Raw genomic sequence first — 55,678 nt, forward strand, 5'->3', positions numbered from 1 at the left:
ATGGCAGCCTGCACAGCGGCAATGATCAACTCCAAGGAAGACTATGAAACTCGTTCGTTATGGACGTCCAGGCAAGGAAAAACCGGGCCTGATCGATGAAGAAGGCAAACTGCGCGACCTGTCCGGCGTGATTGCCGATATTGACGGCGCACAACTGTCCGACAAGGCCCTGCGCAAGCTGGCCAAGCTCGACGAAAAGACCTTGCCTTTGGTGCGCGGCAATCCACGCTTCGGCGTGCCGCTGGCGAAAGTCGGCAAGTTCATCGGCATTGGCCTGAACTACGCGGACCACGCGGCCGAATCCGGCATGCCGATTCCGGCCGAACCCATCGTCTTCATGAAGGCCATTACTTGCCTGAATGGCCCGGACGACAATGTCGTGTTGCCAAAAGGTTCGAAAAAAACGGATTGGGAAGTGGAACTGGGCGTGATCATCGGCACACGCGCGCAATACGTGAGCGAAGAAGACGCCCTGAAATACGTGGCCGGCTATTGCGTCGTCAACGACATCTCCGAACGCTCGTTCCAGCTGGAGCGGGGCGGCCAGTGGGACAAGGGCAAGGGCTGCGACACCTTTGGCCCCATCGGCCCGTGGCTGGTGACGCGCGATGAAATTATCGATGAGCAAGACCTGGACCTGTACCTGGAAGTCAATGGCAAGCGCATGCAGACTGGCAATACGCAAACCATGATCTTCACGGTGGCGCAGATCGTCAGCTATCTGTCGCAATTCATGACACTGGAACCGGGCGACGTCATCGCCACGGGCACGCCGCCGGGTGTGGGCCAGGGCCGCAAGCCGCAGCGTTTCCTCAAAAAAGGCGACAGCATGCGCCTGGGCATCCCTGGTCTGGGCGAACAGCAGCAGGACGTGGTCGCCTGGACTGCCTGATGGCCGGTAGCGATATCGACCGCTTGCCGCCGCTGCCGCTGGACCAACTTGACCAGCAGCAGCGCGCGGCCGCGCAAGCCATCATCGATGGTCCGCGCGGGGCGCTGTACGGCCCCTTCGTGCCGCTGATCCGCAGCCCCGAGCTGATGGAAACGGCGCAGCGCATGGGAGAGTATTTGCGCTACCGCAGCGCCATCGGCACGCGCCTGTCGGAACTGGCGATCCTCGTGACGGCGCGCCAGTGGGACCAGCAAGTCGAGTGGGCCATCCACGCGCCGCTCGCCGTGCAGAACGGCATCGCGCAAGCGGCCGTGGACGCCATCGCTGAACGGCGCGTGCCGCTTGCCCTCAAAGAAGACGAGCAAGCCGTGCACGACTTTTGCATCGAGTTGCAGCAGAACAAAAGGGTCAGCGATGCCACGTATGCGCGGGCGCTGGCGCTGTTCGGCGAACACGGCGTGGTCGACTTGATGGGCATCAACGGCTATTACACCTTCCTGGCCATGGTGATGAATGGCGCGCAGACGGCCGTGCCGGCCTTGGACGTGACGCCCTTGCCCGCATGACGAGAGGAGTTTAGAGGACTTCTTCGGCAAAGATGGACAAAGTGTAATGAAGTTGAAATTATTCAATATATAATTTTACTTCCCTTCCATTGCCAACAAGCTCAATGAAAACTCGTCCGTGTTCCACCCTGATGGGCCGCGCCTTCCTGGCGCTGGCCCTTTCTTTTTGCCCCTTGATGACGGTGCGTGCACTTGCCGCCGAGACGGCCGCCAGCGCCAGTGCTTCCGCCCTGGAAAACTCCGTCGTCAAGGTGTTTTCCACCCTGCGCGGGCCGGACCCCTATAAACCCTGGAGCAAGGCCGCGCCGCAAGAGGTGACGGGTTCCGGCGTCGTCATCGAAGGCCGCCGCATCCTCACCAATGCGCACGTGGTCGGCTATGCCAGCCAGGTGCAGATCCAGGCCAATGGCGCCGGCGACAAGATCCCGGCGACCGTGCTGGCCATCTCGCGCGGCATGGATCTGGCCTTGCTGAAAATCGACGACGACAGTTTTTTCGCCAGCCACAAAGCCGTGCCACGCGCCAATGTGTTGCCCGACGTGCGCGATGCCGTGCTGGCATATGGCTATCCGACGGGCGGCACCTCATTGTCGATCACCAAGGGCATCGTCTCGCGCATCGAATTCGTGCGCTACAACTTCCCCGTCTCCGGCCTGCGCATCCAGATCGATGCGGCCATCAACCCGGGCAATAGCGGCGGCCCCGTGATTGCCGGCGACAAGATGATTGGCCTGGCCTTTGCCGGCATGCTCAATGCGCAAAACATCGGCTACATCATCCCCAACGAGGAAATCGAGCTGTTCCTGCGCGACCAGGACAGTGGCGCGCCCAAGGGCAAGCCGGCCATGCGCGACGTGACGCAAACGCTGGAAAACCCGGCGCTGCGCACCTATCTGAAGCTGGCCAAGGGTGTTGAGGGCGCCGTTGTGATGTCGCCGGCCAGCAAGGATGCGGCCTATCCGCTCAAGGAGTGGGATGTCATCACGCATATCGGCGATTTTCCCATCGACAACCAGGGCATGGTCAAGCTGAATGCCAACAGCCGTGTGCGCTTCCAGTACCGGGTGCAGCAGCTGGCGAAAGACGGCGAACTGCCGCTGACGGTGGTGCGCCAGGGCGCGCCCCTGAAAATCAAGGTGCCCGTCTCGGCCGCGCATCCGATGCTGATCGCCGGCCTGCAGGGCAATTACCCATCCTATTTCATCTTTGGCCCAATGGTGTTTTCGCGCGCCACGACGGAATTCATGGCGGCGCCGAATGGCAACCCGGCGATCCTGGGCGGCATGGCGTTTGCCGGCAATCCGCTGGCCACGCGGCGCGGCGATGCGCCCGATAGCGAGCGCGACGAACTGGTGGTGATCGCCGCACCCTTCTTCCCGCACAAGCTGATGAATGGCTACAGTACCCGTTTCTTCTCGGTCGTCGATTCCGTCAATGGCGTGCACGTGCGCAGCCTGGCGCACCTGGTGGCCTTGCTGCGCGACCAGACGGATGAGCTGCTGACGTTCCGCTTCCAGCAGCGCGATGCGGAAATGGTCGTCGTGCCGCGCAAGGACATGCTGGCGGCGACGGAATCGATACTGACGGACAATGGCATCCGTTCGGAAGCGTCGCCCGACATGCTGAAAATCTGGAACGAAAAAACGCCGGCGAACTGATCGTTCCCGGCGTTTCGCAAGGCAACAGGCGCGGCGCACACCGCGCCTGTTTTATTTTATGCCAGCACTTTTTTCAGCCACGCGCCGATGGCGTCGATCTCTTCCTGGCACAGCGAGTGCTGCATCATGTACTCGTGCCATTCCACCTTGTAACCCATGCCGGTGAGCAAGTCGCGCGACTGCTGTGCGCGGCCGACCGGTACCACGGGGTCGGCCGTGCCGTGCGCCATGAAGATCGGCGTTTCCAGGCTGGCCGGGGTGCGTTCGGCCGCCGTCTTGTCGGCCAGCGGCAGATAGCCGGACAGGCACATCAGGCCAGCCAGCGGTTCCGCGTGGCGCAAGCCCGTTTGCAAGGTCATGGCGCAGCCTTGCGAGAAACCGGCCAGGATGATGCGGCTGGCGAGAATGCCGCGCGCCTTTTCGCGCGCGATCAGCGCTTCAATTTGGGCTTGCGAGGCGCGCAGTCCACCCTCATCTTCGCGTCGCACCAGGTCGTTTTCGCGGATGTCATACCAGGCGCGCATCACGTAGCCGTTGTTGATGGTGACGGGCATGGTGCCCGCGCTGGGGAAAATGAAACGGATGGCGGGACAGCCGCGCAAATCGAGTTCTTTCACCAGGGGCACGAAGTCGTTGCCGTCGGCGCCCAGGCCGTGCATCCAGATGATGGAGACGGTGGGATTCGGTGCGCTGTCAAGTTCTATGGTTTCCAGCAAGGTGCTCATGTGTTTTCCTCAGGTAAAGGTTGCGCCGGACGCAGCGCCGATTTGGGACGGAAGGCCTTGCAGATGGCCGGATCGGTTTCCATGTAGGGACCGCCGATGAGGTCGATGCAATATGGCACGGCGGCAAAGATGCCGTTGACCAGTTGCACGCCGTCGGCATCTTTCAAGCCTTCCAGGGTTTCCTTGATGGCTTTCGGCTGGCCCGGCAAGTTCATGATCAGGGCGGCGCGCTCGGGCGTCTCGCGGATCACGGCCACCTGGCGCGACAGGATCGCCGTCGGCACGAATTGCAGGCTGATCTGGCGCATCTGTTCGCCGAAACCGGGCATTTCCTTGGTTCCCACGGACAAGGTGGCGTCCGGCGTCACATCGCGCCGCGCCGGGCCCGTGCCGCCCGTCGTCAGTATCAAATGGCAGTGGCTCAGGTCGACCATGTCGATCAGGGTGTTTTCAATCTGCGAGCGCTCGTCCGGGATCAAACGCTTTTCCAGGCGGAATGGCGTGCGGATGGCGGCGGACAGCCAGCTTTCCAGGGCCGGGATGCCCAGGTCTTCATACACGCCGCCGCTGGCGCGGTCCGAGATCGACACGAGGCCGATAATCAATTCGTCTTCTATCGTGGTCATGGGGCACCTGTTTATGTCGTAAAAAAACCGGGCTGATCCCGGTTTTTAGCTACTTTCGGGGTCAGACCCGCCGGGTCTGACCCCAGTTTTTTTACTCGTCGTCTTCGCCTTCAACGTCATCTTCGTCGGCATCTTTCTTGCCGCCGTTTTTCTTCTTGGCGATCTCTTTCAAGATCTGGAAGATTTCACGGTAGGCTTTTGGCGGCTTGTTCTCGGCCTGCTCCTTGCGGGCATTGCGAATCAGGGTGCGCAGGTGCTGCACGTCCAGTTCCGGGTTTTCCGACAGCAAGACGGTCAACGCCTTGTCGTCCGTCAAGAGCTTGTCGCGGCGGCGTTCCATCGCGTGCATATTGGCCGTGTCGGCTTTCGACAAGCCTTTCCAGCTATCGATGGTGCGTTGGATGGCGGCAACTTCTTCCTCATCCAGGGTGCGCATCTTCTTGCCCACGTATTGCAACTGGCGGCGGCGGCCTTCGTGATCCTTGATTTGCTGGCATTCGAGAATGGCGTCGCGCACGTCTTCCGGCATCGGGACGCGCTTGACGCGGTCACGTGCCTCATTGACGAGTTCTTCGCCCAGCTTTTGCAGGACGGTCATCTGGCGTTTGAGTTCCGACTTCGAAGGACGTTCATATTCCTGTTCGAATTCGGTCGATTGGAAGCCGCAAGCTCCCCGGTTTGGATTTGGCATGATAAGGCGGGATTGGCCGCGTAGGCCGCACCTGTAAACTGTAAACGACTGCTATGATAACCTTTTTAGCGGCTTTCCGAAGAAAACAGCGCATGAACGACTCCGTATTTACCCATAGTCAAGAGCAATTGCAGCAACTGGCCCGTGATGTGTTGTCTTTTGCGCGGGAAGCGGGCGGCACCGACGCTGCCGTCGAAGTCAGCGAAGGCGGTGGCCTGTCCGTTTCTGTACGAAAAAGCAAGATCGAGACGATCGAGCAAAACAAGGACAAGGGCATGGGCGTGACCGTGTTTGTCGGCAAGAAGCGCGGCAATGCCAGCACCTCCGATTTCTCTCCGGCCGCCCTGCGCGCCACGGTGGACGCCGCCTACAACATCGCCCGCTTCACGGCCGAGGACGATTGCGCCGGCCTGGCCGACGCCGACATGCTGGAAATGTCCCCCCGCGACTTGCAACTGTTCTATCCCTGGCGCATTTTCACCGAGGAAGCCGTCGTGCTGGCCCAGCGGGCCGAAGCGGCCGCGTTTGCCGTCGACCCGCGCATCACGAATAGCGAGGGCGCCAGCGTGCACGTGCAGCAATCGCACTTTGTGTCCGCCAATTCGCGCGGCTTCATCGGCGGCTACCCATTCTCTCGCCACACCCTGTCCGTGGCGCCCATCGCTGGCAAGGGCGCCAAGATGCAGCGCGACGACTGGTATTCATCCGTGCGCGACGCCGCCAAAATGTCGAGCCCGGAAGCCATCGGCCGCTACGCCGCCGAGCGCGCCCTGTCGCGCCTGAACGCGCGCAAGCTGGGCACGCGCACTTGCCCCGTGCTGTTCGAGGCGCCGCTGGCGGCCGGTTTGCTCGGTACTTATGTGCAAGCGACTTCGGGCGGCGCCCTGTACCGCAAGTCCACTTTCCTGAACGATTCCCTGGGCACGCAAGTGTTGCCCTCGCACGTGCAGATATTTGAAGACCCGCACGTGATCGGCGGCGTCGGTTCCGCGCCGTTCGACGAAGAGGGTGTGAAAACCGTCAGCCGTGACGTCGTCAAGGATGGCGTGGTGCAAGGCTATTTCCTGTCGACTTACACGGCCCGCAAGCTGGGTATGCAGACGACGGGCAACGCGGGCGGTTCGCACAATCTGTACCTGACTTCGAAGCTGACGGCCGCCAGCGACGATTTTAGCGCCATGCTGAGAAAGCTGGGCACGGGCTTGCTGGTGACGGAATTGATGGGACAAGGAACGAACTACGTGACGGGCGACTATTCGCGCGGCGCCTCTGGTTTCTGGGTGGAAAATGGCGTCATTCAATACCCGGTGGAAGAAATCACCATCGCCGGCAACATGAAGGACATGCTGCGCAACATCGTGGCCGTGGGCGCCGACGCCTTGCGCCGCGGCACCAAAGAGACGGGTTCCATCCTTATCGAGAGCATGGTGGTGGCGGGCGGCTGAGGCGCAAGCGGTTCGATGCCTGGCGGCAGCTGCTGCCTCGGCACGCTTCCCAAACGCTGGCCGTGCGGGCAAAAAAATGCCCCGGCGAGCGGGGCATGGGATCAAGCGGGCCGGTTCGGCCCTGGCGATCAGGCGCGCAAGGTGGACAGGATAGGCTGCAGCACGGCCGCACCCAGGGCGGCGCTGCGGGCGCCGCTCCAGCCCGTTTGCGGGTCGGGATCGTTGGCGTTGTCCTTGAACGGCAATTCCAGGGTCAGCGACAGGCAGCCGAAGGCGTGCGTGATGTGGGGCGAACCCATGGTCAGCACTTCCGGCGTGAACGGGCCGTCTTCGTAGCCGTGCTCATCCTGGAAGTCGGGGCTGGCTACTTTGAAGTCGGCGATGAAGCGGTCTTGCTCGGCTTTTTGTGCTGGCGTGAAATTCTCCAGCGCATCGCTGCCGGCGACGAACACATATGGCAGACCTTCGTCGCCATGCACGTCGAGGAACAGGTCGCAGCCGATTTCATGCATCTTTTGTTTCACCAGGAATACTTCCGGGCTGCGCTCCATCGTTGGCGTCATCCATTCGCGGTTCAGGTTGGCGCCGGCCGCGTTGGTGCGCAGGTTGCCGTGCACGGAACCGTCCGGGTTCATGTTCGGCACCACGTAGAAGACGGCGTCCTGCAGACACTGGCGGGCAAACGGATTGGCCTGGTCCAGCAAGGCTTCGAGCATGCCTTCGACAAACCATTCGGCCATCGTTTCACCGGGATGCTGGCGCGCGATGACCCAGACTTTTTTCTCGGCATCGGCGTCGCCGACCACCAGCAGGTTCATGTCGCGGCCTTCCACGGTGCTGCCCAGGTCGATCAGGCGTACCAGCGGCGACGCTTGCGCGCTGTCGATCAGGGCCAGGTGACGGTCCCATGGATACGGTTCGAAGTAGGCGTAGTACACGCTTTCTTCTTCCGGCGTATGTTCGATGGTCATCACGGTGCCGTCAAAGCTGGTCGGCACGCGGAACCAGGTTTCGCGGTCGTAGCTGGCGACGGCCTGGTAATCTTTCCAGCCGTCCGGGTAGGCCGACTTGCCTGCGTTCATGAAGCGGATCGTGCACGCCTCGCCTTGCGCGCCTTGCAGGCGGAAGTAAAACCACTGCGTGATGTCGGCGTGGGAATCCTTGCGGATGTTCAGCTCGATGGATTGGGCATCGTCGGCGCGCAGCACCTCGATCGCGCCGGCGTCGAATTGCTGGCTGATTTTAATGGTCATGTGTGTTCCTGATAAAAACGTATGGGTTTTGCATCGTGTGCAATGGCGCGATGATACCCGTTTTAGCGGCGCCTTTGTGCTGGCGCAAACGACGGCGGACGTGCTTTGCTAACGTGGAAGCTCCGACACGGGAGATCATCATGGACGACAACGGCAAACACATACGCGAACTGGAAAAGAAAGTCAGCGCCCTCAGCGACGCCCTGGCGCACCTGGGCAAGGGCACGACCTTGCAGGAATTGCTGCGCATCATACGTTTCCCCGGCTATACGACGCCGGCCGAATACACCTTCAACGTCGCCATCCTCGACACCATGCTGGTGCAGGTCAATGCGCTGGAAAAGCTGGGGCAGGATTTGCTGGCTGGTGCCAAGCAAGTAGTGGTGAAACAGTGAGCAGACAGTAACTTATTCCTGAACGCCTGAAAAATGTTCAGGGCAAGGCGCAGGGTCGCAGGCAGTACGAACGTACGCCCAGGCCCTGCAACGCCGCCATGGACGTTTTGTCAGGTGTTCAGACCGCCAAATCGTTCGTAGAACCACGGCTCGACATCCGCCGCCTGCTCATCCTCGCGCCGCAGGGTGGCCAGGATATGTTCCTCGGCGGCCGCATACGTGATGCGGTACAGGTCGCGCGCCAGCGCATACGCTTGCGTGCCGGGCCACGGTTCGGGCAGCAGTTCGACGGGCAGTTGCGGGTCGTGCAATTGCACGCGGCGGTAGGCGTGCGTCAGCAGCGAGCGGATGACGAACGCCTGCTCCGCATCGAACACGGGTTCTTCCTGCAGCAGGGTCAGCAGGGGCTGGAAGCTGGCGATGAATTTTTCGTAGCCGGCCATCACTTCCGACAAGTCCCAGCAATCGCCCACCATGTCGCGCAGGGGGCGCGTGCTCACGCCCGGCAATTCCGTGGTGTGGCAAACATACAGCTTGCCCTGCACCTCGTTGCGCACGAGGATATCTTCCAGCGCCTCCGCATTGCTGGCCGGGTGGCCAAAGATGCCGGGAGAAATCAAACCATAGCCGGCCCACAATAATTCCTTGCGCAGTGCTCCCCGCTCGGCCGCGCCGATGCTGCCGGCCGGTCCGATCACCAGGGTCCAGCTGCCATCCCAATGCACGACCAGCGGCGCATAGATGCGGCGGTAGGCGCGTTCGAAGCGGGCCAGCGCCTCCGGACGTATCGTATAGGCGCTGCGGCGGCCGTCGCGCTGCGAGCTGAGCCAGCCTTCCTGCGCCAGGCGGAACACGCTGGTGCGCAATAGCCGGTCATTGACGCCGAACGGCGCCAGCAGTTCGATCAGGCTGCCCAGCCAGATGGCGCCGCCGCGCGGCACGATGGCGTCGCCAAAGATGGTCATCACCAGGGACTTCGAGCGCGGTGGGTCGCTTTCCAGGAAATCGGCTATCCATGCCGTGCAGCGGGTGTTCTTCATGTGGTTCCGGTCTGGCCGTGTTGCGGTCGAATCAATAAAAGCAGCAGTTTACTTGGCTGCGCGGGTAGCGCGGCAATAATTTGCCGGAAGCGCGGGTGGCGCTTCGTAGTGTTTTCTCATAAGCAATATCATACGCACAAAAAAGCCGCACAAGATACGAAATTTTAAAATGATTCATATCAAGTGTATGCAAATCGTTTTTTGTATCGTATTATCTGTTCATCGCACCGCGTTGCTGCGCAAAATCAAAGACATGGGAGACAGATCATGTACGCACAAATGGTTGAAACCGGCCTCAAGAACGTCCGTTCCCTCGACGACATGGGCCAGGAAGAGCGCGCTTTCCAGGCACGCATCGACGAAGGCATCAAGATCGAGGCCAAGGACTGGATGCCGGACGCCTACCGCAAGACCCTGATCCGCCAGATTTCGCAGCACGCGCACTCGGAAATCGTCGGCCAATTGCCCGAAGGTAACTGGGTCACGCGCGCGCCGACCCTGAAACGCAAGTCCATCCTGCTGGCGAAGATCCAGGACGAAGCGGGCCATGGCCTGTACCTGTATAGCGCCGCGGAAACCCTGGGCGTGTCGCGCGACGACTTGCTGGCCGCCTTGCACTCGGGCAAAGCCAAGTATTCCAGCATCTTTAACTATCCGACCCTGTCGTGGGCCGACATGGGCGCCATCGGCTGGCTGGTCGACGGTTCCGCCATCATCAACCAGATTCCCCTGTGCCGCTGCTCCTACGGTCCGTATGCGCGCGCCATGATCCGTGTTTGCAAGGAAGAATCATTCCATGCGCGCCAGGGCTACGACATCATGATGTCGCTGTGCAAGGGCACGCCGGCGCAAAAAGCCATGGCACAGGATGCCTTGAACCGCTGGTGGTGGCCTTCGCTGATGATGTTCGGCCCGTCCGACGCCGCTTCCGTCAACAGCGCCCAGTCGGCGCAATGGCGCATCAAGCTGTTCTCGAACGACGAATTGCGCCAGCGCATGGTTGACCAGACCGTGCCGCAAATCGAATACCTGGGCTTGACCGTGCCCGATCCCGACCTGAAGTTCAATGCGGAAACGGGCCACTATGAATTCGGCGAGATCGACTGGTCCGAGTTCAACAACGTCCTGAAGGGCAATGGCCCGTGCAACCGCGAACGCCTGCAAACGCGTGTGAAAGCGTATGAAGACGGCGCATGGTTCCGCGATGCCTTGGTCGCGTATGCAGACAAGCAAGCTGCTAACAAAGCGGCAGCGTAAATACATAAGACAGATAGGGGATAGCAACATGAGCAAAGAATGGCCATTGTGGGAAGTTTTTATCCGCAGCCAGCACGGCCTGGCGCACAAGCATGTGGGCAGCCTGCACGCTTCCGACGCCACCATGGCGGTTAACCATGCGCGCGACGTCTACACGCGCCGCAATGAAGGCGTGAGCATCTGGGTGGTGCGCGCGGCCGATATCGTTGCCAGCAGCCCCGGCGACAAGGGCGCCCTGTTCGAACCGTCGAACAGCAAGGTGTACCGCCATCCCACCTTCTTCCCGATGCCGGAAGAAGTCAAGAACCTGTGATGGGAGCGCCTGCAATGGATGACAAGGTCAATTACCTCTTGCGCCTGGGCGACAACGCCCTGATCCTCAGCCAGCAGTTGTCGCAGCTGTGCGGCAAGGGGCCGGCGCTGGAAGAAGACATGGCGCTGACCAACGTGGCGCTGGACTTGCTGGGCCAGACGCGTTTGTGGTTCAGCTATGCGGCCGAACTGGAAAACGCGGGCCGCGACGAGGACGACATCGCCTTTTTGCGCGACGCCCACGATTTCAAGAACTGCCTGCTGGTCGAACAGCCGAACGGCAATTACGCTGACACCATGATGCGCCAGTTCTTCTTCGACAGCTGGCATTACTTCCAGCTGCTGGAACTGAGTAAATCGACGGATGCGCGCATCGTCGAAGTGGCGCAAAAGTCGATCAAGGAAGTGACCTATCACTTGCGCCGCAGCGGCGACCTGATCGTGCGCCTCGGCGACGGCACGGCCGACAGCCACGCGAAAACGCAGGCCGCCGCCGACCAGCTGTGGATGTACACGGGCGAGATGTTCACGTACGACGCCGTCGACCAGGCCATGGTTGCCGCCGGCATCGCGCCGCCATCGGACGTGCTGCGCCGCGCTTTCCTCGAACACGTGGCCGAGATATTCGCCGAAGCCACCTTGACCATGCCGGCGCCCGACGCCTGGATGCAAAAGGGCGGCAAGCAGGGCACGCACACGGAGCACCTGGGTTTTATTCTGGCCGAGATGCAGTTCCTGCAGCGCGCCTATCCCGGGGCGGAGTGGTAATGAACACGGTCGCTGGCGCCGCGGCGCTGGACGCCGCCCAGGTCTGGGCCTGGCTCGGTGACGTGCCGGACCCGGAAATCCCCGTCATTTCGGTGGTGGACCTGGGCATCGTGCGCGCCGTCGACGTGGTCAGCAGCGAAGAGTGCATCGTGACGATCACGCCCACGTATTCGGGCTGCCCGGCCATGCAGGTGATCGCCGATGCCGTCACGGAAGCCTTGCGCAGCCACGGTGTGGCCAAGGTGACCCTGGTGAATCAGCTGGCGCCCGCGTGGACCACGGACTGGATGAGCGAAGCGGGCAAGGCCAAGCTGAAAGGCTATGGCATCGCCCCGCCGCAGCAGCAGGTGATCGACATCAGCGGCCTTGGTAGAGGAACAGCGGGTGGCGTCAAGCGTCTACCCATGCCGAAGCTGGACGTGATCTGCCCGAACTGCGGCTCGACGCATACGCAGCTGACCAGCCAGTTCGGCTCCACGCCGTGCAAGGCCCTGTACAAATGCATCGATTGCCGCGAACCGTTTGACTACTTCAAGTGCCACTAAAAAAATCAGGCACACGTTCCGAAGAAACTGGAGATGAAGCATGAGTAAATTTTATCCGCTGTGCGTGGCCAACGTGCGCAACGAAACGCGCGACACCATCGCCGTCACGTTCGACGTGCCAGCTGAATTGCAGCAGCAGTTCAGCTTCCAGCAGGGCCAGCACCTGACCCTGCGCGCCAATATCAATGCGGAAGACGTGCGCCGCTCGTATTCCATCTGTTCGGCGGTGCAGGACGGCACCCTGCGCGTGGCCATCAAGCGCACGCCGGGCGGCGCATTTTCCACCTGGGCGAACGACACCCTGAAAGCCGGCGCCACCATCGAAGTGATGCCACCCATGGGCCATTTCAATGTGCCGCTCGACTGCGTCAACCGCAAGCACTACCTGGCGTTCGCGGCCGGCAGCGGCATCACGCCCATCCTCTCCATCATCAAGACGACCCTGCTGACGGAACCCCTGAGCCGCTTCACCCTGTTCTACGGTAACCGCGCCTCGTCGTCCGTCATCTTCAAGGAAGAATTGACGGATCTGAAGGATGTGTACCTGGAGCGTTTGAACCTCGTCTACGTGATGAGCCGCGAGCAGCAGGATATCGAATTGTTCAACGGCCGCATCACGCAGGAAAAATGTGAACAGTTCCTGCAGCACTGGATCAAGGTCGAAGACTACGACAATGCCTTCATCTGCGGCCCGGAAGACATGATGCTGGGCGTCTCCGCCGCCCTGCAGGCAGCCGGCATGCCCAAGCAGAATATCAAGATCGAACTGTTCGCCGCCAGCATCCCGAAAAATGCCCACAAGCCGCGCGCCCAGCTGGCCGCCGACGCCGTGCAGGAAACGGAAGTGACCGTCATCATGGACGGCAACCACACCACCTTCACGATGGACAAGGACAAGGAATCCCTCCTCGACGCGGGCCTGCGCGCCGGGCTGGACATGCGCTATTCGTGCAAGGGCGGCGTATGCTCGACTTGCCGCTGCAAGATCCTCGACGGCAAAGTCGAAATGGACGTCAACTACGCGCTGGAAGACTACGAAGTGGCGCGCGGTTTCGTCCTCAGTTGCCAGAGTTTCCCTCTCACAGACAAGGTCGTGGTCGACTTCGACCAGGCAGAATAAGCCGGCGCAGGGCACGCGCCCTGCCGTACCTATTACCAAAGCGAGACGCCATGACCTACCAAAACATCCTCTTCACCATCGAACAGGGTATCGCCACCCTGACCCTGAACCGTCCCGACAAGCTCAATAGCTTCACGCAAGCCATGCACGAGGAAGTGCGCGACGCGATTGCGAAAGTCAACGCCGATAGTTCCGTGCGCGTGTTCGTGCTGACGGGCGCGGGCCGCGGTTTTTGCGCGGGCCAGGATTTGTCCGACCGCGCCGTGGAGCCAGGTTCGAAGGGCGTGGACCTGGGCGAGTCGGTGGAAAAGAACTATGCGCCGCTGGTGCTGGCCTTGAAGGCCTTGCCCATGCCCGTGATTTGCGCCGTCAACGGCGTGGCCGCCGGCGCGGGCGCCAACCTGGCGCTGGCCTGCGACATCGTCATCGCCGGCAAGTCGGCCAGCTTTGTTGAAGTATTCTGCAAGCTGGGCCTGATCCCGGACACGGGCGGCACCTTCTTCCTGCCACGCCTGATCGGTTCGGCGCGCGCCATGGGTCTGGCCATGCTCGGCGAAAAACTGACGGCGGAAAAAGCGGAAGACTGGGGCCTGATCTGGAAATGCGTCGAGGATGCCCAGCTGGTGGAAGAAACGCGCAAGCTGGCCGTACACTTTTCCACGGCGCCGACCAAGGGTCTGGCCTACACCAAGCAGGCGCTGGCTCTCAGTGGCGCCAATACCCTGCCGCAGCAGCTGGCGCTGGAAGCGCGCATGATGAGCGAACTCGGTCACAGCGACGATTACCGCGAAGGCGTGGCCGCCTTCATGGAAAAGCGCACACCGCAATTCAAGGGACATTGATATGGCAGCTTTGGACAACAACAGTATCGTCGCCGTCATCGGCAGTGGCGCCATGGGGGCCGGTATCGCGCAGGTGGCCGCGGCTGCCGGCTACAGAGTCAAACTGTACGATACGCGGGCCGAAGCCGTCAGCAAGGCCTTGCTCGACATCGGCAAGATGTATGCGAAGCTGGCCGAAAAGGGCCGCATGACGGCCGATGAAGCCACGGCCGCCACGGCGCGCCTTCAGGCGGCTGGCAGCCTGGCCGATGTGAGCGATTGCGCCCTGGTGGTGGAAGCCATCGTGGAAAACCTCGACGTCAAGCGCGGCCTGTTCGCCGAACTGGAATCACTGGTGGCCGACGACTGCATCCTGGCGACGAACACGTCGTCGATTTCCGTCACGGCGATTGCCGCCAAGCTGCGCCGCCCGGAACGCCTGGTCGGCATGCATTTCTTTAATCCCGTGCCCCTGATGGCGCTGGTTGAAGTGATCAGTGGCCTGGCCACCAGCGAACAAGTGGCCGCCACCGTCTACGATACGTCGATCGCCTGGGGCAAGAACCCCGTGCATGCGAAATCGACGCCCGGTTTCATCGTCAACCGTGTCGCCCGTCCGTTTTACGCGGAAGGCTGGCGCTTGCTGAACGAACAGGCGGGCGACGCCGCCACCATCGATTGCGTGCTGCGCGAAGCGGGCGGGTTCCGCATGGGACCATTCGAGCTGATGGACCTGATCGGCCACGACGTGAATTTCTCCGTCACGCAATCCGTGTTCGGCGCCTATTTCAACGACCCGCGCTTCACGCCGTCCGTGCTGCAGCAGGAAATGGTCAACGCCGGTTTCCTCGGCCGCAAATCGGGCCGCGGCTTTTACCGGTACGGCGAAGGCGCCGTTGCCCCCGTGGCGCAGGCGGAAAGCGCGCAAGCGACCCCGGAATTCGTCGCCCTGTCAGCCGCCATCGGCGGCGACGGCCGTGGCCACAGCGGCATCATCCACAGCCTGGTGCAGCGCCTGGAGCAGGCGGGCATCACCGTCAGCCGCCGTGTGACGCAGGAAGGCCAGGCGCACGACGAGGCGCCGGCCCTGCATTGCCATGGCGCCGCGATTTACCTCACCGATGGGCGCAGCGCCACCCAGCGCGCGCACGACAACCAGCATCCGGACACGGTGCTGTTCGACCTGGCGCTCGATTATGCTGGCGCCAAGCGCATCGCCGTGGCCCGTGCGGACCAGTGCAGCGACGCCGCCTACGCGGCCGTCGTTGGCCTGTTCCAGGCGGCCGGTTTCATCGTCACGCGCCTGGACGACGTGCCTGGCCTGGCCGTCATGCGCACCGTCGCGATGCTGGCCAACGAGGCGGCCGACGCCGTCAACCAGGGCGTGTGCACGGTGGCCGCCGTCGATATCGCCATGCAGAAGGGCGTCAATTATCCGCGCGGACCGCTGGCCTGGGCCGATGCCGTCGGCGTCCAGCACATCGTCACCGTATTGCAGCACCTGGCGCTGGGCTATGGCGAAGACCGCTACCGGGTCTCGCCGCTGCTGCGCCGCAAACTTGCCAATGGAGATCGCTTTCATGCCGAATGAAGACCACAACATCACTGCACAAGCCCTGGCCGAAGCGGCCGCCGCCTCCATGCTGTCGCGCGACAACGCCACCGCCGCCATGGGCATCGCCCTGGCCGACGTGGGCCCCGGCCATGCGCGCATGACGATGACGGTGCGCGCCGACATGCTCAACGGCCACCAGACCTGCCACGGCGGCTTCATCTTCGCCCTGGCCGACAGCGCCTTCGCCTTTGCCTGCAACAGCTACAACCTGAACACCGTGGGCGCCGGCTGCACCATCGATTACCTGGCGCCGGGCCGTGAAGGCGACGTGCTGACGGCGCACGCCGTCGAGCAGGCGCTGGCCGGCAAGAGCGGCGTCTACGACGTCAAGGTGAGCAACCAGGAAGGGCGCGCCATCGCGCTCTTCCGCGGCAAGTCGATCCGCGTGGCCGGTGAAGTTATCAGCAATTGAAGTGACAAGAGCAGGCTTGAACTGCCGGTACCGATTGAACAGTTAAAGAATTAAACAGGAGACAATGATGGTCCAACGTACGCCTTCCCCAAATGACCTTGAGCCGATCGAGCGCGCCAGCAAGGATGAACTGCAGGCGCTGCAGCTCGAACGCATGAAGTGGACGCTCAAGCACGCGTATGACAACGTGCCCCATTACCGCGCCGCTTTTGACGAAGCGGGCGTGCATCCGGACGACCTCAAATCCCTGTCGGACCTGGCCAAATTCCCGTTCACCGATAAAAAAGTCTTGCGCGATAATTATCCGTTCGGCCTGTTCGCCGTGCCGCGCGAGCAAGTGGTGCGCATCCACGCGTCGAGCGGCACGACGGGCAAGGCCACGGTGGTCGGCTACACGCAGAACGACATCGACACCTGGGCCAACGTGGTGGCGCGCTCGATCCGCGCCGGCGGTGGCCGCGCGGGCGACATGGTCCATATCTCCTACGGCTACGGCCTGTTCACGGGCGGCCTGGGCGCGCACTACGGCGCCGAGCGTTTGGGTTGCACGGTCATCCCGATGTCGGGCGGGCAGACGGAAAAGCAGGTGCAACTGATCCAGGATTTCAAGCCGTCCATCATCATGGTCACGCCATCGTACATGCTCAACATCATCGAGGAATTCACGCGCCAGGGTCTGGACCCGGCCGAATCGTCGCTGAAGGTGGGCATCTTCGGCGCCGAGCCGTGGACGGACGCCATGCGTTCGGAAATCGAGGCGCGCGCCGGTATCGACGCCGTCGATATCTACGGCCTGTCCGAAGTGATGGGGCCTGGCGTGGCATCCGAATGCATCGAAAGCAAGGATGGTCCCGTCATCTGGGAAGACCATTTTTATCCGGAGATCATCGATCCGGAAACGGGCGAAGTGCTGCCGGACGGTGAAGAGGGCGAACTGGTGTTTACCTCGCTGTCGAAAGAAGCGCTGCCCATCATCCGCTACCGCACGCGCGACCTGACCCGTTTGCTGCCGCCGACCTCGCGCTCGATGCGCCGCATCGGCAAGATCACGGGCCGCTCCGACGACATGCTGATCATCCGCGGCGTGAACGTCTTCCCCACGCAGATCGAAGAGCTGATCCTCAAAATGCCGCGTCTGGCGCCGCAATACCAGCTGGTGGTCACGCGCGACGGCCACCTCGACAAACTGGAAGTGATCGCCGAGCTGCGCATCGACCTGACCGCCACCATCTCGGCCAGCGAAACGGACGCGCTGGCGCGCGAGCTGGAACACCGCATCAAGACGCACGTGGGCGTGAGCACGCGCGTGCGTCTGGTGGCCGCCGCCGGCATCGAACGCACCTTGACGGGCAAGGCCCGCCGCGTGGTCGACCAGCGCCCGAAGATTTTCTCCTGATAGTTTGAACAAAAAAACGAACAAGGAAGCAAACATGAACGAAGCCTTTATCTGTGACGCCGTACGCACACCCTTCGGCCGCTATGGCGGCGCGCTGTCCAGCGTGCGCGCGGACGACCTGGGCGCGCTGCCGATCGCCGCGCTGATCGCCCGCAACCCGTCCGTCGACTGGTCCGCCATCGACGACGTGTTCTACGGCTGCGCCAACCAGGCGGGCGAGGACAACCGCAACGTGGGCCGCATGGCCGCGCTGCTGGCCGGCCTGCCGGCGGCAGTGCCGGCCAATACCATCAACCGCCTGTGCGGATCGAGCCTGGACGCCGTGGGTATGGCCGCCCGCTCCATCAAGGCGGGCGAAGCGGAGCTGATCATCGCCGGCGGCGTGGAAAGCATGACGCGCGCGCCTTTCGTGATGGGCAAGGCTGACAGCGCGTTTTCGCGCGCGGCGAAAATCGAAGACACGACCCTGGGCTGGCGTTTTGTGAACGGCAAGATGAAGGCGCAGTACGGCATCGACACCATGCCGGAAACGGCGGAAAACGTGGCCGTGGAGTTCGGCATCAGCCGCGCCGACCAGGATGCCCTGGCCTTGCGCAGCCAGCAGCGCTGGGCCGCGGCCAACGCGGCTGGCGTCTTTGATCGTGAAATCGTGCCCGTCGCCGTGCCCCAGAAAAAAGGCGAGCCGAAGATGGTGACGATGGATGAACATCCGCGCCCCGACACCTCGATCGAGATGCTGGCGAAATTGAAGGGTGTCGTGAAGGTGGATGGCACCGTCACGGCCGGCAATGCCTCGGGCTTGAACGATGGTGCCTGCGCCATCCTGCTGGCGTCCGCCGCCGCCGTCGACAAATACAAATTGACGCCGCGCGCAAAAGTGCTGGGCATGGCCACGGCCGGCCTGGCGCCGCGCATCATGGGCTTTGGTCCATCGCCCGCGTCGCGCAAGGTGCTGGCGCAAACAGGCCTCACCATCGAACAGATGGACGTCATCGAACTCAATGAGGCATTTGCCGCGCAGGCACTGGCCGTCACACGCGACCTGGGCCTGGCCGACGACGCGGCCCACGTGAATCCTAATGGCGGCGCGATCGCCATCGGCCATCCGCTGGGCGCATCGGGTGCGCGCCTGGTGATGGCGGCCCTGAACCAGCTGGAACGGACTGGCGGGCGCTATGCGCTATGCACCATGTGCATCGGCGTGGGGCAGGGTATTGCCGTCGTAATTGAACGCGTATAACAGAGTAAAAGCAAAGTAAACATAAAAGGCGCAGGCTTGTAAAAAAGCGCCAACCATAATTGACCGTAGTGCCAACCTGGTGGAGACCATAATGATTGCCAATATCTTCAAGAAAACCCTGATCGCCGGCGTGCTGGCCATGTCCGCCGCGGGCGCGTATGCGGCCGATAACATCAAGATCGGCTCCGTGCTGTCCGTCACGGGACCGGCCGCCTTCCTGGGCGACCCTGAACTGAAAACCCTGCAGCTGTACATCGAGAAGATCAACGCGGCCGGCGGCGTGCTGGGACGCAAGCTGGAACTGGTGCATTACGACGATGGCAGCGATGCCGCCAAGGCCAACGGCTTTACCAAGCGCCTGATCGAGTCGGACAAGGTCGACGTGCTGATCGGCGGCACCACCACCGGTGCGACGATGGCGATGGCGCCACTGGTGGACCGCGCCAGCATGCCCTTCATCTCGCTGGCGGGCGCCGTGGTCATCATCGACCCGGTCAAGAAATGGGTCTTCAAGACGCCGCATACGGACCGCATGGCGGCCGAGAAGGTGTTCGAAGACATGAAGAAGCGCGGCATCAGCAAGGTGGGGCTGCTGTCGGAAACGAGCGGCTTTGGCGCCTCGGGCCGCAAGGAATCGCAAATCGTCGCCTCGAAATACGGCATCACCCTGGTGGCTGACGAAACCTACGGCCCGAAAGATACGGACATCACGGCGCAGCTCACGCGCATCAAAAATACGGCTGGCGTGCAAGCCGTCTTCGTCTTCGGCCTGGGCCAGGGTCCTGCCGTGGTCACCAAGAACTATGGCCAGCTGGGCATGGCCGCGCTGCCGCTGTACCAGTCGCATGGCGTGGCGTCGGACGAGTATTTGAAACTGTCGGGCAAGGCCGCCGAAGGGGTGCGCCTGCCAACGCCGGCTCTGCTGATCGGCGCCATGCTGCCGGACAGCGATGCGCAAAAGGCCATCGTCGTCGGCTACGACAAGACGTATAAAGAGCGCTACAAGATCGACCCGTCGACCTTTGGCGGCTATGCGCTCGACGCCCTGAACCTGTCGGTCGACGCCATCAAGCGCGCCGGCGGCACGGACCGCGAGAAAGTGCGCGCGGCGCTGGAATCGACCAAGGGTTTTGTCGGCACTACTGGTGTATTCAACATGTCGACCAAAGACCACATGGGCCTGGACCTGTCGGCGTTCCGCATGGTCGAAGTGAAGAACGGCGAATGGCAATTGTCGAAGTGATGTTCGAAATAAGGTAAGCCAGAAGTACCTGCGCGGGCTGCCCTTGAAGGCGGCCCGCGCATAGTCGAACATAATGGAGACACCATGGAAGTCGCTCAATTTCTACAATTTCTGTATTCCGGGATGACGGTCGGTTCCGCCTATGCGCTGGCGGCGCTGGGCTTTACCATCATCTACAACACCAGCGGCGTGATCAACTTCGCCCAGGGCGAGTTCATCATGCTGGGCGGGATGCTGGCCGCCGTGATGTCGGCCGCCGGCGTGCCGCTGCCGCTGGCCATCATCCTGGCCGTCATCGCCACCGGTCTGGTGGGCCTGCTGATGGAAAAGACCGTGATCGAACCGGCGCAAAATGCGCAGGTCATCACCCTGTTGATCATCACCATCGGCGCCTCGCTCGTGCTGCGCGGCCTGGTGCAAATCTGGCTGGGCAAGGATACGCACTCGCTGCCGGCCTTTTCCGGCGACGCGCCGATTGAATTTTTGGGCGCCAGCCTGCTGCCGCAAAGCCTGTGGGTGCTGGGCGTGACGGTCGTCATCGTGCTGGTGCTGGGCTGGTTCTTTGGCCGCACCCTGATGGGCAAGGCCATGCTGGCCACGTCGCACAACAAGCTGGCTGCGCAACTGGTGGGCATCAACACGCGCAAGGTGCTGCTGTTCTCGTTCGGCTTGTCGGCCCTGCTGGGCGCGGCCGGCGGCATTCTCGTCGCGCCGATCACGTACACCTCGTACGACGCGGGCATCATGCTGGGCCTGAAAGGCTTCGTCGCCGCCGTATTGGGTGGCCTCGGTGGCGGTGCGGGTGCGATTGCCGGTGGCCTGATCCTCGGCATCGCCGAAGCCATGACGGCCGGCTACATCTCGTCGGCGTATAAAGACGCCGTCCCCTTCGTGCTGATTCTGTTGATCCTGTTCTTCCTGCCGCAAGGCTTGTTTGGCGCTAAAAATTCGGAGCGTGTATGACGACCTTCTTCTCCCGCTCGCGCCACGGTGGTTTACTGGTGCTGGCCCTGGTGCTGGCCATCCTGCCCCTGTTCCTCACGAATGCGTTCTACTATGACGTGGCGATCCGTATCGCCCTGAACGCCATCGTCGTCATCGGCCTGAATCTGCTGATGGGCTACACGGGCCAGATCAGCCTGGGGCACGCGGGTTTCTATGGCCTGGGCGCGTATGCGTCGGCCGTGCTGACCACGCACTACAACTGGCCGCCGCTGGCCGCGCTGGCCGCCGGCGCCGTCGCGACTGGCCTGCTGGCGCTGCTGCTGGCCCGTCCCGTGCTGAAACTCAAGGGCCATACCCTGGCCATGGCCACCCTGGGCCTGGGCATCATCATTTCCATCGTCATCAACAACGAGACGCAGTGGACGGGTGGCCCGGACGGCATCGGCGTGTCCGCCTTCAGCGTCGCCGGCCTGGAAATCGCCGGTGAAAAATCGTGGTACCTGGTGTGCGCCGTATTGCTGCTGCTGGTCACGTGGCTGGCCCTGAACCTGATCGATTCGCCTGTCGGGCGCGCGCTGCAGGCGATTCACGGTTCGGAAGTGGCGGCCCGCGTGGTCGGCGTCGATACGACCCGCTTCAAGGTGCGCGTGTTCGTGCTGTCGGCCGTCATTGCCAGCATCGCGGGCAGCATCAGTGCCCACTACATCGGTTTCATCACCCCCAACCTGGCCGGCTTCTTCCACTCGATCGAGCTGGTGACGATGGTGGTGGTGGGCGGCATGGCGTCGATTTTCGGTTCCATCATCGGCGCGGCCCTGCTGACGATCTTGCCGCAGCTGCTGTCCAGTTTTGAAGGCTGGGAGACGGTGGTGTTTGGCGTGATCCTGATGGCCACCATGATCTTTATGCCGAAAGGCCTGGTGCCGAGCCTGGCCAGCCGTTCGCGCAAGCGTTCCGCTACGCCAAAGACGCCGCCTCAATCTGCACAGGAGGTGTGAGATGCTGACGATTAACAATCTGAGCAAGAGCTTTGGCGGCGTGCATGCGGTGCAGGACGTGAGCTTTACCGTCAAGGAAGGCAATATCCATTCCGTGATCGGACCGAACGGCGCCGGCAAGACGACCCTGTTCAACCTGATCACGGGCGTGTACACGCCGAGCAAGGGCGAGATACTGCTCAATGGCGAGAACGTGGCAGCCATGTCACCCGATGCGCTGGCGCGGCGCGGCATGAGCCGCACTTTTCAAAACCTGCAAGTGTGCATGAACATGACGGCCATCGACAATGTGATGGTGGGCGCGCATTTGCGCCTGAACCAGAACCTGTTCGCTTCCATGCTGCGTTTGCCGTCCGTGCGCCGCGCGGATGCGGCCTGCCGCGACGAGGCGGCGGGCCTGATGGAGTTTGTCGGCGTGGGCCGGCATATCGATGACGAGGCGGGACAGATGTCGTATGGCGCCTTGAAACGCCTTGAAATCGCCCGCGCGCTGGCGGCCAAGCCGAAAGTGCTGCTGCTCGATGAGCCGGCGGCCGGTCTGAATCACACGGAGACGGGTGAGATCGAAGCCCTGATCCGCAAGGTGGCGCAATCGGGCGTGACGGTGGTGCTGGTCGAGCATGACATGAAACTGGTGATGAATCTGTCGGACCATATTTTGGTGCTCGACTATGGCAAGAAGCTGGCCGAAGGGACTGCCGCCGAAGTGCGCGCCAATCCCGACGTGGTGGCGGCCTATCTGGGAGTGGCGGCATGATGAAGATGGAAAAACCTCAGACACCGCTGGTGCTCGACATCCAGGGATTGACCAGCCATTACGGCCGTATCCAGGCCCTGCACGGCATCGACTTGCAGGTGCGCCAGGGCCAGCTGGTGGCGCTGGTGGGCGCGAATGGCGCCGGCAAGACCACCCTGCTGCGTGCCATCTCCGGCGTGCAGCCGATTAGCGCCGGCAGCATTGCCTTCGCCGGCCAGGATGTCAGCCGCATGAGCGCCGACAAGCGCGTGCGCAGCGGCATTTGCCAGGTGCCGGAAGGGCGGCAAGTGTTCGGCCCCATGACGGTGGAAGACAATCTGCGCCTGGGCGCGTTTACACGTCCCGCACAGGACGTGGCGGGCGACATGGAGCGCATGTATGGCCTGTTCCCGATCCTGAAGGAAAAGCGCCTGCTGCTGGCCGGGACCTTATCTGGTGGACAGCAGCAAATGCTGGCCATGGCGCGCGCGCTGATGGGCCGTCCGCAACTGCTGCTGCTCGATGAGCCGAGCATGGGCCTGGCGCCGCTCTTGATCGCGGAGATCTTCCGCATCGTGGCCGAACTGCGCGACCAGGGCATCACCATCTTCCTCGTCGAGCAGAACGCGCATGCGGCCCTGTCGATCGCCGATGTCGGTTACGTGATCGAGACGGGTGCCATCACCTTGTCCGGTCCCGGCTCCGAATTGCTGCATAACGAGCAAGTACAGAGCGCGTATTTGGGGATGTAAAGGCGGCAGCGGAGGGCCGGGGTCAGACCCGCCGGGTCTGACCCCAGTTTTCCGCTGCGTCTAGTAATAGCGTGCATGGCGCGCAGATGAATAGGAGTTTTTATGGTCAAAGTCTACGAAATCAACGGCGTCACCCCCGTTGTCCACCCCAGCGCCTACGTGCACCCGTCGGCAGTGCTGATCGGCGACGTGATCGTCGGCCCGCGCTGCTATATCGGTCCGCTGGCCTCGATCCGCGGCGACTTCGGCCGATTGATCCTGGAAGAGGGCGCGAACCTGCAGGATACCTGCGTCATGCACGGCTTCCCCGGCTGCGACACGGTGGTCGAAGTCGACGGCCATATCGGTCATGGCGCCGTGCTGCACGGCTGCCGCATCGGCCGCAATGCGCTCGTCGGCATGAACGCCGTGGTGATGGATAACGCCGTCATCGGCGAGGAGTCCATCGTCGCGGCCATGAGTTTCGTCAAGGCGGGCATGATCGTCGCGCCGCGCAGCATGGTGGTGGGCACGCCCGCCAAGATCATCCGCGCGCTGACCGACGATGAAATCCAATGGAAAAGCTCGGGCACGGGCCAGTACCACGAACTGGCCGTGCGCTCGATGCAGACGATGCGCGAAGTGGAAGCCCTGACGGAAGTCGAGGCGAACCGCCAGCGCCTGAATTTCGAATCGGCCTTGCCGCTGCATTTGCACAAGAACGCTGCGGCGCAGTAAGCAATATGGGCGTAGGTCGGATTAGCGGGGCCAAGCCCCGCGTAATCCGACGCCACCGCCAACATCATTTATGGAGAAAAAAATGGCTCAAATATCCACCCTGCAAAGCCTGATCGCCGGCCGCTGGCTGGGCGAAAGCGCCGCCGTGCCCCTGCACAGCGCCTTGAACAACCGCGTCATCTATCACACGCATGCGGAAAAGATCGACTTCGACGAAGCCGTCACGTATGCCCGCAAGACGGGCGTGCCGGGCCTGATGGCGCTCGATTTCCAGCAGCGCGCCGCGCGCCTGAAGGCACTGGCCTTGTATCTGGTCGAGCGCAAGGAAGAGCTGTATGCGATCTCGCATTTGTCGGGCGCCACGCGCGCCGACAGCTGGGTCGACATCGAAGGCGGCACGGGCACCCTGTTCGCCTACGCCAGCATGGGCAGCAACGAGCTGCCGTCGTCGAACGTGCTGCACGAAGGCCCGGCCATCGCGCTGGGCAAGAAGGGCGGTTTCGCCGGCACGCACATCCTGGTGCCGCGCGGCGGCCTGGCCGTGCACATCAACGCCTTCAACTTCCCCATCTGGGGCTTGCTGGAAAAATTCGCGCCCAGCTTCCTGGCGGCCATGCCCTGCATCGCCAAGCCGGCCACGGCGACGAGCTATCTGACGCAAGCCGTCGTGCGCATGATGCATGAATCGGGCTTGCTGCCGGCTGGCAGCCTGCAGCTGGTGATCGGTTCCACGGGCGACTTGCTGGACCGCCTGAATGGCCAGGATTTTGTCACCTTTACGGGATCGGCCGCCACGGCCGCCAAGTTGCGCACCAATTCCAACCTGATCGCCCAGTCCGTGCCGTTCAACGGCGAAGCCGATTCGCTCAACTGCGCCATCCTGGCGCCGGACGTCACGCTGGACGACGTGGAATTCGACCTGTTCGTCAAGGAAGTCGTGCGCGAGATGACGGGCAAGTCGGGCCAGAAGTGCACGGCGATCCGCCGCATCATCGTGCCCGAGCACCTGATGGACGCCGTCGGCACGCGCTTGCGCGAGCGCCTGGCCAAGGTGGTGGTGGGCGATCCGTCCATCGAAGGCGTGCGCATGGGCGCGCTGGCATCGAAAGAGCAGCAGAACGACGTGGCCGAACGTGTCGCCACCCTGTCGCAGGGTAACGAGGTGGTGTTCGGCGCGGCCGACGGTTTTAGTCCCCTCGGTGATGGCGCCCTGGATGGCAGCTTCTTCTCGCCGACCTTGCTGCTGTGCCGCGACGCCTTCGGCAACGACGCCGTGCATGACGTGGAAGCGTTTGGCCCCGTCAGCACCATGATGGGCTACCACGATATCGATGAAGCGCTGGCCCTGGCCGCGCGCGGCAAGGGCAGCCTGGTGAGCACCCTGGTGACGCGCGATCCGAAGATCGCCGCGCGCGTGGTGCCGCACGTGGCGGCCACGCATGGCCGCGTGCACGTGCTCGAGCGCGTGGCGTCCGTCGATTCGACGGGCCATGGCTCGCCCCTGCCGCAACTGAAGCACGGCGGCCCTGGCCGCGCGGGCGGCGGCGAAGAGCTGGGCGGCGTGCGCGCCGTGCGCCATTACCTGCAACGGGCGGCCGTGCAAGGCTCGCCGACCATGCTGGCGGCCATCACCGGCGAATACGTGCGCGGCGCGGACGTCAATGAAAGCCCGATCCACCCGTTCCGCAAGCACTTCGAGGACTTGAAGACGGGCGACTCGCTGCTGACGCACCGCCGCACCGTCAGCGAGGCGGACATCGTCGCCTTCGGCGGCATCTCGGGCGACTTCTTCTACATGCACTTCGACGAAATCGCGGCCAAGGAATCGCAGTTCGGCAAGCGCATCGCCCACGGCTACTTCGTGCTGTCGGCCGCCGCCGGCCTGTTCGTCTCGCCCGGCGTCGGTCCCGTGCTGGCCAACTATGGCCTGGACAACCTGCGTTTCGTCGCGCCCGTCGCCATCGGCGACACCATCCGCGCGCGCCTGACGTGCAAGCGCAAGGTCGACCGCAACCGCAAGGACGTCTTTGGCGTGGGCCAGGGCGTGGTCGCGTGGGACGTGCAGGTGACGAACCAGAACGAGGAGCTGGTGGCCAGCTACGACATCCTGACCCTGGTGTCGAAGCGCGAGTAAGCATTGCTGTAGCACCGCATCGGCCGGCGCCGCCCGCGATCTTCGCGCGGGCGGCGCTTTTTTTATTCGATTTCTTTTCGTCTTGAATTATCCATAAGTGTATGAAAAATATAGCGAAAGTGTGGTTTTGCACGGCGTGCTATTTAGATAAACCCCTCTAGAACGCGTGCTTTTTTCGTGAAAAGGGGTGAATTCACTCATTGCCTCAAGAAAACTTTCCAACGTAAAACCTTTTCTCTGTAGCATGGTTTTACTCACTGGTCACGCCGCCATGCACGCTCCTCGAGGCGATGGCGGCGCGAAAAAAACGGACCCGGCCTTTTACGGCCGGTGAGCCATCGACCGCGAGTCCCATTCCACGTTCACCGCTACGGGTATTTAATTACTATGAATAAACACGTCCTGATTTTCCTGCTGGCCATGCCCTTGGCCATCAGCCATGCTTATGCCGAAGAGGCTACCGGTCCCGCCATCAAGATCAGCGGTTACGGCACGGCCGCCCTGACCATGGCCGATACCGACAACGCGCAGTTCGCGCGCCCGAACCAGGCGGCTGGCGCAGGCCGCACCGCCCGCACGGGCGTCGATTCCAACCTGGGGCTGCAAGCCAATGTCACCGTCAACCAGTGGTTGTCGGCCACCGTGCAGGGCCTGGCGCGCAAGGATGGCGAGGACGATTTCGGCGCCGAACTGGCGTGGGCCTTCGCCAAGGCCAAGGTATCGGACAGCTTCAGCGTGCGCGTTGGCCGCATGGGCCTGCCCGTCTTCATGATTTCCGATTACCGCAACGTCGGCTATGCCAACACCATGCTGCGCCCGCCCGGCGAAATGTATTCGCAGGTGCCCCTGAACAGCATCGATGGCATCGACGGCACTTACCAGTTCAGCGCGGGCGACACCAGCATCACCACGCAGCTGGCGCTGGGACGCACCAAGGCCACCCTGGCCACGGGGCCCGCGTCGACCGTGCAGGTGGAAGGCAAGTCCATCGTCGCCCTCAACGTGGTGGCCGAGCATGGCCCCGTCACCGTGCGCTTCGGCCGTGCCGAGACCAAGCTGACGATCAACGATTCGCCCAGCCTGAATACCCTGATGGGCAGCTTGCGCGCGGCCGGCAGCGGCTACAGGATCGCCCAGCTGGGCGCCCTGGCCGATGCGCTGGAAGTCAAGGACAAGAAGGCGTCGTTCACCTCCGTGGGCCTGGGCCTGGACTGGAACAATGTGCTGGTGCAGTCGGAATATGCGAAGCGCAAGACGGACAGCTATGTCAGCGACAGCACATCGTGGTACGTGATGGGCGGCTACCGCATCGGCGCCTTTTTGCCGTACTACAGCCACGCCAGCCTGAAGGCCGATGGCCGCGTGAACAACACGGTGCCTGCATCCTGCCCGGCCGGCTATCCGGCCGCCTGCACGCCGACCCTGCGCGCCCTGTCGGCGGGCGTCGACACGCTCGCTTATGCGCGCAACCAGCTCGAGCAATCGACGGACAGCATCGGCGTGCGCTGGGACTTCCACCGTTCGGCCGCGCTGAAAGTGCAGATCGACCGCATCAAGCCGAAGAACGGCCCTGGCCTGTTCGTGCAAGCCAAGCCGGGTTTCCATGGCCCAGTCACGGTGGCTGCCGCCGCCATCGATTTCGTTTTCTAAGGAGCGCCGCATGAAACCATTGATCTTGAATGTGGCTGCCTTGCTGGCCTTGTCGACCGCTGTTCCCGCCATGGCCGAAGTGGTCGTGGTGGTCAATCCGAAGAGCGCCGCCGGCGCCATGACGAATGAACAGGTGGCGCAGTTTTTCCTCGGTAAATCGACGGCCATGACGCCGATTGACCAGCCGGAAAGTGCGCCCGTGCGCGCCGAGTTCTACAAGAAGGTGGCGGACAAGGAGCCGTCGCAGGCGAAGGCCCTGTGGTCCAAACTGGTCTTCACGGGCAAGGCGACCTTGCCGAAGGAAGTGGCCAATAGCGCCGACGTGAAGAAGGCCGTGGCCGCCGATCCGAAAGCCATCGGCTATATCGAAAAGAGTGCCGTCGACGCCAGCGTCAAAGTGGTGCTGACGGCGCCATAAAGCCGGCCCGGGCCGCGCGCCATGCGGCGGCCCGGTACACATACATCAGGAGACAGCAATGAGCATCAAACGCAAGATATGGGCGCTGCCTGTCGTCTCGGCCGTGATTTTCGGGCTGGGGCTGGCCGTCAGCGCCTATCTGTCCACGGCCACGCTCAATTCCATCCATGCGACGGAAAGCGCCGACTATCCCGTGCTCGACATGGCCAAGTCGCTGACCCTGGACGTGGCCGCCGTCGGCGACGCCTTGCGCGACGCCGTCAGCGAAGGCGACAAGGAGCGTATCGGGCAAGTTGGCGGCCAGGCAGTCAAGCTGCGCGAAAAACTGACCGCTTTTGCGGCGATCCCCGGCCAGCGCGAGCAGGGCCAGCGGCTGGCCAGGGAATTCGATGCCTATTACGCGCCGGCCCTGAGCGCGGCGCGCATCATGCTGGAAATGGAAGAAGGCGACCCGCAAGCGACCGTGACCCGCATGCAGGGCGCGCTGGCAGTGCTCAACACGGACCTGGCCAAGACCAACGAACAGGCGCAATTGCAATTCAAGCAGGGCATCGAGCGCAGCGCGGCCAATGTGCGCAATGCGCTCAATACCAGCATCGCCGTGGCGCTGGCCGTCATCGTCTGCCTGGTGGCTGTGTCGCATTTCGTCGTGCGCGCCATCTGGCAGCAGCTCGGTGGCGAACCCGAATACGCGCGCCAGATTGCGCGCGCCGTGGCCGATGGCGACCTCTCGATGGAGATCGCCACCGAGGCGGGCGACCAGGCCAGCCTGCTGGCGGCATTGAAAGAGATGCGCGGCCGGCTGGCCGGCATGGTGTCCGGTATCAAGGCGTCCGCCGAAACCATCCAGGTGGCCAGCGCCGAAATCGCGCAGGGCAATGCGGACCTGGCCGCACGCACGGAATCGCAGGCGGGCAGCCTGGATCAGACGGCGCGCAGCATGGACAGCCTGACCTCCACCGTGCGCGACAACGCCGCCAACGCGGGCCAGGCGCACGAACTGGTGGTGTCGGCATCGTCGGTGGCAGTCAAAGGCGGGCAAGTGGTCAGCCAGGTGGTCACCACCATGGGCGAGATCAACGATTCATCCAAACGCATCGTCGACATCATCGGCGTCATCGACGGCATCGCTTTCCAGACCAATATCCTGGCCTTGAATGCGGCCGTGGAAGCGGCGCGCGCCGGTGAACAGGGACGGGGCTTTGCCGTGGTGGCGTCCGAAGTGCGCAACCTGGCACAGCGCAGCGCGGCTGCGGCGCGCGAAATCAAGCAATTGATCGGCGATTCGGTAGCCAAGGTTAACGTGGGTTCGAAGCTGGTCGACGAGGCGGGGCTGACCATGGGCCAGATCGTCGACTCCGTGAAAAAAGTGGCCGACATCATGGCCGAGATCAGCGCCGCGAGCCAGGCGCAAAGCGCCGGCATCGGCGATATCGGCGTAGCCATCGGCAGCATGGACCAGATGACGCAGCAAAATTCCGCACTGGTGGAAGAAGCGTCGGCGGCCGCCGAATCGTTGCAGGAACAGGCCGTGCAACTGGGCACGGCGCTGGCCGTGTTCAAGCTGGCGCAGGGTGGTTTATCCAGCATGCCCGTGCCACGCCGGTTGGCGTTGACGAAGACGTAGGTTGGATTAGCGCAGCGTAATCCAACACCCGGCTTAAGCCCGCAGCCCGAACGGATCGTCGATGCTGTGCGCCGGCTGCGTGAACCAGCGCGGACCGTCTGCCGTCATGTAAAAATGGTCTTCGTGGCGGATGCCGAATTCGCCGGGGATGCAGATCATCGGCTCGTTCGAGAAGCACATGCCCACGTCGAGCGGCGTCGTGTCATTGCCCACCAGGAAAGGCCACTCGTGGATATCGAGACCGATGCCGTGGCCCGTGCGGTGCGGCAGGCCTGGTAATTTGTAGCCGGGGCCAAAGCCGTCGGCTTCCAGCGAGACGCGCGCGGCACGGTCCACGTCGCCGCAGGGCACGCCCAGCCGGGCGGCGGAAAACGCGGCGGCCTGCGCGGCCTTTTCGCTGTTCCACACGCTGCGCTGACGTTCGCTGATGTCGCCAAACACATAGGTGCGCGTGATGTCGGAGATGTAGTTCATCACCTGGCAACCCGTGTCGATCAGCACCGTGTCGCCTGCCTTCAGGGTTTGCACGTAATTGACGCCATGCGGATAAGCCGTCGCCTCGCCGAACAGCACGATGCAGAAATACGAGCGGGGCGCCCCCACCTTGCGGTGCGCGCGCTGGATGAATTCTTCCACTTCCACCGTCGTGATGCCTTCGACCAGCATGCTGGCCGTGGCCACGTGCACGGCCAGGGTCATGTCCATCACGCGCTGCATCAGGGCGATTTCCGCCGGAGACTTGCGGCTGCGGCAGTACGCGGTGACGGTGCGCGCGTTTTCCAGCGCATAACCAGGGGCCAGCGGCTTGATGCCGTCGTAGATGAAGAAGGCGGCGCTTTCGCAGATGCCCACGCGCGGCGGCGCGGCCGCATCCTGCGCTATCCCCATGCGCGCCAGCACGTCGACGAACAGCTGGTACGGGCTTTCATGCTCTTCCCAGCAATTGACACGGCCTTCGATGAGCATGAAGCCTTGCAAGGTGCTTTCCTCGAACGCGGGAGCGATGTATTCGATGTCGCCGCTGGCCGGCAGGATGGCGCCCACCATGCGTTCGCTGGCATACCATTTGGTGCCCGTGAAATAGGTGAGGTTGGCGCCCGCGTTCAGGTAGATCGCGGCGATGCCCTGCTGGCGCATGAACGCTTGCGCCTTGGCGATGCGTTGCGCATGTTCGTCCTTGCCGATGGCGACCATGCCGCCCGTCATGTCGGACAGCGATGCCAATGCCTGTTCGATGGATGTGCCACCTATGCTCATGCCTGCTCCTTTGCTCGATGCTGAATATGGAATGCGGGCATGATATCAGTTCGCGCCTTTCGGCTTGAGCCCGGGCGCGCCGCCGGCCGCATCGGGCGGGGCCAGCACCAGGTCGTGCGGATACGTGAAGTGCCAGTCCGCGTAGCGCTGCTTGCGGCGCAGGCTGGCGTCTTCATCGAGAAAATTGTCCTGTTTGATGGGCAGCTGCGGCGACAGCGAATGGATGCCGACGATGCGTCCCTCCTGACGCAGCACCCCCCATTCCGCCTTGCCCGTGACGGGGTCCGCATACACGCGGCGCAAGTGCCGCCGGGCGTTGGCAAAGCGCGGGTCGCGCAGCAATTCCTGCAGGGTCAATGGATAGCGGGGCCGCCCGTCGCCCGGCGTGCTGTCGTAGTAGCGGCCCAGCGCATTGCGAAATTCATGGCCGATGAACAGCAGCTCGCGCTCCTTGTCGCGCCGCGCGGCCGTGGCATGCAATTCGCTGGCCAGCACCAGGCCCACGCCCATGAAGGCGACCAGCATCAGGGTCCAGATATACGCGAAGCCCCGTGCACGGCGTTGAAAACTAGAGCTGCTCAAAGGGGATACCCTCGCGCGTCTTGCCCTTGGCGCCGCTGCGCACGTCGGCCACGCCGCCGATCTCGCCATTCGGCGAAGGGATCAGCTGCCAGGTGCTGGCGGACTCCGTGACGGGATCCAGCGGCACGCTGCGGAAGTAATGGTGCGTCACCAGGTCGTCCAGCGCGGCCGGATATTCTCCCTTGTCGGCATAGTATTTATCGAGGCCGCTCCTGAGCACCTGCAGGTTTTCTTTCAGTGCGACTTCCTTCGATTTTTCCACCGAGCCGAAATAGCGGGGGATGGCGATCGTCAGCAGCAGCGAGATGATCGCCAGCACCACCAGCAGTTCGACCAGGGTAAAGCCGCGGCGAGGAGAAGAGGCTGGCATCGGGTTCACCATTGATTGAGCGGCACGCCGTTCAGGCCCACCTTGGTCGAGCGCGAGGCGACGTCGAACACGTCCTCGCCTTCGCTGGGATTGTCGGGCGGCGAGGCATAGGCGCGCTTGCTCCAGCTGTCGGCGGCGCTGCCTTCTTCCCTGGGCTGGAACGGGTCGCGCGGCAGGCGGCGAAGGAAATAGATGTTTTGCTTGGACGGGCTGCGCTGGTCGGGCACGCCCTCGACCAGTTCCTCGAGTTTTTTCGGATAGCCGGATGCGCCCAGCGACAGCTTGATGCGGCCATTGTCCGAAGCGCGCTTGTAGGCGTCGATCGCTTCGCGCATTTCGATCAGGGCGCTGCGCAATTGCTGTTCCTTGGACCGTTGCAAGGCCACCTGCGCCATCGGCACGGCCACCGTGGCCAGGGTCGCCATGATGGCCAGGGTGATCATCAGCTCGATGAAGGTAAATCCCCTTGGTTTCACTGGCCACCTCACTGGCCACCCTTGCCTGATTTTTCGCCGGCGGCGGGTGCTTCGTCGCCGCCCGTCATGGGCGAGCCGCTGCGCGGCGCGGATTGCTCCGGCGCGGCGATGACCTCGGGGGAGCCGCCCACGCTGGCGCGGCCACCCACGGAGGCCTCGGTGCCCGAGTTGAATTCGGCTGTCGTCAGGTCCGGACGGCGGATGCTGCGCAGCAGGCGCGGTGTGATCGACAGCACGATCTCGCTGCGCATGGCGTCGTCCTTCTGGCTGCCGAACAAACGGTTCAGCACGGGCAGTTCGCCCACGCCCGGCACCTTGTTGGCCGTGCCCCGGTCTTCGTCGCTGATCAGGCCAGCCAGCACCTGCGTCTCGCCATCCTTCAGGCGCAGGACCGTCGAGGCGCTGCGCGTGCCGATCTGGTAAGCCTGCGTGCCCGTCTTGCTGATGACTTCCTTGACGACGTTCGACACTTCCAGGTTGATCTTGATGGCCACTTCGTCGTCCAGGTAGACGTTCGGTTCCACGTCGAGTTTCAGGCCCACGTCGATGTAGTTGACGCTGTCGGAACTGACGCCGTTATTCGTCGTGACGGTGATGACGGGCACGCGGTCGCCGATGAGGATCTTGGCTTTTTCCTTGTTGCGCACGCGGATGCGCGGATTGGCCAGGATATTGCTGTCGCTGTCCGTCTTGTTGGCGTTCAGGGTGACGCCGCCGATACCCAGGTTGATATTGTCGCCATTGATGCGGTGCAGGTCCGCCACCTTCAGGCCGCCCAGGCCGCCCGTAATGCCTGCAGCACCGGCCAGTGTCAGGCTGGCCTGGTCCGGCCAGCGCACGCCCAGCTCCATCAGGCGCGTGCGCTTGACTTCCAGCACCTCGACCTCCAGCATCACTTCCGGGTCGGCCAGGTCTTGCACATTGATGATGCGCTCGGCCATGCGCACCATTTCCGGCGTATCGCGCAGCATGATGATGCCCAGGCGTTCATCCGTGACGACGTCCTTGGCCTTGAGCAGGGTCTTGATGGAAAACGCCACCGTCTTGACGTCGGCATTGGCGAGAAAAAAAGTGCGCACGACGAGCTGCTGGTAATCCTTCACCTTTTGCGGCGTGTTCGGGTAGATCGTGATCGACTTGTCGCTGGTGACGCTTTGCTCCAGCTGGTTGGCGCCCAGCAGCATGGCGATCGCTTCTTCGATGCTGGTGTCGCGCACGGAGATCGTGGCGCGCAGCGCGGGATCGACTTCCTTGTCGAAGACGAAGTTCAGGCCAGAGACCTTGCTGATGAAGTCGAACACCGAACGCAGCGGCGCATCGCGAAATTCGAGGGTCACGGGTTTGCGGTAGGCGGCCGCCAGCTTGCCGCCGGCCGGCAGGCTTTTCGACTGCGATTCGCCGATGCGGCTTTTCAGGGCCAGGGCCTCGCGCTGTGCGGGGCGCTCCTGCAGCACCTGGCGCAAGGCTTCCTGCGCCTGCGCGATATTCACCTCGCCGCCGCGCTGGTAGCTGGCCTGCGCTTCCTGCACCAGCTTGCGGTGCCGTTCATCCTGCGCCACGCCGGCCAGGCCCCGCTGCGCCACGTCGTTGCTGGCGTCCAGCGCCAAGGCCTGCTGGTACAGCGCTTGCGCGCCGGCCAAGTTACCCTGCTGGCGCAGCGCTTCCGCAGCGCCATTCAGCTTGTTCAGCGCGCGCATCCTGCCGTTGGTAACGGCGATGCGGTATTTGGCGTTGGTCGGCTCGGCTTGCGCCGCCTGTTCCAGCAGGGCCAGGCCCTGTTCCGTGCGGCCCGCGCCGAGCATGGCCTGGCCATCGTTGTAGGCCTGGTTGCCGGCGCAGGCGGCCAGCAGGGACAGCATCGGCAGCAGGGTGATGAGATTACGAGACATACGTGCGGCGCGTCGTTTCAATTGAGGTCCCCTACGGCGAGTGTCTGTTTCAGGTTGAGCGGCAGATAGGTAAATTGCAGAGAACCCTGCACCACGCCGTCGAAGCGGTAGCGCTCTTCGAGCGTGTCGCCTGGGCGCGCCACGACGTTGCGTTCACCCGCTTGCAGGAAGTAGGTCGCCTTGCCTTCGTCGACAAAGCGGCCCAAGAATTGAAAGGGCAGCGGTGGCGGCGCGTTCGCATCCACGCGGGCTGCGGGCAGCGCGGCCTGCGCCGCCTGCTGGTCGAGCATGATTTTTTTCGGCGTCTCCGGCTGCCAGCTTTGCTTGGCGAACAGGGTGGCCGCTTCCTCGTCTTCCAGCGCCCGGCGCGGTTCGATGGCCAGCGCGCGATGGGTTGGCGGCGCGGCGACTGCAGCGAGCGGCGCGACCGCCATCCGCTCCACCTGGCGCGTGGTGGCCGTGGCAGGTCCCACGATGCTACCTTCATCCTCGGGGGCGAAAAGGGCGGCCAGCAAGGTCGCCACGGCGGCGCCTGCCAATACGGCTTTTTTCATCGGCGCACCTCCGCTTTTTTCACCAGCAGGATGAACTGGATGCGCGCGTCGATCTCGCCCGCCTCGATCTGCTCGCGCTTGAAGAGCACGGAGTCCAGGGTCAGGGTCGGCAGCGCCTGCAGGGCGTCGACGATAAAGGTTTGCAGCTGCGCGTATTCGGCTTTCACGGGCAGGGTGATCTGATAGCGCAGGAAGGCCGTGTTGCCGTCGTCCTGCGGCTTGTAGTCGGCCTTGGCCAGGGTGACGCCGCTCTTTTGCGCCACTTCCAGCAAAGCTTTCAACTGGTCGGGAATGCTGTCATGCGCGGGCAGGTAGGCGTGAAAGGCGGCCAGGCTGTCGGCATCCGCGTCGAGCGTGACGGGTGCCGGCGGCAGCGCCGATTGTCTGGCCGCCGTGGCCAGTTGCGCCGCCAGTTGCTGCTGGCGTTCGGCCAGCGCATCGCCCTGCTGCATGGCGAAAGCGGCCAGCGCCAGGCAGGCCGCACCGAGCGCGCTGGGCCAGCCCAGGGTGCGCCCCAGCCGCTGCGCTTCCCACTCCAGGCGCGGCGGCATGCGTAGCTGCAGGCGTGGACGGGCCGCGGGCGTGCCGGCTTTGAATACGGGTTTTATTGCCGCCATTGCGCCTCCAGCTGAAAACGGTAAGGGTGTTCGGGGGCGTTCGCATTCATCTCATGTTTGAGCAAGTACACGGAACTGAACATGGGCTGCTGGTTCAGGAAGGCCAGGTAGTTGAGCATGTCCTGCGGCGTCTCCGCTTCGGCGGCGATTTTCAGGACGCTGGCGCCATCCTGTCCCTGCTGCGCGTTCAGGTCCAGTCCCAGCAAGGCCACGCGCACGTCGCGCGGCGCCTGCACTGTCTTGACCAGGCGCGTGACGGGCAGATTGAGCTGGCGCACGGCGGCGGCCACCTGTTTCAGTTCGAGGTCGCGTTCGCGTTGCTGGCTCGCCGACAGGGGCGCGCGCACGGGGCGCGCTGGCTGCAGCTGCGCCAGTTGCGTTTCCAGGCGCCGCGTTTCCTGCGCCTGCACCAGCCAATATCCGGCGGCCGGCAGCAGCATCAGGCCGCCCGCCAGGCACAGGGCCAGGCGCCAGCCCTTGAAGGTCTGTGCCACGCCGGGCGGCAGGAATTCCAGGCGGCTCAGGCCCATGCGGCCTCCCGCATCAGGTGGGCGCCGCTGGCCACGGCGATGGGCACGAAGCGCTCCGGCACGTTCGCTTGCGGCACGCCGCTCAGGTCGAGCAGCGCCACCTGTTCGATGGCGTCCAGCTGCGGTGCGCGCAAGTTCCAGCGCCGCCACGCCCGCTCCAGTTCATCGCCCCAGGCGGCGTCGCAAGACTGGCTGTGCAGGGCCGTGATGCGCCCGGCGACCGTCGTTGCCAGCAGCAGTCGTCCCGCTTCCAGCAGGGCGAAGGCGGCCGGTTTGCCGCCGGCGATGCTGCGCCAGGCCGGTCCGACGATGGGTTCGATGGACAGGCAGCGCCGGCCATGCGCGGTCGCCGCCTCCTGCACGCCTTGCAGCAGGGCCGCATCGATGCCGCAGGCCAGGCGCGGCTTGCCATAGGGCGCATCGTCGGCGGTCAGGCGCCAGGCGCGCGCGCCATCGCCGTAGACGGCGGCGAACTGGCTGTGCAGGAAGCGCTGCGCGCTGGCCGCATCGAGCAGGGCGCCGCTCCACGGCACCATCAGCATGGCGCACCAGCGGCTGGCCAGGCTGACGGCCAGCGGCAGTTTTTTGCCGCCATCCTGTTCGAGCCAGCCGCGCAGGGCGGCCAGCGCCACTTCCCAACTGGCGTCGGGGTTCGCAATCGGCAGGTGGAAGGCGCTGTCGGGCACGGGACGGCCGGCGCGGCGCAGCACGCCGTGCAATCCGTGCGGCGCCAGGTGCAGGCAGACGGTGGCGCGGGTAAGGCGTTCAATAAGTGACACGATTGAGCTCCGCTAAAGTGGTTTCGCCGCGCCGCACCAGGTCCAGGCCCGCTTCGCGCGCCAGGCGAAAACCGTTGCGCGCCGCTTCTTCCTTCATCTGGCTCAGGGGCGCGCGCGTGCAGATCATTTCGCGCATCGCGTCGCTGAGCATCAGCACTTCGGCGACGGCCTTGCGGCCCTTGTAGCCGGTGCCGCGGCAATGGCCGCAGCCCTTGCCGGCCATGAATTGCCAGTCCTGCACCTGGTGCAGGGCCAGGCCGCTGTCGCGCAATTGCTGCGCATCGGCCAGCACCTCGGCGCTGGCGTCGATGGCGCAGTGGGCGCAATTGAGGCGCAGCAGGCGCTGCGCCACGATGCCGTTCAGGGCCGCCGCAAAGCTGTAGGCGTCGACGCCCATGTGCAGGAAGCGCCCGACCACGTCGAAGACGTTATTCGCGTGCACGGTGGTAAACACCAGGTGGCCCGTGAGCGCGGCCTGCACGGCGATCTGCGCCGTTTCATCGTCGCGTATTTCGCCGATCATGATTTTGTCGGGATCGTGGCGCAGGATGGAGCGCAGGCCGCGCGCGAACGTCAGCCCCTTTTTTTCGTTGACGGGGATCTGCAGCACGCGCGGCAAGCGGTATTCGACGGGGTCTTCGATGGTGACGATCTTGTCGCGCCCCGTATTGATTTCCGTGATGGCCGCGTACAGGGTGGTGGTCTTGCCGGAACCCGTGGGCCCCGTCACCAGCAGCATGCCGTGCGGCTTGGCGGCCAGGCGGCGTATCTGCTCGATGGCGTCCTCGTTCAGGCCCAGGCTTTCCAGGCGCAGCGCCTGCGCCGCTTCCGTCAGCGCGCGCCGGTCCAGCAGGCGCAGCACGGCATCCTCGCCAAAGATATTGGGCATGATGGAGACACGGAAATCGATCTCCGCCCCTTTCACGCGCACCTTGAAGCGGCCATCCTGCGGGATGCGGCGCTCGGCGATGTCGAGATCGGCCATGACCTTGATGCGCGAGATGATCTGCTCGGCCATCTGTAGCCCCTGCACCTGGCCCGCCTGCACCAGCACGCCGTCGACGCGGTATTTGATGACCAGGCTGGCCACGTCGCATTCGAGGTGGATGTCGCTGGCCTGGAATTTCAGGGCGTCGTAGATGGTGGAGTTCACCAGTTTCACCACCGGGCTGCTGTCTTCGCTGATGCGAATGAGCGAGATGTCCTCGATGCTCTGGTCAAGGCCCGGTACATCATCACCGTGCTGCATTTCCTGCATCGCCTGCTGCACGCTTTCCTGCTGCAGCAGATAGGCGGCCAGGTCGTCCGGGTGCGCCAGCGCCACCGTGAAAGGTGTGGACAGGGCGAAGTCGGCCCACTGCAGCAAATCTTCGGCAAACGGGTTGCCGATGACGAGCACGGGCGGCGCGCCGGGAACGCCAGGTTGCAGCAGCACGCAGTCGCGCTGGGCGCAATCCGTGTAGGGCAGCAGGCCGAAGGCGGGCAAGGCGGCCTGCAGCTCGGCCATCGTCCAGGCCGGGTAGCGGAACAGGGCGGCCAGCTGGCGCAGGAAGACGTCGGGTGGCAGGGCTGCCGTTTCCTGCAGCACGGCCATCTGCGGGCGGCCCTGTGCCAGCGCGCTGGCGTGGGCCTGGCGCAGCATGGCCGCATCGAGCACGGCCCGTTCTTCTTCGCGCGCGTTCATGGCAGGCACCGCATGGTAAAAACCGTCACGATAAGCTCCCCGCCAGTTCAAAGATCGGCATGTACATCAGCACCACCACGCCGCCGATGACGACGCCGATGATGGTCATCAACAGCGGTTCGAGCAGGCGCGAGGCCCAGTCCACCCAGCGGGCGAATTCCTCGTCGTGGAACTTGGCCGAGCGTTCCAGCATGTCGCCCAGGCGGCCCGTGTTTTCGCCCACTTTCAGCAGCGATTGCGCCACCGGCGTGGCCATGCCGGCGTGTTCCAGCGCGGTGGAAAACGGCATGCCCTCCTGTACCGCGCGGCGCGCCTGCGCCAGCTGCTCCTGCTGCGCCGGCAGCAGCATGGGCGCCACCATGGCCAGCGCCTTGTGCAGGGGGATGCCGGCGTGCAGCAGCAGGCTGAGGGCACGGTAGAAGCGCGCCAGGCGAAATTCCGCCGCTTTCCCGGCCAGCACGGGCAGGCGCAAGAGGCGTAGCACCAGCGCCATGCGCATGGCGCGGTTGGCGATGCCGAAGACCACGGCGGCCACCACGGCGGCCAGCGCGCTGGCGCACAGCAGCGGATGCGCGGCCAGGGTCTGGCCAAAGCCGAGCAGCATTTGCGACATCCACGGAATCTCGCGGCCCGAACTTTCGTAGACGACGCTGAATTTTGGCACCACGTAACCGAGCAGGAACAGGGTCACCAGGCCGCCGACGACGAGCAGCATGCACGGGTAGATGGCGGCGGAAATGAGTTTTTTGCGGATGGCGTCGAACTGCAGCTGGTAGCCGACGAAGCGGGCCAGCGCCTCGGGCAGGTTGCCCGAGCGTTCGGCCGCATGCACGGTGGCGATGTAAATGTCGGGGAAGATGTCTGGAAAATCGGCCAGGGTGTCGGAAAAGCTTTGCCCTTGCTGCAGGGTCAGCACGATGGCGGCCAGCGTGGTCCTGGCGCCTGCGCGCGTTTCCTTGTTGTGCAGGGTGGCCATGGCCTCGCCCAGGTTCAGGCCCGCTTCGAGCAGGGCCAGCAGCTCCTGGCTGAATTGCAGCAGGGGCAGGTCCTGTTTGCCGGGACGCGGCGCGGCACCCGCGTCCGGCGCGGCGCCGGCGTCGACGGCCAGCACGCGCCAGCCGCCGCGCACGGCCGCGCGGATCGCCTCGGCCTCGCTGGCGGCATCGATGGCCAGCGCCTGGCTGCCCGCCGGGCCCTGCACCTGGAGGTGGAACTGCATGATCGCGTCAGGCGAGCATGGCGGCGGGCGTAAAAATGGACAGGCTGGAATGGGGGAACGCGCGTGCGGACAAGGTCGAAGTAGGCATCGGTCAGGAACAATCCAAAAAAAGTTCAATTCGTCGCGGGTACCGGCAGCAGGCAAGAGGCAATCACTGCCTCAGGGTAGACTGGAATTGCCAGGAAATCAATCGTGCCGTGCGGGCAAGCCTTGCATCGATGGCTTGCCCGCATTTCAGCCGCTTACTGGGTAACCAGGCTGACCTTGTCGATCACGAACGAGGTTTGCAGCGATGCGTCCTCGGTGGCGGCAAACGAGATCTGCACGGTCTGGCCCTTGTAGGCGATCAGGTCGAAGGTGCGGATCTGGTAGCCGGCCGCCTTGTTCACGTTCGAGTACGAGGCCAGGGTGCCCAGCACCGTGCCGGCGCTGTTCTTCACGGTGACGACCAGCTTGTCGTACACGGTATTGCCTGTTTCAGCCGTGTCGATATGCAGCGCGAAGCTGAAGCTGGCCGAGGTGGCGGCGGCCGGAATGGCCACGCTTTGCGTCAGCGATTCGCTGGCCGTGGCACCATTGCCGCCCAACCAGGCGTACTGCGTGCCTTCGTACGCGGTTTGGCCCGTGAAGGTGCCGATGGCGCCCGTGGTGCCGCTCCAGCCCGTGGCGCCGGACTCGAAGCCGCCGTTCGTCACGCGCTCGGTGGCGCTGCTCGTACCCACCGTCAGCGTGGCGTTGTTCGACGTGGCCGTCACGGCAGGCGAGGACGAATCCGTCACCGTTGCCTTGAACACGGCGCCGCTGTCGGCCGCCACGGTCGTGAAGCTGTAGGCAGGCGACGTGGCGCCGCTGATCACGGCGCCATTGCGGAACCATTTGTAGGTGTACGGTGCCGTACCGCCGCCCGCGCCCACGGCGAACGAGGCGGTGGCGCCCGGTGCGACGGTGATGCTGGCCGGCTGGCTGGTGATGGTCACCGCGCCGCCCGTCGTCGATTCATCGACGTCGGCGCCCACGTTGATGGCCGCATACGCGCGCTTGACGGCGATCGATTCGGCGCTGCCCACGCCATACAGTTCCTCGGCTGCCTGCAGCACCTTGTTGCGCGCGTCGGCGTAGTTGGTCGACGAGGTGAACTTGGTGGTGGCGGCCTTGAACCAGATGCGGTAAGCCTTGTCGCTGCCGATACCGGTCATGGCCAGCGGGCTTTTGTTCAGGTAGGAGCTGTAGTAGTCGCTGCTGGATGTGGAGTTCGAACCTTGCGACAGGAAGTAGAACATGCGGTTGTTCGGGCCGCTGCTGTAGTGGACGTCGAGGTTCTTGATGGTGCTGCTCCACGCATTCGGGCTGCTGCCATCCTTGCTTGGCTTGTACAGCCAACGCAGCGGCTGGCCATTCTTGGCGATTTCCTTGCCCGTCATCCAATCGTTGCCCGTGTTGGGGATGGTCGTGCCCGTGCCGCCGGCGCGCGCATACGCTTCCACCATTTCACCGGCGATGTCCGAGCTCGATTCGTTCAAGCCGCCCGATTCCTGCGAGTAGATCAGGCCCGAGGTGGCGTCCGTGATGCCGTGGCCCATTTCGTGGCCGATCACGTCAATGGAGCCGAGGTTGTTGAACGAGCTGCCGCCGTCGCCGATGTACATGCACTTGCAGCTGCTGTCGTAATAAGCGTTGTCGTAGGCCGTGTTGACGTGGGCGGCGATGTGGGTGGCCGTGTTGTTGCCATCCAGGCTGGACCAGCCCAGCACGTTCTTGTGCGTGTCGTAGGTGTTCATCAGGCCCCACATCGCGTTCACGGCTGCCGTCTGGCCGTTGGCGTTGGTGGTGCTGCCGCCGTTGATGTATTGCTGGCCGTCGCCCCAGGTGTTGCTGGTGCTGCTGTACACGCTGCCCGAGGTGGTGCCGTGGTTGGCGTTCGTGATGGCCATGCCGCCGAAGCTGCCGCCCGTGCCGCGGCTCGGGTCCTTCATGGTGTAGGTGCTGCCCGTGAGCGTGGTGTTGAGCGGTACCTGGCCGTTGTACTGGCTGTTGCCGATGCCGGCCACGGTTTTCAGGGCTTTCCATTGACGCAGGATGCGGCCATCCCTGGCGCTGACGACGGTGTCGTAGTAGACCGGTTTGCTACCGCTGATCATGCGCGTTTGCACCAGGTAGGCCAGCTCGTAGTGGTCGACCACGTCCTGCACGTCGAGGGCGTTCAGCGCGGCTTCCGACTTGTTCTCGGCGCCGGCTACGCGCACGGTTTTCATGACGGGGTAGATCAGCAGCTGCGCATGCGGCGGCACGTGGTCGACGGCCTGCACGCCGATGCTTTTCACTGCGGCGGCGATGGCGGCGGCGGCGCTGACGGCCGGCGTGGTGTCGATATCGGTGGTGGCGCTGCGGGTGACGGAATTGACGCCGCCGCTACCGAGGCCGGACGCGCGGTCCGACACGGATTCGCTGACGATGTCGCCGGCGTTGTTGCTGACCACGACCGTCTCGGAGCCGAAGACGGGCAAGCCCTTGTAGGTGTGCTGTACGCGGCTCACGCGCGTGCCGCTGACGCCCGGATGCTGGGCGCCGACGGCAAAGCCATGCTCGGTATTCAAGCCGCGGCTGCGTGCCTGCGCGGCCAGCTTGTTGACCAGGCCGGCGTTCTCTTGTGGAGAGGCCAGGGTCACCGGGGCAGCCATCAGGGTCTGTGGCAGCGGCGTGGCGGCGTCCGCCGTGGTGGCCATCAGCGGCAGGGCGGCGATGGATGCGGCAACTATCGTCAAACGTAAATTCATTTCTGCTCCATGGTATCGGTTAAGGAAATGGTGAATGAGCTGGCCGCGATGCCTGATGGCCACCCCGGCGTGCCTGACAGGCGGATAGCCTGCCGTTTTGTGGTGGCGTGACGCCGGGTAGGGAGACACTAAACTTGTCGAGATCGCCATGTCAAAAAATTCAAGAAATGGGTCACCAGGCGAATTTTTGTTAAGAATTGAACATTTATCGACGCTGCATCATCGGAAAGTTTGATCTACCACAAGCTGTAACTTTTGTTTTGGACTACTTCCCCTAATGGCGCGCTCTGTTGGAAAAACACTGTTGCATTTTCTAAATGTTGCGATCTACACTAGCTCTTCGCATTGTCCCCAGTGGACCAGGCGACGACAAAAAAAGCGCACGCGGCAATGACCGCGTCCAGATACAGCGCATCGGGAAAAAAATCGGGAGTTTCACATGACGTCAGTTCTGTTTTCTGCTGTTGGTTTCAGCCATTTCCCCTCTGGAGCGGCATTCATGCTGCATCCGCCTTCCTAGCCGCCGCCAGCCGGCTCTTCCCCCGCGAGGGGGACTTTTCAGTGAGTCCGACCGCGCCGCCCGGCGTGGCCGCTGGCGCAGTGCATCCTTTTTTCAGGAAGGGTTGCCGGCTCCTGGTGCGTGCACCGGAATCACCGGCCTGACGAACTATGCTTTCGATAGCGACCAAAGTGGAACAGATCGTGATGGAATCGGCCTTTCTCAGCGAGGGATTGGGCCGGGGCTTGCTGAACCTGTCGGAACTGGCGCGCCAGTTGCAGCCGCAATTGCAGAGCGACTTATGGAAACCGGTGGGGCAGGCCGCCGTGGTGATGGCGCTGCGCCGCCTGGCCGAACGGATGCCGCAGCAGAAAAGCGGCGAGATCGTGCTGGCGCACCGCGCGGGAGAACTGTCCACGCGCAGTGAGTTGATGATTTTTACCTACCGCTATTCCGACCAGACCTATGACTGCCAGCGCCAGTTGCTGGCGCTGGCCGCACCCCAGCGCGGCACTTTCATTACCGTCACGCGCGGCGTCAACGAGGTGATGGTGATCTGCAGCCGTTCGCTGCATGCGCTGGTGGACGAGGTCTTTGGCGGCGAGCAGGAACTGGCGCGCCTGGAACGGGTGACGGCCGTGACCCTGCACCTGGCGCCCGAAACCTGCTATACGCCGGGCGTGTATCACGCCATCCTCAAGCGCCTGGCCTGGGAGCGCATCAACCTGATCAACATCATTTGCACCTATACGGAACTGACCTTGCTGCTGGAGGCGTCGCAGACGGGGGCCGCCTTTTCCGTGCTGTCGAAAATCGTCGCGCAATGAGAAAGGCTCTGTCCCCGCTAAGTAGGGGAAGTCCCAGGAATCTTCCTGTGCCCCTGCTGTCTGACTGTACATCGCAGACAAACGGGAGCCTTCCATGCAGCCAAGCCAGTGGAAAACCTTTATCGCCCAGTTCGCCGCCCTGAACCGCCGCCAGCGACAGGCAGGCATTGCCCTGCTGCGGGGCAGCGCGCTACACGACGCGACCGTCGCGCTGCTGGAAAATGTGGCCCAGCCGCGATTGGCCTGCCCCGCCTGCAACAGCAATCATGCGCACCGGCACGGTCATGCACACGGACTGCAGCGTTATCGTTGTGTGCCATGTGGCCGCACCTTCAATGCGCTCACCGGTACGCCGCTGGCCCGATTGCGGCATAAATCGTTGTGGCTCGACTACGCCGATTGCCTTCTTGCATCCGATTCTGTGCGCAAGGCGGCGTTACAGCTGGGCGTACACCGCAACACCACGTTCCGCTGGCGTCACCGTTTTTTATCGCTGGCAAAGACAGACCGGCCCCATTGCCTGCATGGTATTGCCGAAGCGGACGAATTGTATGTGCTGGAATCGGAAAAGGGATCGCGGCATCTGACGCGTCCGGCCCGCTGCCGGGGCGGCCATGCCCACAAGCGTGGCATTTCCAATGAGCAGGTCTGCATCCTGGTAGCGCGCGACCGCACAGGACAAACCCTCGATTTCGTTACGGGTAAAGGCGCGTTGACGAAAGCGCAGCTGCATCATTGCCTGTTGCCCGTCATCGACAAGGACATCTTGCTGGTCACCGACGGCCATGCCGCCTACCGGGCCTTCGCTCGAGAATCGGGTATCAGTCATCAGGCCGTTAACTTGCGCGCCGGCATCCGCGTGCAGGGTGCCGCCCATGTGCAGAACGTCAACGCCTATCACAGCCGACTGCGGCAATGGCTGGGTCACTTTCACGGTGTCGCGACGCGCTACCTGCCGAACTACCTGGGCTGGCGCTGGATACTAGATGCCGGGCGCATCCGTTCGCCAGAAACATTATTGAAGGCAACGCTGGGAGCGTTTCCACACCTGACGGTGACATAGCCATGAGAAACGCCCCGCCACATTGCTGCGGCGGGGCGTCAGGCAGAGTAGTCCCTGCTTATTTTTCCAGCTGCGTACGCACGCGGGCGATCGCGGCGCGGACCTGGCGTGGCGCCGTGCCGCCCACGTGGTCGCGCGCGGCCACGGAGCCTTCCAGGGTCAGCACGGCAAACACGTCGTCGTCCGTCAACGGGGAAAACGCGCGCAACTGCTCCAGCGACAGGTCGGCCAGGTCGCAGCCGGCGTCGACGCAGGCGCGCACGGCCAGGGCCACCGCTTCATGCGCGTCGCGGAACGGCAAGCCCTTTTTGACCAGGTAGTCGGCCAGGTCGGTCGCCGTGGCATAGCCCTGCAGGGCCGCCGCGCGCATCGCTTCCGGTTTCACCGTGATGCCGCCGGCCATGTCGGCGAAGATGCGCAGTGTGTCGATGACGGTGTCGACGGTGTCGAACAGCGGTTCCTTGTCTTCCTGGTTGTCCTTGTTGTAGGCCAGCGGCTGGCCTTTCATCAGGGTCAAGAGGCCAGTCAGGTGGCCGTAGACGCGGCCCGTCTTGCCACGCGCCAGTTCCGGCACGTCCGGGTTTTTCTTTTGCGGCATGATCGACGAGCCGGTGCAGAAGCGGTCGGCGATGTCGATGAAGCCGATGCGAGGGCTCATCCAGATCACCAGTTCTTCGGCCATGCGCGACACGTGCATCATCAAGACTGCCGAGGCGGCGCAGAACTCGATGGCGAAATCGCGGTCCGACACGGCGTCGAGCGAGTTGTGGCAGACGTCGTCAAAGCCCAGCGTTTTTGCCACGCGCAGGCGGTCGATGGGGAAGGTGGTGCCGGCCAGCGCGGCGGCGCCCAGCGGCAGGCGGTTGACGCGCTTGCGGCAGTCGGCCATGCGCTCGGCGTCGCGGCCGAACATTTCGACATACGCCAGCATGTGGTGGCCGAAGGTGATCGGCTGGGCCACCTGCATGTGGGTAAAGCCCGGCATGATGGTGTCGGCATGCTGCTCGGCCAGGTCCGTCAGCGCGCTGCGGAACGTCGCCAGCAGGGCGGTGATGTCGTCGATGGCGGAGCGCACGTACAGGCGGATATCTGTCGCCACCTGGTCGTTGCGCGAGCGGCCCGTGTGCAGGCGCTTGCCCGCATCACCTACCAGTTCGGTCAGGCGTTTTTCAATATTCAGGTGGACGTCTTCCAGGTCCAGCAGCCATTCGAACTGGCCGGCGGCGATTTCCTGCGAGATTTGCGCCATGCCGCGCTGGATTTCCGCGTAGTCGGCCGGGCTGATGATGGCTTGCGCATGCAGCATTTCCGCATGGGCCAGCGAACCTTCGATGTCGAACAGCGCCAGGCGCTTGTCAAAAAATACAGAAGCTGTGTAGCGCTTGACGAGGTCCGAGACCGGTTCGGAAAACCGGGCCGACCAGGCTTCGCCCTTTTTGGAGAATTGATCAGTCATGAAAGAAGTCCTTTAGTGTAGGGCGATTATAAACAAGGTTGGCCGGCGGTAGGGCTTTTAGGGGCTTGCAGGGCGCTGAAATGGCCAGGAATGGGGCTGGCAAGCGTCAAATGCCACGGCGCGGGTACGTTGTACGTTCCATCCCGGCTGTTTGTATTCTGTCCCGCGAATCGTGCGTTTGGTCGCAATCCGATGGCGGTTCAGGAGGGATCGGCCTACAGTTCAATCATCGCAGCACACAACCAGCCACTCAAAGGACATCATCATGAACATCGCTAAAAACATGGAAGCCATCTTCGTCGCCATCATCGCCATCGCCGCCGCCACCAGCCTGGCCACCGCCGCCGTGCCGAAGTTCCGCGCCGCGCCGGCACCGATCGCCGCCATCGCCGCCAGCGCCGGGCAAGTCACCATGCACACCGTGTACGTCAGCGCCAAGCGCCTGAGCGCGGAAGAAAAAGCCGCCCTGTAAGCGCGGCAGTGCAATCGAGGCAGAATCAGCAGCATCCGTAGTCACCACATCGCACCGGCAGCAAGCAGTACAGCATCAGCGGCAATCGGAACGGGCGGCGCCCCCGTTTCCTTTTCAGCCCAGGCGGAACGCGAGCTTCCCGCCATCCTCAGCATTTTTCAGCCTGCCATCGGCATCGCTCAATGGCGTGTTCCGTTTTACTGCCAGTGCATCAGGCACGGCGGAATCAATAGCAGCAGCGCCAGCACCAGGTAAATCAGCTGCAGCGGAATCATCCACTTGGCCCACGTAATCCAGGGCACGCGCGCCAGTGCCAGCACGCCGACGGTGATGCCGGACGTGGGGATCATCGGCGTGGTGAATTCGCCGAACTGGAAGGCCAGGATGGCGGTCTGAAATCCAGCTACCAGGATGGACTGGACGACCTGTCGGCATTCCAGCAGCAGTTTGGCAAGGAAGCGTGGTTTGGCCTCATCAAGGGAGGCTACACGGGGGTGTTGCTGGGCATGCCGGCCGAGGAGTTGCGAAAGCATGGCATACCGCGGTTCGACAAGCTCGATATCGACTGGTCGCTCGATCCCGTGCAGGTTGTCAGTCAAGTCACGGCGCCGCAGTTATGGGCCCTGGCGGAGGACGACCGCCAGGCACCGCCGGCTGTCACCGTGGAGCGCCTGACGGCGTTACGTGGCCAGGGCCAGGCCATCTCTGTCTACGTTTTCCCGCAGGCCGATCACGGCATGCGCGGCTACGTTCAGGCGCCGGATGGAACGCGCAAGTCCACCGTCATCACGCCCGGGTTTTACGACCTGATGGCCGACTGGGCAAAGGGCTGCATCCATGGCGCCTACGGACAGGCGTACCGCAAATAAGAAAGCCACGGCGATGGTGCCGCCGTGCTTACTGCCACTGCATCAGGCACGGCGGAATCAATAGCAGAAGCGCCAGCACCAGGTAAATCAGCTGCAGCGGAATCATCCACTTGGCCCACGTAATCCAGGGCACGCGCGCCAGTGCCAGCACGCCGACGGTGATGCCGGATGTGGGGATCATCGGCGTGGTGAATTCGCCGAACTGGAAGGCCAGGATGGCGGTCTGGCGCGTCACGCCCACCAGGTCGGCCAGCGGCGCCATGATCGGCATGGTCAGCGCCGCCTGGCCGCTGCCGGAATGGATGAAGAAGTTGATCACTGACTGCATGAAGAACATCTTTTGCGCGGCGAAGACGGGGCTCGACGACGCCACCAGGGGCGTCAATGCATGCAGCATGGTGTCGATGATCTGCGCGTCGCGCGCCAGGATCATGGTGCCGCGCGCCAGCGCGATGACCAGCGCCACGCTGACCATGTCGCGCGCGCCCTGCACGAACGACGCCACCAGGCTGTCCATGTCGAGCCGGCCGACCAGGCCGACGACGATGGCCATCACCAGGAACAGGGCGGCGATTTCATCGATGAACCAGTCGTATTTGACGACGCCGACGACCATCGTCAGCAGGGTCGCCATGAAAATCCACAGCACCGCGCGATGCGTGCGCGTCATGCCGGCAAAGCTGCTCAGGTCCAGTGTGTGCTCGCTGCGCTTTTCGATGTCGAGCAGGTAGGTCGGGCTTTTTTCCGGATGGCGCTTGATGCGCGCCGCGTACCACATCAAGAACACGATGCTGACCGCCGTGGCGATGGCCCACACGATTAGGCGGTAGCCGATGCCGGAAAAGATCGGCACGCCGGCGATACCCTGCGCGATGCCGACGTTGAACGGATTCAAAAAGGCGGCGGAAAATCCCACTTGCGAGCCGATGAAGGGAATCGACACGCCCGTGATGGTGTCATAGCCCAGAGCCAGGGCCAGCGGCACGAAGATCAGGATGAAGGGAATCGCTTCCTCGTTCATGCCGAAGGTGGCGCCGCCCAGCGAAAACATGGTGAAGAACACGGGGATGATGGCGGCGCGCACGAAGCGCGAACTGGTGTGCGCCTTGGCGATGGCCTTGATCAGCGAATCGAAGGCTTCCGTTTTTTGCAGCACGGCGAAGGCGCCGCCGACGATCAGCACGAAGCCGATGATCAGGCTGGCGTCGACAAAGCCCTTGATGGGCGCCATCATCAGCGCGGCGAGTCCCTGCGGCTTGTTGTCGACGTAATGAAACGTGCCGGGGATGATCAGCTGTTTGCCATTGACCAGTTGGGTGTCGAATTTCCCACCTGGCACCAGCCACGTCGCTAGGGCGATCATGGCCAGAATGCCGCACAGCAGGACGAAGGTATTGGGTAGCTTGAATTTTCTCATGGGTGTCACTTATTGGCTCAGCAGGCTGCCGCCGCGGAAGGCGACGGCGCCTGCGACCTTGCCGACGTTCATGCCGCGCAAAACGTGGCGGTGGGCGCTGCGCGCAAAAAAGACGCCGGCGACCGTGCAGCGCAAGGTCGTCGTCTCGCCGCTGACGGGATCGATCAGGTCGGCCACGGCGTCGCCGGCGGCCAGCACCTCGCCCATTTCGCGCAGATAGACCAGCACGCCGTGATGCGGCGCGAGGATCGGTTCCACGCCGGCCAGCGGCGTCGGTTCGCACTGCGGCGCGGGCAGGTCGTCGCCGGCGCCGGCTATCTCCAGCACGCCCTCGATGGCGAGAAAGCGCAGCAGGGCGGCGGCGTCGCGTTCGGCCAGGGCGTAGCTCACTTCCACTTCGCCGCGCAACTCGACGGTGGTCGACAGGCAGGCGGCGGGAATCGGATAGCGTCCGCCGAAGTGCGCGTCGAGATCCCACCACAAGCGGCTGCAGGCTTCGTCGAACGGCTCTTCGCCGGCCGCCAGTTCCAGCAGCACGGCGCGCGCGCCCAGGAGCGCGGACAGGGGCGCGATCTGCGCCGCCAGCGGCGTGCCCGTGTAGATGTGCAGGGCCGCCTCGTTATCGCAATGCAGATCGAGCACGATGTCGGCGTCGATGGCCATGCCCAGCAGGGTTTTCTTCAAGGTCTCCGCATCCGTGCCCGGCCGCCAGGCGGCGACGGCGGCGCGCGCATGCTCGCGTATCAGGGCCACGTTGGCCTGCGCATCCTGTCCCAGCAGGCCAGCCAGCGTGGTTTTCAGTTCATCGGCCACGTGGCGGTAGGCGCGGTTGAAGTTGATGCCGGTGGTCAGGTCGAAGCGGCCGAACGGCGCGCCATGGATGGCTTGCGCCAGGCCGATCGGGTTGGCGGCCGGCACCAGGATGATTTCGCCGTGGATCTTGCCGGCCGCTTCCAGCGCCAGCAGTTCGCGGCGCAGGAATTGCGACACCAGCATGCCCGGCACCTCGTCCGCGTGCAGCGCCGCCTGGATGTACACCTTTTTGCCGCTGCGGCTGGTGGCGGCCGCGGCGCCGAAGTGGAAACTGCTCAATTGGCACGCTACGCTGGCGTGCGCGGTGGAGATGGGATGCTGGTGTACTTGCATGGTGGGTGCCCCGAAAAGGTGCATGGTTGATGGATTCCGGTCGATTATGTAGCAATATTTTCACGAAGTAAATCAATGAAAATCCTTTTACAAATATTTGTTGAGTTTTCTTTTTGATATGAGTACAGTAAGTTCCAGCGACCCGATTTCGCCTTCCGCCAGTGATCCGCAGTGCCCAAGAATACAGGCCGCCAGTGATATGAGAGCATCCGCCAGTCCTGCCAGAAGCAGCGTCCCCAAGCCACTTGCCACCGCGCTGGCGTCGCCCGACGCCGCCTTCGCGCAATCGCCGCTGGGGCAGGCGCTGATGCACGTGCTGGCCGGCGGCTCGGCTTCGCAGCGGCAGATCGCCGACTACCTGCTGCGCAACCAGATGCGGGTGACGGCGCTGGGCATCGAGGAACTGGCCGACAGCTGCCAGGTATCGACCGCTACCATCAGCCGCTTCGCGCGCGACATCGGCCAGAAGAATTATTCGGCCATGCGCGGCGCCATGGCCGAAACCCTGCAATCGCTGTTGCAGCCAGTCGACAAACTGCGCCGCACGATAGAGCGGCGCGCGCGCGCCACCTCGCCTGTCACGCAAAGCCTGGAATATGCGGCCGCGAACATCGCCGCCACGTCCGATGCCCTGTCGCCGCACGCCATGCAGGCCGTGGTGCGCCGCCTGACGCGCGCCAGGGTCGTGTATGTGATGGGTTTTGGCCTGTCGGCCAATCTGGCAGGCATGCTGGTGCAGCATCTGCAGCCGTTTTGCCCGCATGTGGTGGAAGTGGTGGGCATCGGCGGCTCGGAAGTGGCGGCCGGCCATCTGGTCAACCTGACGGCGCACGACGTGCTGGTGGTGATCTCGTTCCCCCGCTACACGCTCGACTGCATCGGCCTGGCCAGCTTCGCGCGCGACCGCGGCGCCTGCATCGTGGCGCTCACCGATTCTCCCGCCTCACCGCTGGCCGAACTGGCCGACCACGCGCTGTATGCGCAAAGCACCCATCCCGTCCTGCCCAGCAGCGCCAGCACGGCGCTGGCCATGATCGAGGCGCTGGCCGTGGCGCTGATGGTATCGAACAAAAAGAACGTGGAAAAAGCGGCCCGCCTGAGCGACGTCATCGCCGCCTATCTGTACGGCGGCGAGCATGGCGTGCAGGGCTCCCGGAAAACAGCTTCAAAGCAACGCAAGGCGGTCGCAAAATCATTATAAAAATCAGGCATCATTATTGGGGAGAGTGGCAATGCAGATGAAAAGACAGGACGGTGGCCTCTTGCCGCGCGAGTCGGTGCTGGCGCAAGGCGTGCGCCTCGCGCTGAGTGCACTGAGCGTGTCGGCGGCGCTGGGCATGCTGGCCGGCGGCGCGCAGGCGCAAGAGCAGAAACAGGAGCCGGTGCGGGATGAAGAGCCTGCACCGAAAAAAATGCAGCGCGTGGAGATCACGGGGTCGGCCATCAAGCGGCTGGAGTCGGAGACGGCGCTGCCGGTGCAGGTCATCACGCGCGCCGAGATCGAGAAGGCGGGGGTGACGACGGCGGCCGAGCTGATGGCGCGCGTGTCGGCCAACGTGGGCGGTCTGACCGATGGCGCCAGCATCAATATCGGCGGCGACCAGCGCGGCTTCAACAGCGCCAACCTGCGCGGCGTGGGCACGTCGTCGACCCTGGTGCTGCTCAATGGACGGCGCATGGCCAACTTTGCCTCGCCCGGCGACGACGCGGGCGTGGACCTGAATAACATTCCCGCCGCCGCCCTGCAGCGCGTGGAAGTGCTGCTCGACGGCGCCTCGGCCCTGTACGGCACGGACGCCATCGGCGGCGTCATCAATTTTATTACGCGCAAGGATTACCAGGGCGTGGAGCTGAACGTCTACGGCAGCCGCACCGATGAAGGGGGCGCGGGCAAGCGCACGGCCAACATCACGGCAGGCACGGGCGACCTGGCCACGGATGGCTACAATATCTTCGCTGTGGTCGACCTGCAAAAAACGGACCGCCTCAGTTCCTCGCAGCGCAAGTTCATTCCGAACCTGCAGGTGCCGCAGCGCCTCGGGCATTTGCTGTCGAGTTTTACCAGCCCGGCGAATATCCGCCTGTCGGGGGAGCAGCGCGACTATTTGCAAGAGAATGGCTTCCTGCTCAATGGCCAGCCGATTACCAATCGCCAGATCAATCCGTCGATCCCGAACTGTTCGCCGCCGGCCAACCTGTACCTGCCGGCGGGAACGGGTGGTGTTGATGCCTGTACCTATGACTACATGGGCGACACGGAGCTGTATCCGAAGACGGACAAGCAGAACCTGCTCACGCGCGGCGTGCTGAAACTGAGTAACGACCACCAGCTGTACGCGGAAGTGGCGCTGAGCCGCTCGCGCAGCTATTACGTGGGCTCGTCGGCGCGCGTGATCGGCTATCTCGATTACAGCAAGGTGCCGCAGCTGGCCAATACCGGCCTCGATAGCATCGTCGACGAAGACGGCAATCCGACTGCGCGCGAACTGGAACTGCGCATGCGGCTGAACGAGGCGGGCATGCGCACCAGCCAGTTGACCAGCGAGAGCCAGCGCTTCGTGGTGGGCGCCAGCGGCACGCTCGGCGGCTGGGATTATGACGTGGGCTTCAATCACAGCGTCAACGTCGTGAAGGACCGCGATACGCATGGCTACGTCCTGTACGACAAGCTGTTGGAAGGCATCGCCTCCGGCGACATCAACCCGTTTGGCCCATCGGGCGCGAAGGGCAAGGCGCTGCTCGACAGCATCCAGGTCAATGACGAAGTGCGGCATGCGCGCGGCACCATGGATGCGCTCGACTTCAAGGCATCGCGCGCGCTGATGGCCTTGGAGGGCGGCGACATGGCGCTGGCCGTGGGTGGCGAAGTGCGGCGCGAACGCACCGAGTTCCGTCCGTCGGCGTTGCTGATGAGCGACAACATCAACAACGACGCGGCGCCTGAAGGCGGCGTGGCCACCAGCGACAGCCGCAAGGTGCAAGCCATCTACAGCGAATTGCTGCTGCCGTTTACCAAGCAGTGGCAGGCGCAGTTGTCGGGCCGTTATGACCATTACCAGCAGGTGGGCGGCGCCCTCAGTCCGAAGATCGGCCTGACCTACATGCCCAGCAAGCAGGTGCTGCTGCGCGCTTCGGCCGGCAAGGGCTTCCGCGCACCATCGATGTCCGACCTGCACCGGCCCACTGCCTACAGCAGCACGGCGACCTTGCCCGATCCCGTGTATTGCGCGAGCGAGAACAATGATTATTCCGTCTGCGCCGATAACTGGGATACGCGCCGCTACAGCAACGACAAGCTGAAACCGGAGCGCAGCCGCCAGTTCACGGCCGGCCTGGTGCTCGAACCGAGCCCGCACTGGACCTTCAGTGCCGACTATTGGAACATCAAGCGCACGGACCTGATCAGCGAAATCGGCGACGACATCATCCTCGGCAATCTGGCCAAGTACGGCGACCTGGTGCACCGCGATGAAGACGGCTTGATCGACTACATCGAACTGCGCAAGGAAAACCGCGGTGCGCAAAAAGCTGCGGGCATCGATATCACGGCTGATCTGCACGGCGTGAAAACGGCCTGGGGACGTTTCGGCGGCCACCTGAGCGGCACGTATGTGCTCGATTCAAAAATCCAGACCAGCCCTGGCGAGGTCTTTATCAGCAACCTCAATAAATTCGTCACGGACGGCGTGGTGCAGCGCTGGCGCCATACGATCACGCTGGACTGGGACAACGGCCCATATTCGGCCAGCCTGTCGAACACGTATTCGAGCGGCTACGATGACCAGAATTCGGCCATCAACACGGACGATGGCAGCGTCGTCAAGCCGAACCGGGTCAAGGCCTACACCTTGTGGGACATGTCGGGCGCGTACGCCGTCAGCAAGCAGTTCAAGCTGCGCGCGGGCATACAGAATCTGTTCAATACCAGCCCGCCATACTCGAACCAGGCGTACTACTTCCTGTCCGGCTATGACCCTACTTATTCGGACCCGCGTGGCCGGCGCTTCTATGCCAGCGCCAATTACAGCTTCAAATAAGGCGGAAAAGCAGGAGATACCGCAACAGCGCTGTCATATGCAGCAAGTAGTATTGCAGTTTGATGCATTTGGGTTGCAAGCAGCAGTATTGGCAGCAAGGGCGCGTGCCTGTATCAACCAGTGCGCGCCACTTTCCTTGTATTCGAAAGGCACCATGAAATCATCCGCAAGCCTGTATCACACCTTCCGCGCCGCGCTGCTGTTCGCGCTGGCATTGTGCAGCGTCCATGCCGTGGCGGCGCCGGGCGGCAGCGCCATCGGCAGCGCGCCGCAGGGCACCCTCGTCATCATCGGCGGCGGCCTGCGCGCCGACAATGCCGAAGTCTGGCAGCGCATCGTCAAGCTGTCGGGCGGGCCAGGCGCGCGCATCGCCGTGCTGGCCTCGGCCGCGATGAACCCGGAAAAATCGGGCGAAAGCATCATCAAAAAGCTGAACCAGTACGGCGCCGACGCCTTTTTCGTGCCGCTGGCCGTCAAGCTGCCGAACAGAGATTACCGCAAGGCCGCCGAAGACCCGGCCATCGTCACGCAGATCAAGTCGGCCAGCGGCATTTATTTTGCCGGCGGCGACCAGGGACGCATCACGCAAGCCTTGCTGCGCCCGGACGGCAGCCGCACGGCCGCGCTGGAAGCCATCTGGTCGGTCTACCGCAACGGCGGCGTGATCGCCGGTTCCAGCGCCGGCGCCGCCATCATGAGCACCACCATGTTTTACGACGCCAAGCCCGTGCTCGACATGCTCAAGATGGGCGTGACGGACGGCCGCGAGATCGCGCCTGGCCTGGGTTTCATCGGCAGCGACGTCTTTGTCGATCAGCATTTGCTGGTGCGCGGGCGCTTTGCGCGCATGATCCCCGTGATGCTGAAAAAAGGCTATCACCTGGGACTGGGCATCGATGAAAACAGCGCCATGGTGGTCGACGCCATGCGCGACGTGGAAGTCATCGGCTACAGCGGCGCCCTGCTGATCGACCTGTCGGGCGCCATCAGCGACCGTGGCGTGAAAAATTTCAATATCAGCAATGCCGCCATCAGCTACCTGGACCGGGGCGATAAATTCAACCTCGTCACGCGCGTGTTTACGCCGTCGCCGGACAAGGCCGACAACAAGCTCGATCCGAACCAGCCCGACATGCGCGAGCCCGTGTTTACCAACGATATCCT

The 55,678-nt window shown here is 63.5% G+C and carries 54 protein-coding genes (2 of these 54 only partly in view); 33 read left to right on the forward strand and 21 right to left on the reverse strand.

The genetic code is table 11. From position 1 onward, the window contains the following. The 4 genes from ACPJXG_RS03005 to ACPJXG_RS03020 form a co-directional block, all read left to right on the forward strand. Nucleotides 1-99: the final stretch of an MFS transporter gene (locus ACPJXG_RS03005; RefSeq protein WP_425253367.1), read on the forward strand. It extends 1,251 nt beyond the left edge of the window; only the last 99 of its 1,350 coding nucleotides appear in the window; its start codon lies off the left edge, out of view; it ends in the stop codon at nucleotides 97-99. After that, nucleotides 44-892: a fumarylacetoacetate hydrolase family protein gene (locus ACPJXG_RS03010; RefSeq protein WP_099401685.1), complete on the forward strand. Its 849-nt coding sequence runs from the start codon at nucleotides 44-46 to the stop codon at nucleotides 890-892. Before ACPJXG_RS03005 ends, ACPJXG_RS03010 begins: the two co-directional genes overlap by 56 nt. Next, entirely contained in the window at nucleotides 892-1,458 is a 567-nt protein-coding gene (locus tag ACPJXG_RS03015) for a carboxymuconolactone decarboxylase family protein (RefSeq protein WP_425253368.1), read from the forward strand. The genes ACPJXG_RS03010 and ACPJXG_RS03015 overlap by 1 nt, the downstream gene beginning before the upstream one ends. 104 nt (nucleotides 1,459-1,562) lie before the next feature. Beyond that, nucleotides 1,563-3,116, forward strand: a complete 1,554-nt coding sequence (locus ACPJXG_RS03020) for a S1C family serine protease (RefSeq protein WP_255206130.1) — start codon at nucleotides 1,563-1,565, stop codon at nucleotides 3,114-3,116. A gap of 56 nt (nucleotides 3,117-3,172) precedes the next feature. Here the strand turns inward: ACPJXG_RS03020 and ACPJXG_RS03025 are convergent, their stop codons facing one another. From ACPJXG_RS03025 to yjgA, 3 genes are all read right to left on the reverse strand, one after another. Then, entirely contained in the window at nucleotides 3,173-3,841 is a 669-nt protein-coding gene (locus tag ACPJXG_RS03025) for an alpha/beta hydrolase (RefSeq protein WP_176388157.1), read from the reverse strand. Further along, nucleotides 3,838-4,467: a molybdopterin adenylyltransferase gene (mog, locus tag ACPJXG_RS03030; protein WP_035822340.1), complete on the reverse strand. Its 630-nt coding sequence runs from the start codon at nucleotides 4,465-4,467 to the stop codon at nucleotides 3,838-3,840. The genes ACPJXG_RS03025 and mog overlap by 4 nt, the downstream gene beginning before the upstream one ends. A 91-nt stretch (nucleotides 4,468-4,558) precedes the next feature. Next, entirely contained in the window at nucleotides 4,559-5,158 is a 600-nt protein-coding gene (gene yjgA / locus ACPJXG_RS03035; protein WP_034746337.1) for a ribosome biogenesis factor YjgA, read from the reverse strand. A gap of 92 nt (nucleotides 5,159-5,250) precedes the next feature. Here yjgA and pmbA point away from each other — a divergent pair, with 92 nt between their 5' ends. Beyond that, the gene (pmbA, locus tag ACPJXG_RS03040; protein WP_425253369.1) at nucleotides 5,251-6,603 is read left to right on the forward strand and encodes a metalloprotease PmbA; all 1,353 of its coding nucleotides are present in this window, start codon (nucleotides 5,251-5,253) and stop codon (nucleotides 6,601-6,603) included. Nucleotides 6,604-6,731: 128 nt separating this feature from the next. Here the strand turns inward: pmbA and ACPJXG_RS03045 are convergent, their stop codons facing one another. Then, entirely contained in the window at nucleotides 6,732-7,856 is a 1,125-nt protein-coding gene (locus tag ACPJXG_RS03045; RefSeq protein WP_034746346.1) for a M14 family metallopeptidase, read from the reverse strand. 140 nt (nucleotides 7,857-7,996) lie between these two features. Between ACPJXG_RS03045 and ACPJXG_RS03050 the strand changes: the two genes are divergently transcribed. Further along, entirely contained in the window at nucleotides 7,997-8,251 is a 255-nt protein-coding gene (locus ACPJXG_RS03050; protein ID WP_070301125.1) for a hypothetical protein, read from the forward strand. 110 nt (nucleotides 8,252-8,361) lie between these two features. On the opposite strand, the gene paaX is transcribed toward ACPJXG_RS03050, so the two are convergent. Then, entirely contained in the window at nucleotides 8,362-9,291 is a 930-nt protein-coding gene (paaX, locus tag ACPJXG_RS03055) for a phenylacetic acid degradation operon negative regulatory protein PaaX (protein ID WP_425253370.1), read from the reverse strand. Nucleotides 9,292-9,558: 267 nt separating this feature from the next. On the opposite strand from paaX, the gene paaA reads away from it, so the two are divergent. The 20 genes from paaA (at nucleotide 9,559) to ACPJXG_RS03155 (ending at nucleotide 29,997) form a co-directional block, all read left to right on the forward strand. Next, the gene (paaA, locus tag ACPJXG_RS03060; RefSeq protein WP_058048221.1) at nucleotides 9,559-10,548 is read left to right on the forward strand and encodes a 1,2-phenylacetyl-CoA epoxidase subunit PaaA; all 990 of its coding nucleotides are present in this window, start codon (nucleotides 9,559-9,561) and stop codon (nucleotides 10,546-10,548) included. 28 nt (nucleotides 10,549-10,576) lie between these two features. Beyond that, a complete protein-coding gene (gene paaB / locus ACPJXG_RS03065; protein ID WP_034746356.1) occupies nucleotides 10,577-10,861 on the forward strand; it encodes a 1,2-phenylacetyl-CoA epoxidase subunit PaaB in 285 nt (94 codons plus the stop codon). Nucleotides 10,862-10,875: 14 nt separating this feature from the next. Continuing rightward, entirely contained in the window at nucleotides 10,876-11,628 is a 753-nt protein-coding gene (gene paaC / locus ACPJXG_RS03070) for a 1,2-phenylacetyl-CoA epoxidase subunit PaaC (protein WP_425254706.1), read from the forward strand. Beyond that, nucleotides 11,628-12,173, forward strand: a complete 546-nt coding sequence (gene paaD, locus ACPJXG_RS03075; protein WP_425253371.1) for a 1,2-phenylacetyl-CoA epoxidase subunit PaaD — start codon at nucleotides 11,628-11,630, stop codon at nucleotides 12,171-12,173. The genes paaC and paaD overlap by 1 nt, the downstream gene beginning before the upstream one ends. 40 nt (nucleotides 12,174-12,213) lie before the next feature. Next, complete coding sequence (gene paaE / locus ACPJXG_RS03080) at nucleotides 12,214-13,293, forward strand: 1,2-phenylacetyl-CoA epoxidase subunit PaaE (protein ID WP_425253372.1); 1,080 nt, start codon at nucleotides 12,214-12,216, stop codon at nucleotides 13,291-13,293. A 50-nt stretch (nucleotides 13,294-13,343) separates the two neighbouring features. Then, entirely contained in the window at nucleotides 13,344-14,135 is a 792-nt protein-coding gene (paaG, locus tag ACPJXG_RS03085; protein WP_425253373.1) for a 2-(1,2-epoxy-1,2-dihydrophenyl)acetyl-CoA isomerase PaaG, read from the forward strand. Between the two features lies 1 nt (nucleotide 14,136). Next, the gene (paaH, locus tag ACPJXG_RS03090) at nucleotides 14,137-15,705 is read left to right on the forward strand and encodes a 3-hydroxyacyl-CoA dehydrogenase PaaH (RefSeq protein WP_425253374.1); all 1,569 of its coding nucleotides are present in this window, start codon (nucleotides 14,137-14,139) and stop codon (nucleotides 15,703-15,705) included. Further along, on the forward strand, nucleotides 15,695-16,141 hold the full coding sequence (gene paaI / locus ACPJXG_RS03095) for a hydroxyphenylacetyl-CoA thioesterase PaaI (RefSeq protein WP_425253375.1): 447 nt from the start codon (nucleotides 15,695-15,697) through the stop codon (nucleotides 16,139-16,141). Before paaH ends, paaI begins: the two co-directional genes overlap by 11 nt. 67 nt (nucleotides 16,142-16,208) lie before the next feature. Next, nucleotides 16,209-17,537 carry a phenylacetate--CoA ligase PaaK gene (paaK, locus tag ACPJXG_RS03100; protein WP_425254707.1) on the forward strand — a complete coding sequence of 443 codons (1,329 nt, stop codon included), beginning with the start codon at nucleotides 16,209-16,211 and terminating at the stop codon, nucleotides 17,535-17,537. Nucleotides 17,538-17,571: 34 nt separating this feature from the next. Continuing rightward, nucleotides 17,572-18,777, forward strand: coding sequence for a 3-oxoadipyl-CoA thiolase (gene pcaF, locus ACPJXG_RS03105; protein ID WP_425253376.1), 1,206 nt, complete (start codon nucleotides 17,572-17,574; stop codon nucleotides 18,775-18,777). A gap of 91 nt (nucleotides 18,778-18,868) precedes the next feature. Further along, complete coding sequence (locus ACPJXG_RS03110; protein WP_425253377.1) at nucleotides 18,869-20,020, forward strand: ABC transporter substrate-binding protein; 1,152 nt, start codon at nucleotides 18,869-18,871, stop codon at nucleotides 20,018-20,020. A gap of 84 nt (nucleotides 20,021-20,104) precedes the next feature. Next, nucleotides 20,105-20,983 (forward strand): branched-chain amino acid ABC transporter permease, encoded by an 879-nt coding sequence (locus tag ACPJXG_RS03115; protein ID WP_046684305.1) that lies wholly within the window; start codon nucleotides 20,105-20,107, stop codon nucleotides 20,981-20,983. After that, the gene (locus ACPJXG_RS03120) at nucleotides 20,980-21,963 is read left to right on the forward strand and encodes a branched-chain amino acid ABC transporter permease (protein ID WP_425253378.1); all 984 of its coding nucleotides are present in this window, start codon (nucleotides 20,980-20,982) and stop codon (nucleotides 21,961-21,963) included. The genes ACPJXG_RS03115 and ACPJXG_RS03120 overlap by 4 nt, the downstream gene beginning before the upstream one ends. Nucleotide 21,964: 1 nt before the next feature. After that, on the forward strand, nucleotides 21,965-22,720 hold the full coding sequence (locus ACPJXG_RS03125; RefSeq protein WP_278317074.1) for an ABC transporter ATP-binding protein: 756 nt from the start codon (nucleotides 21,965-21,967) through the stop codon (nucleotides 22,718-22,720). Further along, complete coding sequence (locus tag ACPJXG_RS03130) at nucleotides 22,720-23,451, forward strand: ABC transporter ATP-binding protein (protein WP_425254708.1); 732 nt, start codon at nucleotides 22,720-22,722, stop codon at nucleotides 23,449-23,451. The genes ACPJXG_RS03125 and ACPJXG_RS03130 overlap by 1 nt, the downstream gene beginning before the upstream one ends. 102 nt (nucleotides 23,452-23,553) lie before the next feature. Continuing rightward, nucleotides 23,554-24,168: a phenylacetic acid degradation protein PaaY gene (paaY, locus tag ACPJXG_RS03135; protein ID WP_099401668.1), complete on the forward strand. Its 615-nt coding sequence runs from the start codon at nucleotides 23,554-23,556 to the stop codon at nucleotides 24,166-24,168. A gap of 82 nt (nucleotides 24,169-24,250) precedes the next feature. Then, nucleotides 24,251-26,302 (forward strand): phenylacetic acid degradation bifunctional protein PaaZ, encoded by a 2,052-nt coding sequence (paaZ, locus tag ACPJXG_RS03140; protein WP_425253379.1) that lies wholly within the window; start codon nucleotides 24,251-24,253, stop codon nucleotides 26,300-26,302. A 387-nt stretch (nucleotides 26,303-26,689) separates the two neighbouring features. Then, on the forward strand, nucleotides 26,690-27,952 hold the full coding sequence (locus ACPJXG_RS03145) for a hypothetical protein (protein ID WP_425253380.1): 1,263 nt from the start codon (nucleotides 26,690-26,692) through the stop codon (nucleotides 27,950-27,952). 10 nt (nucleotides 27,953-27,962) lie between these two features. Continuing rightward, complete coding sequence (locus ACPJXG_RS03150; protein WP_176387330.1) at nucleotides 27,963-28,370, forward strand: hypothetical protein; 408 nt, start codon at nucleotides 27,963-27,965, stop codon at nucleotides 28,368-28,370. A gap of 58 nt (nucleotides 28,371-28,428) precedes the next feature. Further along, nucleotides 28,429-29,997 (forward strand): methyl-accepting chemotaxis protein, encoded by a 1,569-nt coding sequence (locus tag ACPJXG_RS03155; RefSeq protein ID WP_425253381.1) that lies wholly within the window; start codon nucleotides 28,429-28,431, stop codon nucleotides 29,995-29,997. Between the two features lie 33 nt (nucleotides 29,998-30,030). Here the strand turns inward: ACPJXG_RS03155 and ACPJXG_RS03160 are convergent, their stop codons facing one another. From ACPJXG_RS03160 to ACPJXG_RS03215, 12 genes are all read right to left on the reverse strand, one after another. After that, the gene (locus ACPJXG_RS03160; protein ID WP_425253382.1) at nucleotides 30,031-31,254 is read right to left on the reverse strand and encodes a M24 family metallopeptidase; all 1,224 of its coding nucleotides are present in this window, start codon (nucleotides 31,252-31,254) and stop codon (nucleotides 30,031-30,033) included. Between the two features lie 45 nt (nucleotides 31,255-31,299). Next, the gene (locus tag ACPJXG_RS03165; protein WP_425253383.1) at nucleotides 31,300-31,836 is read right to left on the reverse strand and encodes a type II secretion system protein; all 537 of its coding nucleotides are present in this window, start codon (nucleotides 31,834-31,836) and stop codon (nucleotides 31,300-31,302) included. Continuing rightward, nucleotides 31,823-32,206: a type II secretion system protein gene (locus ACPJXG_RS03170; RefSeq protein ID WP_425253384.1), complete on the reverse strand. Its 384-nt coding sequence runs from the start codon at nucleotides 32,204-32,206 to the stop codon at nucleotides 31,823-31,825. Before ACPJXG_RS03170 ends, ACPJXG_RS03165 begins: the two co-directional genes overlap by 14 nt. Before the next feature lie 5 nt (nucleotides 32,207-32,211). Next, nucleotides 32,212-32,682, reverse strand: coding sequence for a type II secretion system protein (locus ACPJXG_RS03175; RefSeq protein ID WP_268747017.1), 471 nt, complete (start codon nucleotides 32,680-32,682; stop codon nucleotides 32,212-32,214). A gap of 8 nt (nucleotides 32,683-32,690) precedes the next feature. Next, nucleotides 32,691-34,571, reverse strand: a complete 1,881-nt coding sequence (locus ACPJXG_RS03180; RefSeq protein WP_425253385.1) for a secretin and TonB N-terminal domain-containing protein — start codon at nucleotides 34,569-34,571, stop codon at nucleotides 32,691-32,693. Between the two features lie 17 nt (nucleotides 34,572-34,588). Beyond that, on the reverse strand, nucleotides 34,589-35,125 hold the full coding sequence (locus ACPJXG_RS03185; RefSeq protein WP_425253386.1) for a hypothetical protein: 537 nt from the start codon (nucleotides 35,123-35,125) through the stop codon (nucleotides 34,589-34,591). Further along, nucleotides 35,122-35,742, reverse strand: a complete 621-nt coding sequence (gene pilO / locus ACPJXG_RS03190) for a type 4a pilus biogenesis protein PilO (protein ID WP_425253387.1) — start codon at nucleotides 35,740-35,742, stop codon at nucleotides 35,122-35,124. The genes ACPJXG_RS03185 and pilO overlap by 4 nt, the downstream gene beginning before the upstream one ends. Next, nucleotides 35,730-36,272, reverse strand: coding sequence for a hypothetical protein (locus ACPJXG_RS03195; protein WP_278317064.1), 543 nt, complete (start codon nucleotides 36,270-36,272; stop codon nucleotides 35,730-35,732). The genes pilO and ACPJXG_RS03195 overlap by 13 nt, the downstream gene beginning before the upstream one ends. Next, nucleotides 36,263-37,051 (reverse strand): hypothetical protein, encoded by a 789-nt coding sequence (locus ACPJXG_RS03200; RefSeq protein ID WP_425253388.1) that lies wholly within the window; start codon nucleotides 37,049-37,051, stop codon nucleotides 36,263-36,265. The genes ACPJXG_RS03195 and ACPJXG_RS03200 overlap by 10 nt, the downstream gene beginning before the upstream one ends. After that, a complete protein-coding gene (locus ACPJXG_RS03205) occupies nucleotides 37,038-38,735 on the reverse strand; it encodes a GspE/PulE family protein (RefSeq protein WP_425253389.1) in 1,698 nt (565 codons plus the stop codon). The genes ACPJXG_RS03200 and ACPJXG_RS03205 overlap by 14 nt, the downstream gene beginning before the upstream one ends. Nucleotides 38,736-38,760: 25 nt before the next feature. Further along, nucleotides 38,761-39,954, reverse strand: a complete 1,194-nt coding sequence (locus ACPJXG_RS03210; RefSeq protein ID WP_425253390.1) for a type II secretion system F family protein — start codon at nucleotides 39,952-39,954, stop codon at nucleotides 38,761-38,763. A 242-nt stretch (nucleotides 39,955-40,196) separates the two neighbouring features. Then, nucleotides 40,197-42,728 carry a M4 family metallopeptidase gene (locus ACPJXG_RS03215; RefSeq protein ID WP_425253391.1) on the reverse strand — a complete coding sequence of 844 codons (2,532 nt, stop codon included), beginning with the start codon at nucleotides 42,726-42,728 and terminating at the stop codon, nucleotides 40,197-40,199. Nucleotides 42,729-43,397: 669 nt separating this feature from the next. Here ACPJXG_RS03215 and ACPJXG_RS03220 point away from each other — a divergent pair. Both ACPJXG_RS03220 and ACPJXG_RS03225 read left to right on the forward strand, forming a co-directional pair. Beyond that, the gene (locus tag ACPJXG_RS03220; protein ID WP_035822266.1) at nucleotides 43,398-44,054 is read left to right on the forward strand and encodes a hypothetical protein; all 657 of its coding nucleotides are present in this window, start codon (nucleotides 43,398-43,400) and stop codon (nucleotides 44,052-44,054) included. Between the two features lie 94 nt (nucleotides 44,055-44,148). Beyond that, the gene (locus ACPJXG_RS03225) at nucleotides 44,149-45,117 is read left to right on the forward strand and encodes an IS1595 family transposase (RefSeq protein ID WP_099401657.1); all 969 of its coding nucleotides are present in this window, start codon (nucleotides 44,149-44,151) and stop codon (nucleotides 45,115-45,117) included. Nucleotides 45,118-45,175: 58 nt separating this feature from the next. Here the strand turns inward: ACPJXG_RS03225 and argH are convergent, their stop codons facing one another. After that, complete coding sequence (argH, locus tag ACPJXG_RS03230; RefSeq protein ID WP_176387342.1) at nucleotides 45,176-46,573, reverse strand: argininosuccinate lyase; 1,398 nt, start codon at nucleotides 46,571-46,573, stop codon at nucleotides 45,176-45,178. Between the two features lie 265 nt (nucleotides 46,574-46,838). Here argH and ACPJXG_RS03235 point away from each other — a divergent pair, with 265 nt between their 5' ends. Then, entirely contained in the window at nucleotides 46,839-47,045 is a 207-nt protein-coding gene (locus ACPJXG_RS03235) for a hypothetical protein (protein WP_099401655.1), read from the forward strand. Between the two features lie 197 nt (nucleotides 47,046-47,242). Here ACPJXG_RS03235 and ACPJXG_RS03240 read toward each other — a convergent pair whose 3' ends face one another. Next, entirely contained in the window at nucleotides 47,243-47,578 is a 336-nt protein-coding gene (locus ACPJXG_RS03240; protein ID WP_425253392.1) for a hypothetical protein, read from the reverse strand. On the opposite strand from ACPJXG_RS03240, the gene ACPJXG_RS03245 reads away from it, so the two are divergent. After that, nucleotides 47,552-47,914 (forward strand): hypothetical protein, encoded by a 363-nt coding sequence (locus tag ACPJXG_RS03245; RefSeq protein WP_425253393.1) that lies wholly within the window; start codon nucleotides 47,552-47,554, stop codon nucleotides 47,912-47,914. The two genes, ACPJXG_RS03240 and ACPJXG_RS03245, sit on opposite strands and share 27 nt — an antisense overlap. Before the next feature lie 28 nt (nucleotides 47,915-47,942). Here the strand turns inward: ACPJXG_RS03245 and ACPJXG_RS03250 are convergent, their stop codons facing one another. Together ACPJXG_RS03250 and ACPJXG_RS03255 are read right to left on the reverse strand one after the other, a co-directional pair. Next, a complete protein-coding gene (locus tag ACPJXG_RS03250) occupies nucleotides 47,943-49,331 on the reverse strand; it encodes a YfcC family protein (RefSeq protein ID WP_035822251.1) in 1,389 nt (462 codons plus the stop codon). A gap of 9 nt (nucleotides 49,332-49,340) precedes the next feature. Next, the gene (locus ACPJXG_RS03255) at nucleotides 49,341-50,477 is read right to left on the reverse strand and encodes a succinylglutamate desuccinylase/aspartoacylase family protein (RefSeq protein ID WP_278317057.1); all 1,137 of its coding nucleotides are present in this window, start codon (nucleotides 50,475-50,477) and stop codon (nucleotides 49,341-49,343) included. Between the two features lie 199 nt (nucleotides 50,478-50,676). Between ACPJXG_RS03255 and ACPJXG_RS03260 the strand changes: the two genes are divergently transcribed. The 3 genes from ACPJXG_RS03260 to ACPJXG_RS03270 all read left to right on the forward strand — a co-directional run. Then, entirely contained in the window at nucleotides 50,677-51,678 is a 1,002-nt protein-coding gene (locus ACPJXG_RS03260) for a MurR/RpiR family transcriptional regulator (RefSeq protein ID WP_425253394.1), read from the forward strand. A gap of 31 nt (nucleotides 51,679-51,709) precedes the next feature. Further along, nucleotides 51,710-54,514: a TonB-dependent receptor gene (locus tag ACPJXG_RS03265; RefSeq protein WP_425253395.1), complete on the forward strand. Its 2,805-nt coding sequence runs from the start codon at nucleotides 51,710-51,712 to the stop codon at nucleotides 54,512-54,514. Between the two features lie 154 nt (nucleotides 54,515-54,668). Further along, nucleotides 54,669-55,678 carry the 5' portion of a cyanophycinase gene (locus tag ACPJXG_RS03270; protein ID WP_034780338.1) on the forward strand. The gene runs 244 nt beyond the window's last position, so 1,010 of the gene's 1,254 nt are visible here — the first part of the coding sequence; it begins with the start codon at nucleotides 54,669-54,671; its stop codon lies beyond the right edge, outside the window.

Origin of the sequence: Janthinobacterium sp. NFX145, assembly GCF_049810325.1 — a bacterium.
Lineage (GTDB): Bacteria > Pseudomonadota > Gammaproteobacteria > Burkholderiales > Burkholderiaceae_D > Janthinobacterium > Janthinobacterium rivuli.

Bases quoted from the DNA above. Each gene is read 5' to 3' on its own strand.
- ACPJXG_RS03145 (WP_425253380.1), top strand. From the start codon at position 26,690: ATGAATAAACACGTCCTGATTTTCCTGCTGGCCATGCCCTTGGCCATC.
- ACPJXG_RS03010 (WP_099401685.1), top strand. From the start codon at position 44: ATGAAACTCGTTCGTTATGGACGTCCAGGCAAGGAAAAACCGGGCCTG.
- ACPJXG_RS03235 (WP_099401655.1), top strand. From the start codon at position 46,839: ATGAACATCGCTAAAAACATGGAAGCCATCTTCGTCGCCATCATCGCC.
- ACPJXG_RS03025 (WP_176388157.1), bottom strand. From the start codon at position 3,841: ATGAGCACCTTGCTGGAAACCATAGAACTTGACAGCGCACCGAATCCC.
- ACPJXG_RS03015 (WP_425253368.1), top strand. From the start codon at position 892: ATGGCCGGTAGCGATATCGACCGCTTGCCGCCGCTGCCGCTGGACCAA.
- pcaF (WP_425253376.1), top strand. From the start codon at position 17,572: ATGAACGAAGCCTTTATCTGTGACGCCGTACGCACACCCTTCGGCCGC.
- ACPJXG_RS03260 (WP_425253394.1), top strand. From the start codon at position 50,677: ATGAGAGCATCCGCCAGTCCTGCCAGAAGCAGCGTCCCCAAGCCACTT.
- paaK (WP_425254707.1), top strand. From the start codon at position 16,209: ATGGTCCAACGTACGCCTTCCCCAAATGACCTTGAGCCGATCGAGCGC.
- paaA (WP_058048221.1), top strand. From the start codon at position 9,559: ATGTACGCACAAATGGTTGAAACCGGCCTCAAGAACGTCCGTTCCCTC.
- ACPJXG_RS03130 (WP_425254708.1), top strand. From the start codon at position 22,720: ATGAAGATGGAAAAACCTCAGACACCGCTGGTGCTCGACATCCAGGGA.
- yjgA (WP_034746337.1), bottom strand. From the start codon at position 5,158: ATGCCAAATCCAAACCGGGGAGCTTGCGGCTTCCAATCGACCGAATTC.
- pmbA (WP_425253369.1), top strand. From the start codon at position 5,251: ATGAACGACTCCGTATTTACCCATAGTCAAGAGCAATTGCAGCAACTG.
- paaI (WP_425253375.1), top strand. From the start codon at position 15,695: ATGCCGAATGAAGACCACAACATCACTGCACAAGCCCTGGCCGAAGCG.
- paaZ (WP_425253379.1), top strand. From the start codon at position 24,251: ATGGCTCAAATATCCACCCTGCAAAGCCTGATCGCCGGCCGCTGGCTG.
- paaH (WP_425253374.1), top strand. From the start codon at position 14,137: ATGGCAGCTTTGGACAACAACAGTATCGTCGCCGTCATCGGCAGTGGC.
- ACPJXG_RS03170 (WP_425253384.1), bottom strand. From the start codon at position 32,206: ATGCCAGCCTCTTCTCCTCGCCGCGGCTTTACCCTGGTCGAACTGCTG.
- ACPJXG_RS03255 (WP_278317057.1), bottom strand. From the start codon at position 50,477: ATGCAAGTACACCAGCATCCCATCTCCACCGCGCACGCCAGCGTAGCG.
- argH (WP_176387342.1), bottom strand. From the start codon at position 46,573: ATGACTGATCAATTCTCCAAAAAGGGCGAAGCCTGGTCGGCCCGGTTT.
- ACPJXG_RS03185 (WP_425253386.1), bottom strand. From the start codon at position 35,125: ATGAAAAAAGCCGTATTGGCAGGCGCCGCCGTGGCGACCTTGCTGGCC.
- pilO (WP_425253387.1), bottom strand. From the start codon at position 35,742: ATGGCGGCAATAAAACCCGTATTCAAAGCCGGCACGCCCGCGGCCCGT.
- ACPJXG_RS03250 (WP_035822251.1), bottom strand. From the start codon at position 49,331: ATGAGAAAATTCAAGCTACCCAATACCTTCGTCCTGCTGTGCGGCATT.
- ACPJXG_RS03210 (WP_425253390.1), bottom strand. From the start codon at position 39,954: ATGCAGTTCCACCTCCAGGTGCAGGGCCCGGCGGGCAGCCAGGCGCTG.
- ACPJXG_RS03195 (WP_278317064.1), bottom strand. From the start codon at position 36,272: ATGGGCCTGAGCCGCCTGGAATTCCTGCCGCCCGGCGTGGCACAGACC.
- ACPJXG_RS03265 (WP_425253395.1), top strand. From the start codon at position 51,710: ATGCAGATGAAAAGACAGGACGGTGGCCTCTTGCCGCGCGAGTCGGTG.
- paaB (WP_034746356.1), top strand. From the start codon at position 10,577: ATGAGCAAAGAATGGCCATTGTGGGAAGTTTTTATCCGCAGCCAGCAC.
- ACPJXG_RS03155 (WP_425253381.1), top strand. From the start codon at position 28,429: ATGAGCATCAAACGCAAGATATGGGCGCTGCCTGTCGTCTCGGCCGTG.
- paaX (WP_425253370.1), bottom strand. From the start codon at position 9,291: ATGAAGAACACCCGCTGCACGGCATGGATAGCCGATTTCCTGGAAAGC.
- ACPJXG_RS03020 (WP_255206130.1), top strand. From the start codon at position 1,563: ATGAAAACTCGTCCGTGTTCCACCCTGATGGGCCGCGCCTTCCTGGCG.
- ACPJXG_RS03045 (WP_034746346.1), bottom strand. From the start codon at position 7,856: ATGACCATTAAAATCAGCCAGCAATTCGACGCCGGCGCGATCGAGGTG.
- ACPJXG_RS03215 (WP_425253391.1), bottom strand. From the start codon at position 42,728: ATGAATTTACGTTTGACGATAGTTGCCGCATCCATCGCCGCCCTGCCG.
- ACPJXG_RS03160 (WP_425253382.1), bottom strand. From the start codon at position 31,254: ATGAGCATAGGTGGCACATCCATCGAACAGGCATTGGCATCGCTGTCC.
- ACPJXG_RS03220 (WP_035822266.1), top strand. From the start codon at position 43,398: ATGCTTTCGATAGCGACCAAAGTGGAACAGATCGTGATGGAATCGGCC.
- ACPJXG_RS03205 (WP_425253389.1), bottom strand. From the start codon at position 38,735: ATGAACGCGCGCGAAGAAGAACGGGCCGTGCTCGATGCGGCCATGCTG.
- ACPJXG_RS03150 (WP_176387330.1), top strand. From the start codon at position 27,963: ATGAAACCATTGATCTTGAATGTGGCTGCCTTGCTGGCCTTGTCGACC.
- ACPJXG_RS03050 (WP_070301125.1), top strand. From the start codon at position 7,997: ATGGACGACAACGGCAAACACATACGCGAACTGGAAAAGAAAGTCAGC.
- ACPJXG_RS03115 (WP_046684305.1), top strand. From the start codon at position 20,105: ATGGAAGTCGCTCAATTTCTACAATTTCTGTATTCCGGGATGACGGTC.
- ACPJXG_RS03245 (WP_425253393.1), top strand. From the start codon at position 47,552: ATGCCGGCCGAGGAGTTGCGAAAGCATGGCATACCGCGGTTCGACAAG.
- ACPJXG_RS03225 (WP_099401657.1), top strand. From the start codon at position 44,149: ATGCAGCCAAGCCAGTGGAAAACCTTTATCGCCCAGTTCGCCGCCCTG.
- ACPJXG_RS03180 (WP_425253385.1), bottom strand. From the start codon at position 34,571: ATGTCTCGTAATCTCATCACCCTGCTGCCGATGCTGTCCCTGCTGGCC.
- mog (WP_035822340.1), bottom strand. From the start codon at position 4,467: ATGACCACGATAGAAGACGAATTGATTATCGGCCTCGTGTCGATCTCG.
- paaE (WP_425253372.1), top strand. From the start codon at position 12,214: ATGAGTAAATTTTATCCGCTGTGCGTGGCCAACGTGCGCAACGAAACG.
- paaC (WP_425254706.1), top strand. From the start codon at position 10,876: ATGGATGACAAGGTCAATTACCTCTTGCGCCTGGGCGACAACGCCCTG.
- ACPJXG_RS03125 (WP_278317074.1), top strand. From the start codon at position 21,965: ATGCTGACGATTAACAATCTGAGCAAGAGCTTTGGCGGCGTGCATGCG.
- ACPJXG_RS03240 (WP_425253392.1), bottom strand. From the start codon at position 47,578: ATGCTTTCGCAACTCCTCGGCCGGCATGCCCAGCAACACCCCCGTGTA.
- ACPJXG_RS03110 (WP_425253377.1), top strand. From the start codon at position 18,869: ATGATTGCCAATATCTTCAAGAAAACCCTGATCGCCGGCGTGCTGGCC.
- paaD (WP_425253371.1), top strand. From the start codon at position 11,628: ATGAACACGGTCGCTGGCGCCGCGGCGCTGGACGCCGCCCAGGTCTGG.
- paaG (WP_425253373.1), top strand. From the start codon at position 13,344: ATGACCTACCAAAACATCCTCTTCACCATCGAACAGGGTATCGCCACC.
- ACPJXG_RS03120 (WP_425253378.1), top strand. From the start codon at position 20,980: ATGACGACCTTCTTCTCCCGCTCGCGCCACGGTGGTTTACTGGTGCTG.
- paaY (WP_099401668.1), top strand. From the start codon at position 23,554: ATGGTCAAAGTCTACGAAATCAACGGCGTCACCCCCGTTGTCCACCCC.